Origin of the sequence: Lawsonibacter faecis (assembly GCF_014287675.1) — a bacterium.
Taxonomy (GTDB): domain Bacteria; phylum Bacillota; class Clostridia; order Oscillospirales; family Oscillospiraceae; genus Pseudoflavonifractor; species Pseudoflavonifractor faecis.
The window spans coordinates 1-57,671 of the sequence record NZ_JACOPQ010000016.1; the positions used below are offsets into that span (position 1 = coordinate 1).

Consider the following 57,671-nt stretch of genomic DNA (forward strand, 5'->3'; position numbering starts at 1 on the left):
GAGGAGTGGAAGAAGGGCCTGAGCACCGCCCTCACCATGTACGCCGCCGACCAGAGCGACGCCAACTGGGACGGCGTCAAGTCCGCTTTCGTGGACAACTGGGCTGTCGAGTATCAGCTCACACACGAGGGTTAATTTCATATTGTGCTGTTTGGTAAAAGGGCGGGCAAGAGACTTGCCCGCCCTTTTACTCGAAAAATACGTGTGCCAATTTGTGCGGAAAGCCTCACTAATTTTCAAATACCGGGCCTGGCGGGCGCCCGATGGGCGTTTCCAAATCAAAGAATCAGAGCGTCCCGCAGAGACGCCTCTGCGGGGATATGGAGGCGGCCATTGGCTGCCCGCCGTAACGGAATCCAACATCAACAACTGGAGGTGGTCTTATGGAACGAGCGATCAAACGCTGGTCGCCAATCTTCTTCCTGCCAACGCTGCTGGCTTTTATCATCGGCTTTATCGTCCCCTTCGGCCAGGGAATCTATCTCTCCTTCTGCCGCTTCACCACCGTGGACAACGCCCAGTGGGCGGGTCTGAGCAACTACCAGCGTGCCCTCACGGACCCCAACTTCGGCCATGCGTTCTGGTTTACTGTGGCCTTCGCCGTGGTGTCCATCATTCTCATCAACGTCATCGCCTTCGGCATCGCCCTGCTCCTGACCCGGAAGCTGCGGGGCACCAATATCTTCCGCACCGTCTTCTTTATGCCCAACCTGATCGGCGGCATCGTCCTGGGCTATATCTGGAACATCCTCATCAACGCCCTGCTCTCCGCCGTGGGCGAGCCGCTTTTGAAGCTCAACTCCACCGCCGGCTTCTGGGGCCTCATCATCCTCATGTGCTGGCAGCAGATCGGCTATATGATGATCATCTACATCGCCGGCCTCCAGAACATCCCCGGCGAGCTTATTGAGGCGGCCCAGATTGATGGAGCCACCTCCTGGACCACCCTTCTGCGGGTGAAGCTCCCCATGGTGATGCCCTCCATCACCATCTGCCTTTTCCTCACCCTTACCAACGGTTTTAAGCTCTTCGACCAGAACCTCGCGCTCACCGGCGGCGATCCCGCCAAATCCACCGAGATGCTGGCCCTGAACATCTATAATACGTTCTACGGCCGCACCGGACCCCAGTGGATGGGCATCGGCCAGGCTAAGGCGGTTATTTTCTGCCTCCTGGTGGTGGCCATCTCCATGATTCAGCTCCGGGCAACCCGCTCCAGGGAGGTGCAGCAGTAATGAAAAAACGGACAAAGACCTTTAATATCATCTGGATTGCGGCCCTGTCGGTCCTGTGCCTGGCCTACATTTTCCCTGTGGTCCTGGTGCTTCTCAACTCCTTTAAGGTAGAGACCGCCATCTCCACCTCCACCACCTTCCAGCTCCCCACGGCGGAGACCTTCGCAGGCTTCTCCAACTACCTTAACGCCATCACCTCCCAGGGCTTCTTCAAGAGCCTGGGGTACAGCCTCTTCATCACCGTCAGCTCGGTGGCGCTGATTCTGCTGTGCTGCTCCATGTGCGCCTGGTATATCGCCCGGTCCAAGGGGAAGTTTCCCAAGCTCCTGTACTTCCTCTTCGTCCTCTCCATGGTGGTTCCCTTCCAGATGGTTATGTTTACCCTCTCCCAGACCGCGAATAAGCTCTACCTCACCAGCCCCTGGACCATCTGCATTATCTACCTGGGCTTTGGCGCGGGCCTGGCGGTTTTCATGTTCACCGGGTTTATGAAGAGCATCCCCATTGAGGTGGAGGAGGCAGCCATGATTGACGGCTGCAACCCCATCCAGACCTTCTTCCTCATTGACGTGCCCATCCTCAAGCCCACCCTGGTCAGCGTGGGTATTCTGGAGGCAATGTGGGTCTGGAACGACTATCTTCTGCCCTACCTGGTGCTGGACCGCACCAAGGGCTACTCCACCATCCCCATCATGATTCAGAATTTCCGCGGCAGCTACGGCAAGGTGGAGATGGGCGCCATGATGGCCAGCATCATCCTGACCATTATTCCCATCGTCATTGTCTACCTGGCGGGGCAGAAACACATCATCAAGGGCGTGGCCGCCGGCGCGGTGAAGGGATAAAGACGCTCCGGCCTGCGGCCGCTATGCGCCCCGCGGGCCGGGGGCGGTTTCCCGCATACCCTGGCCCCTAAAATCTGCATCTCGAAAAGGGGGATGACAGTGACCATCAAAGATATTGCCCGGCTCTCGGGTTACGCCGTGGGCACGGTATCCCGGGTGCTGAACAACAGCCCCGACGTGTCCGACGCCGCCCGGGAGAAAATTATGGCCGTGGTGGAGGAACACCACTTCCGGCTCAACAACAACGCCAAGCACCTCAAGCAGCAGTCCAGCAGCGGCATTGCCATCGTGGTCAAGGGCACTCAGAATATGCTCTTTGCCACCATTGTGGAGCGTATCCAGTCCCTGGTCCGCGACAGCGGCTACGCCAGCTTCATCTACTATCTGGACGAGGACGACGACGAGCTGGAGCAGGCCCTCCAGGTCAGCCGGGAACGGCGGCCCTTCGGCATCCTGTTCCTGGGCAGCAATCTGGACTATTTCCGGGAGTGCTTCCCCTCCATCACCGTCCCCTGTGTGCTGGTCACCAACTCCGCCGAGGAGCTGCAATTTGAGAACCTCTCCAGCGTCAGCACCGACGACGAGGAGGCCGCCGCCCGGGCGCTGGGCTACCTCATGGAGCTGGGCCACACCCAGATAGGCGTCCTGGGCGGCAAGATGGAGGTCTCCAACGCCGCCTGCGAGCGCTATGCGGGCGTGGAGCGGGCCTTCCGGGAGCACCAAATGCCCTTCGACCGGGAGACGCAGTACGAGTCGGCCCGCTTCGCCATGTCCGACGGCTATGCCGCCATGGGGCGCCTTCTGGACAAGATGCCCGGCCTCACCGCCGTCTTCGCCATGTCCGACGTCCAGGCGGTGGGGGCCATCCGCGCCCTCCACGACCGGGGCCTGCGCGTGCCGGAGGACATCTCCGTGGTGGGCTTCGACGGCATTGAGCTGGGGCGTTATGTCTCCCCCAAGCTCACCACCATCCGCCAGGACGCCCGCCGGATGGCTGATCGGGGCGTGGAGCTTCTGCTCCGCCAGATTCGGGAGGGGGGCACCGCCGTCCACGAGCGGGTGCCCTACGAGCTGGTGGAGGGCGAGAGCGCCCGGGGCCTCGCCCCGCGGTAGCTGGGGCCCGTTCTCCCTCCATGCGCCCGGGGCGCGCCGCCCGTGTATACCCTCAGCGGGCAAGGCCATTGTCCCATCGCATTGCTTAACGTAACCCCAAATAAAGGATTTGATAGCTGTGAGAACCAGCGGTATTCTGATGCACATTACCTCCCTCCCCTCCCCCCACGGCGTAGGCACCATGGGCGCGGCTGCGCGGGACTTTGTGGACTTCCTCCAGGCGGCGGGGCAGACCTGGTGGCAGCTTCTGCCCATCTGCCCCACCAGCTTCGGGGACTCCCCCTACCAGACCTTCTCCACCTTCGCCGGCAACCCCTACCTCATCGATCTGGACGACCTCCGGGACGAGGGCCTGCTGGAGCGTGAGGAGTACGAGGGCCTGTGCTGGGGGGCCGACCCCCTCCGGGTGGACTACGGCCTGCTCTACCGGCAGCGCTACCCCATTCTGCGCCGGGCCTGCAAGCGGCTCCTGGCCGCTCCCGCCCCGGGGTACGCCGCCTTCTGCGAGGAGAACGCCTTCTGGCTGGAGGACTACGCTTTCTTCATGGCCCTCAAGGAGGCCCACGGCGGCGCGCCCTGGCAGGACTGGGAGGCACCCCAGCGCAACCGCGACCCCGAGACCCTGGAGCGGGTCCACCGGGGCCTGGGCGCCGACATCGACTTCTGGAAGGCGGTTCAGTACCTCTTCTTCCGCCAGTGGCGCGCCCTCAAGGACTATGCCAACGCCCGGGGCGTTGGCATCATCGGGGATCTGCCCATCTACGTCTCCGGCGACAGCGTGGACGTATGGGCCCACCCCGAGCAATTCCAGCTGGACGAAAACCTGCTGCCCACCGAGGTGGCGGGCTGTCCGCCCGACGGGTTCTCCGCCGGCGGCCAGCTCTGGGGCAACCCCCTCTTTGACTGGGATTTTATGGAGCATGACGGCTACTCCTGGTGGAAGCGCCGCATCGCCTACCAGTGCGAGATCTACGACGTGCTGCGCATCGACCACTTTAGGGGCTTCGACTCCTACTACGCCATCCCCTACGGCGCGAAGGACGCCCGGAACGGCCGCTGGCGGCAGGGCCCGGGCATGAAGCTCTTCCGCGCGGTGGAGGCTGCGGTGGGCCGCAAGCACATCATCGCCGAGGACCTGGGCTTCCTCACGCCCAGCGTCCACGCCCTGCGGGAGGACTCCGGCTACCCCGGCATGAAGGTCCTGGAGTTTGCCTTCGACAGCCGCGACGGCAGCGGCTCCGTCTACCTGCCCCATAACTACCCCCACAACTGCGTGGTCTACATCGGCACCCACGATAACGACACCGCCCTGGGCTGGCTGGAGACCGCCCCAGCCGACGGCGTGGCCTACGCAAAGGAGTACCTCCGCCTCAGCGAGACCGAGGGCCTCCACTGGGGCATGATGCGCGCCATCTGGGCCAGCGTGGCCGATACCGCCATCGTCCAGATGCAGGACGTTCTGGGCCTGGGGACCGAGGCCCGGATGAACGTGCCCTCCACCGTGGGGAACAACTGGAAGTGGCGCGCCGGCCCCGGATTCGCCGCCCCTTCCCTCGCCGGGCGCCTGCGCCACGAGATGGAGATCTACAGCCGTCTGAACTGATAGGCTCCCGGAGCCGGCGCGGCCGCGCCGAGGATGCCCGCCCCCCAACCCATCTGCCTTTATTAAGGAGGAATTCCTATGAATGACCGTGCCAAACCGATTATGGCGGCCCTGGAGGCCAATCTGCTCCGGGACTGCCACAAGACCCCCGCGGAGGCCACCGCCGCGGAGCTCCATGACGCCCTCTCCAAGGCGGTTATGGAGTCCATTGCCCCGGACTGGCGCTCCAGCCGGGCCGCCCACGAGCAGACCCGCCGGGCCTGTTACCTCTCCGCCGAGTTCCTGGTGGGCCGCGCGGTCTACAATAATCTGCTCTGCCTGGGCATCACTGAGGACGTCGACGCCCTCCTGACGGAAAAGGGCGCCTCCCTCGCCTCCCTGGAGGAGGTGGAGGACGCGGCCCTGGGCAACGGCGGCCTGGGCCGCCTGGCCGCCTGCTTCCTGGACAGCGCCGCCACACTGGACCTGCCTCTGGACGGGTACGGCATCCGCTACCGGTACGGCCTTTTCAAGCAGGGCATTGAAAGCGGCTTCCAGGCGGAGACCCCCGACGACTGGACGGCCTGGGGGGACCCCTGGTCCCTGCGCCGGGCGGACCAGGCCGTCACCGTCTCCTTCGGCGACGGCTCCGTCCGGGCGGTGCCCTACGATTTGCCTGTCCTGGGCTGCGGCACGCGCCACGTGGGCACTCTCCGCCTCTGGCAGGCGGAGCCTCTGGAGCCCTTCGACTTCACCCGCTTCAACGACCAGGACTACGACGGCTCCGTCCGCGCCAAGAACCGGGCCGAGGATATCTCACGGGTGCTCTATCCCAACGACTCCACGGCTGAGGGCAAGCTGCTCCGCCTCAAGCAGGAGTACTTTTTCACCAGCGCCTCTCTCCAGGACCTGCTGCGGGGATACAAGGCCCGGGGCGGGGATATTTTCCGCTTTGCGCAGACCCACGCCCTCCAGCTCAACGACACCCACCCCGTCCTGGCCATCCCCGAGCTGGTACGCCTGCTGGGGGCCGAGGGCATGGACTTCACCGCCGCTTTCGGCGTCGCCCGTAATGTCTTTTCGTACACCAACCACACCATCATGGCCGAGGCCCTGGAGACCTGGACCGCCCCGCTGATGGAGGCCGCGGCCCCCGGAATGTTCGCCATCATTGAGAAGATCGACGCCCAACTCGCCGCCGAACTGGCGGCCAGGGGCGTGTCCGCCGCCACAGCCGGGCGCATGGTCATCGTGGAGCGGGGGAGAGAGAACGAGGCGGGGGAAACGGCCCCGGACAAGGTGCACATGGCCCGTCTGGCGGTCTATGCCGGGCGGTATGTCAACGGCGTGGCCCGTCTCCACACGGAGATTTTAAAGAACGACCTTTTAAAGGATTGGTACGCCATTTGGCCCGAGCGGTTCCAGAACAAGACCAACGGCATCACACAGCGCCGCTGGCTGGCCCTGTGCAACCCCCAGCTCGCCGCCCTCCTCACCGAGCTTCTGGGCAGCGACCGCTGGCTCACCGATCTCTCCGCGCTCAAGGAGCTGGAGCGTTACGCCGACGATGAGACCGTGCTGAACCGCTTTATCGCCATCAAGGGCGAGCGCCGACAGGCTCTCGCCGCCTTTGCGAAGGCCAAATACGGCCTGAGGCTGGAAGCAGATACGGTCTTCGACGTGCAGATCAAGCGGATGCACGAGTATAAGCGGCAGTTCCTCAATATTCTGGCGATTCTGGAGCTCTATTTTGAGATTAAGGAGGGGAAGCTCCGTAATTTTGCCCCCACCACTTTTCTCTTCGCCGGAAAGTCCGCCCCGGGCTATTTCCGTGCCAAGGCGGTAATCAAGCTCATCAACGCCGTGGCGAACCTGATCGCAGCCGACGGCGCAGTCTCCCCTTATATCAAGGTGGTCTTTCTGCCCAACTACAATGTCTCCGCCGCGGAGCAGATCGTGGCTGCGGCAGACGTGTCCGAGCAGATCTCAACTGCGGGCACCGAGGCCAGCGGCACCGGCAACATGAAGCTGATGGCCAACGGGGCCGTGACCCTGGGCACCCTGGACGGGGCCAATGTGGAGATCGTGGAGGAGGCCGGCGAGCGGGCGGAGTATATCTTCGGCGCCCATGTGGAGGAGATTCGGGACAAGGCCGGGTCCTACGACCCCACGGCCCTCTACGAGTCCGACGGGCGTATCCGCCGGGTGCTGGACGCCCTGGTGGACGGTACCCTGGACGACGGCGGCACTGGTATGTTCCAGGACCTCTTCGACTCCATCCTCAAGGGCGCGTCCTGGCACAGGCCCGACCAGTATTACCTGCTGCTGGACTTCGGCCGCTATCTGGACGCGAAAATCCAGATAAACCGGGATATCCAGGACCGCCTGGCCTTTGCCAAAAAGGGCTGGCTCAACATCTGCAGCTGCGGCAGGTTCTCCTCCGACCGGGCCATTCGGGAGTACGCCGAGGATATCTGGAAGATAGCACCTGTGAGAATTTGACGCGTCAAGAGGGGCGTTTTCGCTGAAAACCGGCAAAAACGCCCCCTTTTCTTGCCTGGGCGGCGCCATTATGCTAAGATAGTGTCAGGTGACTGCCCAGCCCTTGCGGCCGAGCCGTGCAGGCGCGTTAAAGCGGCTTTTTCTGGGTGTGCGCCATTGCTGATCCGCTGCGGGCTTGGATGGGGGGTCCGCTGGGGGTACGCATCTAAACAGGCGGATAGCGGAATTCTGAAAGCGGATTACGCAGAAAAGGAGGAAAGCGCCATGGACGCGGGACTGATTGCGCGCCTGTCCGAGATCTCTGAGGAGGAGGCCCGGATTCTCCAGGGCGGCGGCGTGGATATGCAGCTCTATAACGAGAAGCGCCGCAAGTCGGTGGAGGCCAGCAAGTTTCTGGAGGGCAAGCTCATCAGCATCCGCACCCACACCCGCTTCGCCCCCTTCCCGCCCCACCGGCACCAGTTTATAGAAATTATGTACGTCTGCCAGGGGGCCATCACCCATGTGGTGGGGGATGAGGAGATTACCCTCCATGCGGGGGAGCTGCTCTTCCTGGGCTGTAATTCCTGGCACGAGATCCGGGCCGCGGGGGAGCGGGACATTGGGGTCAACTTCCTCATCCGGCCCGCCTTCTTCCGGGCCGCCTTCGACATGATGGACGGGCAGAACGCCCTGAGCGACTTTATTATCGACAGCCTCTCCGGCGAGGGGAGCGCCGATGAGTACCTCCACTTCGCTGTGGCCGATGTGCTGCCGGTGCAGAATCTGGTGGAAAACCTCATCTGGTCCCTCTACAACGGGGAGAGCGGCAGCGAAAAGTTAAACGAGATGACCATGGGCATCCTCTTCCTCCAGCTCATGCAGGCACCCGATCTGGCCAGGACCGGCGGCGGCGCGCCCCGGCAGGTGGCTCTGAGGGCGCTGAGCTATATCGAAGCCCACTATATCGACGCTACCCTGCGGGAGTTTGCCGCCCGGAACGGCCTGGCGGAATACACCGTCAGCCGCATGATCAAGGGGGAGCTGGGGACCAGCTTTCGCATCCTGCTGATGGAGAAGCGCTTCTCCGCCGCCGTCCATCTCCTCAACACCACCGAACTCCCCGTCAGCGAGGTCATCGCGTCGGTGGGTTACGGCAATACCAGCTACTTTTATCGGACCTTTCAGCAGAAGCACGGCTGCACCCCCCAGGAGTACCGCCGCAGGCGGGAAGAGGTATAATTGCAAACCAGGACGCTGTTTTTGTAAACAGCGTCCTTTCTTTTGAGCACGGCGGTCCGTTAAAATAGAGAAGATATAAGACGCGGCCGCCCTGGCTGAGGACCCATGCTGCGTCCCTGGCGGCGGTACGGCTTTCAATGGGCCGCATATTCCGGCGGCGGACGCTTGCCGAAGACACATCGCGCCCGACAAGGCAGGGGGGTCGGGGGCGCTTGAGAGCGGCGGCATTTCCGTTCGTGTTCAATGGCCGCCGTATGCGGCGGAGTTTCAACCTGCGGCGTACAAGTAAAACGGTGAGGAGGAGAGAGGCGTGAGGACTTATCTGGCGGTGGATATCGGCGCGTCCAGCGGCCGGCATATTTTGGGCTGGGTGGAGGACGGGCGGATCCGTCTGGAGGAGGTCTACCGCTTCCCCAACCTCCAAAAGGTGGTGGGCGGCCACGACTGCTGGGATATCGAGGCCCTCTGGGGCCATATTCTGGCGGGGCTGAAGGCCTGCAGGGAGCGGGGCAGAACACCCGACTTCATGGGAATCGACACCTGGGCGGTGGACTTCGTGCTGGTGGACGGGGCCGGACGGCGGGTGAGCGACACGGTGTCCTACCGGGACGCCCGCACCGACGCCCTGCGGGCGGAGGCGGAGAAGCTGCTCCCCTTCGCATGGCTCTATGAGCGCACCGGCATCCAGTACCAGCCCTTCAATACGATTTACCAGCTCCTGGCCCTGAGACGGGAGCACCCGGAGCAGCTGGAGGATGCGGAGCGGTTTCTGATGCTCCCAGACTACTTCCACTATCTGCTGACGGGCCGGATGGAGAACGAGTACACCAACGCCACCTCAACCGCTCTGGTCAGCGCCCATACCGGGGACTGGGACGGGGAGATTTTGAGCGCGGCGGGGCTTCCCCGGAAGCTCTTCGGCCCCCTGCGCACTCCCGGCACGGTGCTGGGGCGCTTTACGGAGGAGGTACAGAGGGAGGCGGGCTTTGACTGCACGGTGATTCTCCCTGCCACCCACGACACCGGCTCCGCCTTCCTGGCTGTCCCGGCCCGGGACGAGAACGCCGTGTATCTCTCCAGCGGGACCTGGAGCCTGCTGGGGGTGGAGAACGGCGCGCCTATCACCAGCGCGGCCAGCGCCGCCGCCAACTTTACCAACGAGGGCGGGTACGACCGCCGATTCCGCTACCTCAAGAACATTATGGGGCTGTGGATGATCCAGTCCATCCGCAGGGAGCTGAGCGGCCTGTGCTACGTTGCGGGCCGGGAGGAGCGCTCGGACACCGGGCGGGAGTGGACCTTCCCAGACCTGATTGCCGCGGCGGCGGAGGCGGAGGGCTTCCCCAGCGTGGTTAACGCCAACGACGAGCGCTTCCTGGCCCCGGTGAGCATGGCGGAAGCCGTCAAGTCCGCCTGCGCGGAGAGCGGCCAGAGCGTGCCGGGGACGGTGGGCGAGCTGATGCAGTGCGTCTACCGCAGTCTGGCGGAGTGCTACCGAAGCGCCGTGGAGGAGCTCCGGACCCTGACGGGGAGGGCTTATACCAGCATCAATATCGTGGGGGGCGGCTGTCAGGACGGCTACCTGAACCGCCTCACCGCCCGGGCCACGGGGCTTCCCGTTCTGGCCGGGCCGGTGGAGGGCACCGCCCTGGGCAACCTGATGGCCCAGATGCTGGCGTGCGGAGAATTCCACTCCCCGGCGGAGGCGCGGGCCGCCGTCCGCCGCAGCTTTACAATCAAGGAGGTACATCCATGAGCCGATACGAAGAGGCAAAACTGAATTACGAAAAGATGGGCGTGGACGTGGAGGGCGCTCTGACTCTCTGCGCCGCCACCCCCATCTCCATCCACTGCTGGCAGGGGGACGACGTCCGCGGCTTCGACCAGAAGGACGGTCGGGCCGGGGACGGCATCCAGACCACCGGCGACTACCCCGGCCGGGCCGGGAGCTTTGAGGAGCTGAAGGCCGATTTTCTCAAGGCCGCGAGCCTTATCCCGGGCAAAAAGCGCATCAACCTCCACGCCAGCTACGCTGTTTTCCCCGAGGGCGAGTGGGCGGACCGGGACAAGACCGCGTACCGGTATTTCATCCCCTGGGTGGAGTTCGCCAGGGAGCACGGCTTCGGCATCGACTTCAACCCCACCTGCTTCTCCCACCCCATGGTAAAGAACGGACTGACCCTGTCCAGTCCGGACGAGGCCGTCCGCCGCTTCTGGATTGACCACTGCATTGCCTGCCGCCAGGTTGCCCAGCGCATGGGCGAGGCGCTGGGGGACAAGGTGCTCAACAATATTTGGGTGCCCGACGGCATGAAGGACGTGCCCGCCGACCGCATGGGCCCGCGCCTGCGGCTGAAGGCCGCCCTGGACGAGATCTTTGCCGAGAACTGCCCCAACGTCATTGACAGCGTGGAGAGCAAGGTCTTCGGCATCGGGCTGGAGAGCTACACCGTTGGATCCGGAGAGTTTTTCATGGCCTATGCCTCCCAGCATCCGGGGGTGTATCATCTCCTCGACAACGGCCACTACCACCCCACGGAGCTGGTCAGCGACAAGATTCCCACCCTGCTCTGCTACTTCGACGTTCTGCCCCTCCACGTGACCCGCCCGGTCCGCTGGGACAGCGACCATGTGGTGCTCTTCGACGACGAGCTGAGGGAGATGATGACCGAGATCGTCCGCTGCGGCGGACTTCAAAAGGTGCTCATCGGCCTGGACTTCTTCGACGCCTCCATCAACCGGGTGGCCGCCTGGGTGGTGGGCACCCGCAACGCCCAGAAGGCCCTGCTGTGGGCGCTCCTGCAGCCCCACGAGGCCCTGAAGGCCCTCCAGGACAGCGCCGATTTCACCGAGAAGATGGTGCGGATGGAGGAGGCCAAGACCCTGCCCTTCGGGGATATCTGGAGGGAGTACTGCCGCCGGGAGGGCGTGAGCGCCGACGAGAGCTGGTTCGAGGATGTAAAGGCCTACGAGCGGGAAGTGCTGAGCAGGCGGGGGACATGACCCCGGGAGAAACGATGTTTACTGCGGTGAAGCCTCACGTCTGCAAGGAATACTGGGATTTGGAAGGCGATAACATGGGTATTTTGGACATTAAAATCGTACAGGATTACATCCGCATGTGTACCGACGGGTGGGAACAGGGCTGGCACGAGCGCAACGGCGGCAACCTGACCTACCGCATGAAGGAATCCGAGGCCGCCGAATGCAGGGCCTTCTTTCGGGACCCGGGCCCCTGGGTGGACATGGGGGTTGCGGGGGAGAACCTTGCGGGGGAGTACTTTCTCACCACCGGCAGCGGAAAATTCTTCCGCAACGCTGCCCTGGACCCGGAACACTCCATCGGCATAGTGGAGATAAACGGCCGGGGGGACGCATGGCGCATCGTCTGGGGTCTGGAGGGGGGCGCAAAGCCCACCAGCGAGTTCCCCAGCCACTTTATGAACCACTCGGTCCGCTTCGCAGCCACGGGCGGGGCCTGCCGGGTCATCTACCACGCTCACCCGGCCAATATCATCGCCCTGACCTACGTACTGCCCCTCACGGCCCGGGACTTTACCCGGGCGCTCTGGAAGAGCGCCACCGAGTGTCCGGTGGTCTTCCCCGCGGGGGTTGGAGTGGTGCCCTGGATGGTGCCCGGTGGGGCGGAGATCGCCATGGCCACCAGCGAGCTGATGAAGACTTACGACGCGGCGGTCTGGGCCCACCACGGGCTTTTCTGCTCCGGGAGCGATTTCGACGCCACCTTCGGCCTGATGCATACCATCGAGAAGGCGGCCCAGATCCATGTGCTGGCCCTCAGTGCGGGCCGGGGAGAGCTGCGGCAGACGATCCGGGACGACGAGCTGCGTGCTATCGCCAGGGATTTCAAGGTGACGCTCAATGAGGAATTTTTGGACTAGAATTGCAAATCAGGACGGTCCTTTTGTAAATCACAGCGTTGTTTGCGGCCCGTTTTTCGGATAATATGGGAGCAAGAGGCAGTTAATAACAGCCGAAAGCCCGCAAGAGCGGTGAAATAAAAGCAAAAGGCCCGGGTTATCTGTTCGGATGCAGGGAAGCAGAGGAGGGAATGCCCCATGTTGACCATTGACAAATTCACGGTGGAGAGTCTGAGCGAGGACTGCGTGACCGACAGCCCCCGGCCGCGATTTTCCTACAGCCTGGAGAGTGACCGGCGGAATGTGACGCTGAGCCGGGCGCAGATTTCGGTGAACGGCTGGACGGGGGACGCGGAGGGGCAGATTGCGGTGCCCTACGGCGGCGCGCCCCTGAAGCCCTTCACCCGGTATACTGCGGAATTGACCGCGGTGGATAACGCCGGGGAAACTGCCGCCGCCGCCCTGACGTTTGAGACCGGGCGCATGGGGACGGCCTGGGCCGGGAAGTGGATCACCGACGCCGCCTACCGGTTCACGGGGAAGAAGGACTCCCCACTGCCCATGACCTTCCGCAAACGCTTCGGCTGCGGAAAAAAGGTGGCGAGGGCGCGGATTTGCGCCACGGCGATCGGCATTTACGAGCTGGAGCTCAACGGCCGGAAGGTGGGAAAGGACTACTTCGCGCCGGGGCTCACCTCCTACGAGCACACCCTCCAGTACCAGACCTACGACGTGACGGAGCTGCTGGGCGGGGAGAACACACTGCTGGCCGTGGTGGCCGGCGGCTGGGCGGTGGGGGCCTTCACCATGAACCGGGTGAACCGCATCACCGCCCCCCGGCAGGCGCTGCTGGCCGAGCTGCGAATTGCCTACGAGGACGGGACCGAGGAGGTTTTTGGGACCGACGAGAGCTGGGAGGTCACCGAGGAGGGGCGGTACCGGTACGGGGATTTCTACGACGGCGAGGTGTACGACGCAGCCGCGGACCTGGAAAAGGCCGATTGGAGGCAGGCGGGGCGAGAGACGGTCAGGATACAGCCCGAGCTCGTGGCGACCTACGGCAATCTGGTCCGGGCCCATGAGGTGATGCGGCCTGTCTCCTGTGTGAGAGGCAGGAGCGGGATGCTGATTTACGACTTCGGGCAGAACTTCGCCGGAGTTATCTCGGCAAAGCTCCGGGGGAAGGCCGGGCAGGTGGTCAAATTCCAGCACACGGAGCTGCTGATGGACGGGGAGCTCTATTTGGAGCCCCTGCGCACGGCGAAGGTGTCGGCGGTCTACACCTGCACGGACGGAGAGCAGGAGTACTCCCCCAGGCTCACGTACATGGGATTCCGGTACGTGGGGGTCACGGGCATCGAGGCTGGGGACCTGGAGCTGAGCGCCCTGGCCCTCTACTCGGACATTGACGGCATTGGCGCTTTCCGCTGCTCCAACCCCCTCATCAACCGGCTCCAGGAGAACATCCGCTGGAGCGCGAAATCCAACTTTATGGACATTCCCACCGACTGCCCCCAGCGGGACGAGCGGATGGGCTGGACGGGGGACATCGCCCTCTTCGCCCCCACGGCGTGCTACAACTTCGACGCGCGGCGGTTTTTGGAGAAGTGGCTGCGGGACGTGAAGGCCGAGCAGCGGCCGGGGGGCGGCATCAATGTGGTCATCCCCGAGCAGGGGTTCCGCTATCCCCCGGCGGTGGTGGCCTACTGGGGCGACTGCTGCGTGCTGGTGCCCTGGGCCATGTATTGCGCCTACGGGGACATTGAGATTCTGCGGAGCATGTACCCGGTGATGAAGAAGTATTTGAAGGCCGTCAAATTCTGGGCCGGGTTCTTCTGCCTGGGCCGCACCAACCGGCACACCTGGCGGTGGTTCCACCAGTACGGCGACTGGGTGGCCCCGGACGTGAGCATGTGGCGCTGCATGAACCGGGGGCTTTGGACCGCCACCGCCTGCTGGGCCCACTCCTGCGATTTGATGACGAAGATTGCCCGGCTGCTGGGTGAGAGCGGGGACGAGAAGTATTACGCGGATTTGAAGAAGGAGATCGACCGGGCCTACGCCAAGCGGTTTTTGGACGAGAGCGGCAAGATGAAGAGGCAGATACACCCCATGTCCCGCCACGCGCTGGGGAGGGAGGGGGAGTTCCAGTCCGGGTACGTGCTGCCCCTGGCCTTCGGCATGCTGGACGGAAAGCTGAAGGAAGGGGCGCTGGAGAATTTGGTCCGGCTGGTGAAGGAGGGCGGCTACCACATCCGCACCGGGTTCCCCGGCACGCCCTTCATCCTCTTCGCCCTGTGCGACAACGGCAGGGAGGAGGAGGCCTACCGGATGCTCCTCACCGATACCTGCCCCTCCTGGCTCTACGAGGCCAAGGTGGGCACCACCATCTGGGAGCGGTGGGACGCCCTCCGGGAGGACGGTACCTGCAACACCGGCAAGGACGACGGGACCAACGGCATGACCTCCTTTAACCACTACGCCAGCGGCGCGGTGGGGGATTTCCTCTACCGCAGGGTGGCGGGAATTGAGAGTGTGGAGGCTGGATACCGGGTCTTCCGGGTGAAGCCGGTTCCCGGCGGTGGTCTGACCTGGGCCGAGGGGAGCGTCGAGACCCCCTACGGGAGGGCGGGGGCGGCCTGGAAAATGGAGGACGGAGCATTCTCCATCGAGGTGGAGGTGCCCGTCAATACCACCTGCGAGCTGGTTATGCCCGGCGGGGAAACGCACACGCTGGGGAGCGGCAAATACCGCTTTGAGGCTTGAGGCGGGCAGGCCCGCGCTGCCTTGCAGTGCGCGAAAGCGCCCCCGTACCGAGCGCTTCCGGGGCGGTATAGTGCTGCGGATGCGCGAACCCGGACGATTTGGAAACAGAGAAGAGGAACATCATGAGTCAATCATCGAGCAGGTTTTTTGACAGTCCCCTGGCGCGGACCAAAATTACGTCCGCCAATGTGAAGCCCAGGGAGATGCTGCTGGGGTATTTCGTGGGACCCTTCTGCGCGTTTATCTCCAACGCCATCTTCGGCTCCTACCTCAACCGGTACTACTCCGATGTGCTGGGCTGGACGGACACCGCGCGGTTTGGCGTGTTCTCCGCCATGCTGCCCATCATCTCGGTCATCTTCGTGATTCTGGGCAATCTGGTGGTGGGACGCCTCATCGACAACACCCGCACGCCCCAGGGCAAGGCGCGGCCCTATCTGCTGCTGTCCGCGCCCCTGGTGGCCGTGGCCATCGCCCTCCTCTTCCTCACGCCGGAGAGCGGCAGCCCCATGATGCAGATGGTGTGGATTGCGGTGTCCTACAACCTCTACTACGCGGTAGCCTATCCCTTCTTCTACACGGCCCACAGCTCCATGGTGGCCCTGTCCACCCGCAATTCGGGCCACCGGGGAATGCTGGCCACCTTCTCCAACGCGTCCGGCGTGGCCGCCGTGGGCATCGGGGCCAGCATCCTGGTCCCCACCTTCCTGCAGAGCTTCCTCTTCGTGGAGCACGACGGTGTGATTGATCAGGCGGCCAGCTACCAGAACTGGCGCATCGTCATGATCGCGCTGTGTGTGGTGACCCTCTGCGGTATTCTGCTGGAGTACTACTTCACCCGGGAGCGCATCACCGAGGAGAACATGAAGCTCAACATCAAGGAGGAGAAAATCCCCATGCTGCAGCAGCTCAAGGGCTGCGTCAGCAGCAAGTACTGGTGGATCATCATCCTCTACTTCCTGCTCTTCCAGTTCGGCGGACTGGTCAAGAACGGCTCCATGAGCTACTACTGCCGCTGGATGTTCGACGGCGTGGCCACCGAGGCGGCGGCCGGTGCGGCCATGGGCACCCTGGGCCTCATCGGCGGCCTGCCCACCGCCATCGGCATGGTGCTGGCGTGGCCCATCGCCAACAAGCTGGGCAAGCAGCGCTCCGTGGTCATCGGCCTGGCCATCTCCGTGCTGGGCGGTCTGGTGAGCTTTATCGATTTACATAACTTCGTCCTGGTCTGTGCGGGAATCATCCTCAAGGGCGTCGGCTCCATCCCGGCCATGTACGTCACCCTGGCGCTGCTGTCCGATGTGCTGGACCATCTGGAGGCCCGGAACGGCTTTCGCAGCGACGGGTTCACCATGTCGGTCTACGGGGCCATCATGGTGGGCATGACGGGGCTGGGCAACGGCATCATCAACGCCCTGCTTACCATGAGCGGCTACAACGCCGCGGCAACCGCCCAGAATGCCGCCGTGCAGGGGATGCTGGCGCTGTGCTTCCTGGGGATTGAATTGGTCTGCTACGCGGCGATTGTGGTGCTCATGTTGTTTCTCAAGGTGGAGAAGCACGTCAAGGAGGACCAGGCGGTCATTCTGGAGCACCAGAAGGCGGCGGTCCTGGCCGCCGGCGGAAAGTGGATTGAGCCCGACCAGCGCCTGCGCATGGAGCAGGAGGAGGCCGAGAGAGCCGCCGAGGAGGCCCGCAAGGAAGAACTGAGGGCCTGGTGCGCGAAGAAGGGCCTCAGCTACGACGACGAGGAGGCCAAGTACCAGAAGAAGCTTTCTGAGAAGAAGGCGAAGGCCCAGGCAAGGAAGAAAAAGTAGGGAGCGCGTTTGCGGACTCAGCCGGGGCGGAACCCCGCCGGGGGAGGCATGGGGGCAGAGAATGCGCCCGGAATTCAGTAACGTACCGCGGCGGGCGACGGCGGCCCGGGCGGGTGTTAATAAGTCACTCAGACAAAGAGGAGGAACAATATGAACGAGAAGAAGCAGAACGGCTCGGGTAAGCGCCGGGTCTGGCGCGGCCTGACGACCCTGCTGGCGGCGCTCCTTGCATTCGTGCTGGCGGCCTCGCCCGTGGTGGCGGCCAACCGTACCGACATCGACAAATTCCTCGGCACGCAGAGCACCAAAATTGAGACGGACACCTCCACCGGCGAGAACCCCTACACCTACCAGTCCGATTACAAGAGCACCACCGAGCTGCTGGATGCCATTGAGGACCTGGGCGAGCGCATGAACGAGGAGGGCAGCGTCCTCCTCAAGAACAACGGTGCGCTCCCCCTCACCCAGGAGGAGACCCAGAAGGTGACGCTGCTGGGCTTCTCCAGCTACTACCCCGTCCAGGGCGGCGACATGGGCAGCAGCCTGGCCGTCAACACCGGCACCGACGCCGACACGGTGGACCTGGTGCAGGCCTTCACAGCCAAGGGCTACGGCCTGAATCCCACCATGGAGACGGTGTACAAGAGCCTGGAGGACACCTTTAAGACCGAGGTGGAGAGCTGGGGCGGCACCCAGACCTACTACCGCCAGACCGCTCCTGCCACCGACGGCGTCTTCACCAGCCACGAGCCGTCCCAAGCCGCGCTCAGCGGGGCGGACGCGGACTGGAAGGACAGCATGGACGACTACAATGTGATGATTGTCACCATCGCCAGGGCGGCCGGTGAGAACCGCAACTACATGCCCGGCGAGGCCGGCGTGGACCCCGCCCAGAACCTGAACCAGACTGATCCCCTGGGACTCTCCGACGACGAGCGGGACATCATCTCCGCCGCCGTGGAGGCCAAGGCCCAGAACGGCGGCAAGGTGGTGGTTCTGCTCAACAACGCCAGCGCTATGGAAATTGATGAGATTAAGCGCAACGACGGAGTGGACGCCATCCTGGAGATCGGCCTGCCCGGCGGCTACGGCTTTTACGGCGTGGCCGATATTCTCAGCGGCGCGGCCAATCCCTCCGGCCGGCTGGCCGACACCTACGCGGTGGTGAACGCCAATTCCCCCGCCGCCCAGAACTACGGCAACTTCCCCTACACCAACGCCAACCAGGAGCTCTATATCAATTCCGCCCTGGTGGAGGCTGAGAGCATCTACGCGGGCTACAAGTACTACGAGACCCGGTACGCCGATGTGGTGCTGGGCCAGGGGAACGCCGCCGACGCCGCCGGAAGCTCCACCGGCGGAGCCTGGAGCTACGACAGCGAGGTGTCCTATCCCTTCGGCTACGGTCTCTCCTACACCACCTTCACCCAGACCCTGGACAGCCTGAATGTGGATTTGGAGGCCGGGACCGTCACCGCCCAGGTGACCGTCACCAACAACGGAGCCGTGGCGGGCAAGGACGTGGTACAGCTCTACGTGAGCGTGCCCTATACCGACTATGATAAGCAAAACGGCATTGAGAAGGCCGCCATCCAGCTGCTGGACTACGAGAAGACCGGCGTGCTGGAGCCCGGAGGGTCCCAGACCGTGACCATCACTGCGGATGCGCAGTACATGGCGAGCTGGGACTCGGGCAGCGACAACGCCGCCGGGACCAAGGGCTGCTACATTCTGGACGCGGGCGACTACCGCTTCTCCATCGGCAACGCCCACGAGGCTGTGAACAACATCCTGGCCGCCCAGGGCAAGACTGCGGCGGACGGCATGACCGCGGAGGGGAATGCCGCCAACGTGAAGACCTGGAACCTGGGCGCGCTGGACAACACCACCTTCGCCCGGACCAAGAACGGTACCGCTGTGGAGAACCAGCTCCAGGACGCAGACCTGAACCACTATTTGCCCGGCACCGTCACCTACCTCTCCCGCAGCGACTGGGCGGGCACCTGGCCCAAGACCTACAGGGACCTGACCGCCAACGAGGCCATGCTGGCCCAGCTGGACAACGACACCTATGAGATTACCGCCCAGGGAGATCCGTCCAGCGTCACCTTCGGCGCGCAAAACGGCCTGACCCTGGCGGACCTGAAGGGCGTGAGCAATCTCAGCGACATCCGCTGGTCCACCCTCATGGACCAGATCACCCTGGAGGAGTGCATGATCCGCACCGGTTTCGGCGGCACCAGCACTAAGGTAATCGAGTCCATCGTCTCCCCGGAGACCATCCAGAACGACGGGCCCAACGGCATCAACTCCTATACCCTGGGACAGTACGCCAATACCGACGCCTCCTCCGGCGACCCCTGCGCCGTGGACGAGAGCGACCCCAACCTGGCTTACAAGTTCGGCACTATGTCCAATGAGACCGTCATCGCCCAGACCTTCAGCAAGGAGATGGCGGCGGAGTACGGCAGAGTCATCGGCAACTACTCCCTGTGGTCCAACCTGACCATCTTCTGGGGCGCGGGCACCAACCTCCACCGCGTGCCGTACAACGCCCGCAACCACGAATACTACTCCGAGGACCCCATCCTCAGCGCCTACCAGGGCGCGGCCTACATCGCGGCGGGCATGGAGTACGGCTGCATCATCGCACCCAAGCATTTCGCTTACAACGACACTGAGATCAACCGCTCCGGCATCAGTGTGTTCTTTACCGAGCAGCAGGCCCGCGAGAACGAGCTGCGGGGCACCCAGGCCTGCATTGAGGACGCCAATGCCCTGGGCGTCATGACCGCGTTCAACCGCATCGGCGTCACCGCCGGCAACGCGCACTACGGCCTGCTGATGAACATCCTCCGGGGCGAGTGGGGCTTCAAGGGCCTCATGAGCGAGGACTTCATCACCAACTCCGTCTACAGCGTGCTCAAGGAGGCCGTCCACGCCGGCGTCACCATGACCTGCAACACCGGAGACAGCACCATGGCCGCCGTCTCCGAAAAGTGGAGCTACTGGACCGTGGAGAACGTCAGCAAGGACGCGGGCCTGATGCAGGACCTCAAGAACGTCTTGACCTGGCAGAACTACGCCATCGCCAACTCCAATGCCATGGACGGCCTGTCCTCCTCCTCCAGGGTGGTCAGCGTCCGTACCTGGTACGACAACGCCCTCACTGCGGCCCAGATCGTTCTGGCCGTCCTCACCCTCGGCGCGGCTGTCATGTACGTCAAGTCCGCCAAGGGCAAGGACGAGGCATAAGAAGGAGGTAACGACATGGGATTTATCAAAAAACAGTCCGCGGGCTTCTATCTCACCGCACTCTCCGCCGTGCTCGCCGTGGCGGGCATCGCGTTCTACCTGGTCAACTGTAAGACCGCATACTTCGCCAACTTCGGCGTCAACGCCGTGGTGGTGGCCTGCGCGGTCCTCGCCGTGGCGGTGCAGATTGCGCTCATCGCGGCCTCCCAGGTGATGGGCGGCAAAAAGGCGCTGGACGTGCTCTTTATTGCAGCAGCCGTGCTCCTGGCCGTGGCCTTCGTCACCTTCGTGGGCGCCCGGGTGGCCAGCATCGCAACCATCATGACCTTCGAGAACAACGCCTCCACCATGGCCGACCTCACCAGTGCGCTGGTGGGCCTGGTGTGCATGGTCCTGGCAATGGTGGCCAGCATCGCGGCGTCGTTCTGCAAGGTGGTAAAGAGCTGAGAGGCCCAGTGAAATAGCGGACAGCGGGGACCCCGCGCCAGTAGGCGCGGGGTCCCCGCTGTCGTTTGTGGGAGGGATGGGAGACGGCGGGGCCGCGGCTTTACGCGGGGGACGATTTAAGGTATAATACCACCAAACAAGAGCGGGGGGGCGGGACATGTGCTGAGCACGCTGCGGGTGGCGATTGTGGAGGACGAGGACGCTGCGGCGCGGGATTTGGAGGACTGCCTGACCACCTACTGCGCCAGGCAGGGTATTTCCTGCACGGCGGAGCGCTTCCGGGACGGCGCGGCCTTTCTTGACCAGTACGCGCCCCGGTACGACATCATCTTTATGGACATCAAAATGCCGGGCGTGGACGGCATGTCCGCCGCCAGAGCGCTCCGCCGCGCGGACAGCGTGACCACCCTGATCTTCGTCACCAGCATGGTGCAGTACGCAGTGAAGGGATACGAGGTGGACGCGCTGGACTTCATCGTAAAGCCCGTGCAGTACTTCTCCTTTGAGATGAAGATGAAGCGGGCCGTTCAGGCGGTGAGCCTGAAGCGGGGTCGGGAGGTGCTGCTCAGCGTGGGCGGCGTGGTCCGGGTGCTGCCGTCTTCGGCCATCTACTATGTGGAGGTCATGAACCACGACCTCACCTACCACACCAGCGAGGGGGACTTCACCGTGCGGGGCAAGCTGAGCGCCGTGGAGCAGGAGCTGCCGGGGGAGGCCTTTTTCCGGTGCAGCACCTCCTACCTTGTCAATCTGCAGCACGTGACCCAGGTGGAGGGCGAGCTGGTACGGGTGGGGGGCGGAGACGTGCGCATCAGCCGGGGCAGAAAGAAGGCGTTGATGGCCGCCCTGGCGGCCTACTTGGGGAAGCACTGATTCCATCCCGCCGCCGGGTTCCGGCGGCGGGGGAGCCGGCGCCTGCCGGGGAGGAGGGAGCGCGTGATCACCGGACTTGTTCAGTATAAATTCCTGTTTATGGCCCAGCTCCTGCTGGGGGAGGGGATGTTCCTCCTGCGGCTGGAGCGCAGGGGGTGCTTTGGCGTCCGGGCGGTGGGATGCGCCGCCGCGCTGCTGGTGATCGCGGGGGTATTTCCCATTGTGCAGTATACCGCCTGGTATGTGTCCTTCCTGTTTCTGGCTCTCTTCGTCTGCACCCTGCCCGCCATGCGCCTGTGCTTCGACGAGCCCTGGGAGAATCTGCTGTTCTGCGGCATTGCGGGGTACACCGTGCAGCACCTGGCCTACCTTCTCTTCACGGTGATTGGCGAGGTCACCCAGATGCACCTGCTCTTCGGCGGTGTGCCGGACCCCTACAGCAGCGCGGCGGTGGACCTGAGCATGTTTTCGCCGGTGCAGATAATATTTTATGTCAACTGCTACTTCCTGGTCTATGCCTGCACCTTCGAGCTCTTCGACAGAAAGCTCAAGGGAAACCACGACCTCCACCTGGGGCGCACCAACCTCATCTGCCTGTCGGGCCTGCTGATCGCGGCGGACGTCATCTTCAACATGATCACCAACTACTATACCACCGCTTCCAGGGCGTCGCTGCTGCTGGAGCGGGGATATAACGTGCTGGTGTGCGTGCTCATCCTGGCGCTCTTATACAACCAGCTCTCCCGCCGGGAGCTGAAGGCAGAGCTGGACGGCGTGCAGCACATCCTGGAGCAGGGGAAGAAGCAGTACGAACTGGCCAAGCAGAACATCGACCTCATCAACATGAAGTACCACGACCTCAAGCACCGGAGCGAGGCACTCTCCGCCCGGGGCGCGGCGGCCCTGGAGGAGAAGGCGGAGCTGGATCGGGCGCTGGAGGGGTACTCCGCCCTGGTGAAGACGGGCAGCGAGGTGCTGGACGTCATCCTCAGCGAGAAGATGCTCCTCTGCCGGGAGAGGGGTATTGAGATGACCTGCATGGCGGACGGACAGGGGCTGGGGTTCATCAGGACCCACCACCTCTACGCCCTGCTGGGAAACGCCATCGACAACGCCGTGGAGGCGGTGGAGGGGCTGCCGCAGGAGAAGCGGGTCATCAGCCTGTTCGTCAGAAGTCTGGGAAATCTCGCCCACATCCATGTGGAGAACTATTATGAGGGGCCCCTCGCCCTCCGGGGCGGACTGCCCGCCACCACCAAGGGGGAAAAAGACTACCATGGGTACGGGATGCCCAGCATGAGGGCCATCGCCGAGCAGTACGGCGGTACGCTGTCCATCAGCGCCGAGGGCGGAATTTTTCTGCTGGATATCATTATGGCACAGCAGGGGGACGCGGGGGATTCGTGAAGCGCCCCCGCAGGGCGGCGAGGACGGGAGCTGCTTAACCAACCACGCCGCTTTTTACGCAAACTGCGACAAAAATATTTCTTTGCCCGGGCACGGCCCGGTATAATGCCTGTGACGACCCGGTCACGGGCATTTTTGGTTAGGGGGAATTTACGTGAAGGTCTGGAGAGGCTTGCGCACGGTTATTGCCAGTATCCTGATTCTGGTGACGCTGGGGGTGGCGGTGGGGGTCAACGTCCTGGTGCCGTCCTTCGGCGTGATGGTGAAGAACCTGCTGGGCTACGAGGTGAAGGTCAGCGCGCCCGCCGGGGCGGAAGGGCTGGACCTCAATTACAACAAGGCGGACTACACCAAGGAGACCATCAAGAGCGCGGAGCAGGCGCTCAATGGGGAGATTGTGGGCGAGGGGCTGGTGCTCCTGAAAAACGAGGGATATATGCCCTATGACCGGGGGACCTCCTTCAGCTTCTTCGGTCAGGGGGCCGCCAATCTGAGCGGCGGCAGCTTCCTGGGCCTGGGCGGCAGCAGCGCCACGCTGAAGAGCAGCTTTGAGGCGGAGGGCTTCACCGTCAACGACGGGCTGTGGAAATTCTACACCGAGGGGAAGGGTAAGGGCTACGGCCTGGGACCCGGCTCCGTGGGCTTCGGCGACGCGGAGGACTTCTCCATCAACGAGTGCCCTGTGTCTGTGCTCCAGGCGGAGGCCGGGCTGGAGGACACCTATGCTGGAAGCACCGCCGTCTTTGTCTGGGCGCGGAAGGCCGGCGAGGGCCGGGACCTGCCCCGGTCCATGTACAACCACACCGATGTGCCCGAGGACCAGGTGAAGAGTTATCTGGAGCCCAACTCCACGGAGCTGGAGCTGCTGGACTACCTCAACGAGAAGTTTGACGACGTGGTGGTGCTGGTGAACGCCACCGCCGCCATGGAGCTGGGCTGGGTGGAGGACTTTGAGAACATCCACGCCGTCCTCTTCGTCCCCAGCCTGGGCAGCAACGGCATGGAGGCCCTGGCGGGTATCTTCAGCGGCGCGGTAAACCCCTCCGGCAAGACGGTGGACACCTTTGCCTACGACGCCATGAGTGCGCCCGCCGCTCAGAACTACGGCGACTACCAGTATGTGGACGGAAACGGGCAGTTCACCAAGTACAACTACGTGAGCTACTTGGAGGGCATCTACGTGGGGTACAAATACTACGAGACCCGCTACGAGGACGCGGTGCTGGGCCAGGGCAACGCCGGGGACTACGACTACGCGGACACGGTCCTCTACCCCTTCGGCTACGGCCTCTCCTACACCAGCTTCGGCTGGGAGAACTACAGGACCAGTTGGAGCGGAGAGCGGTGCACCGTCACCGTGGACGTGACCAACACGGGAAGCGTGGCGGGCAAGGACGTGGTGCAGGTCTACGCCCAGAGTCCCTACACGGATTATGACAGACGCAACCGGGTGGAGAAGGCGGCCGCAGCGCTGGTGGGGTACGCCAAGACCGGTCTGCTCCAGCCCGGCGAAAAGCAGACCGTCACCGTGACCTTCGACCAGGAGCAGCTCAAGAGCTATGACTATGTGGGCGCAAAGACCTACATCCTGGACGCGGGGGAGTACTACATTACTGCCGCAGCGGATTCCCACGCAGCCGTCAACAACATTCTGGCGGCCAAGGGCAAGGGCGTGTCAGACGGCATGACGGCTGCCGGGAACGCCGCGCTGGTAAGTTCCTTTGTCCCCGCCAACGCGGACACCGACGTGTCCCTCTACGCCGTGGACAGCCACAGCGGCACGGCCGTCACCAACCGGTTCGACTTTGCGGACGGCGGCCACACCTACCTCTCCCGCAGCGATTGGCAGGGCACCTGGCCTGCCCACGACGGCGAGGTGAGCGATGTCATCAGCACCTGGGGCAACGAGATTAACGGCACGGACGGGAGCGGAAAGAGCGCATCCTACGTCTACATCAAGACCGTCAGCGATGAAGATTTGGCCCAGCTGGACTCCAACGATTCGCTGAACCCGACCGACCCGGATACCTTCACCGAAACCCCGGTCTATCGCGCTCAAAACGGCGTGCAGCTCATCGACCTGCGGGGGAAGGACTACGACGACCCCCTCTGGGAGGACCTGCTGGACAACCTGAGCCCCGCCGACTACCAGAAGGCCATTACCCTCTCCGGCTACGAGACCAGCGCAATCCCGGCCATCGGGAAACCCTCCGCCATGGATGCGGACACTGCCAGCGGCCTCATCTACGGCGGCACCGGGGCCATGTACATGGGTATGCTGGTGCTGGCCCAGACCTGGAATCCCCAGCTTGCCGAGGATTACGGCGTGATGATCGGTAATGAGGCCCTGCTGGGCGGGGCCGACGGCTGGTACGCCCCCTCCATGAATATCCACCGCCTGCCCTTCAGCGGCCGGAACAACGAGTACTACTCCGAGGACGGCTTCCTCTCCGGCGTGGTGGGCGCCGCCTCCAGCCGGGGCGCGGCCAGCAAGGGGATGTACGTCTTCATCAAGCACTTCGCCCTCAACGATCAGGAGAACCACCGGGGCGACCGGGACGGACAGTTCGGCGTCGCCACCTGGTCCAACGAGCAGGCAATCCGGGAGGTATACCTGAAGCCCTTTGAAATGTGCATTAAGAACGACCCCATTACTCTGAACTACGTGAAGAGCGACGGCAGCGGCGGGTACGTCGGCGCCAGCCGGGAGATGGCCCCTGTCAATGCCATCATGACCGCCTTCAACCGTATCGGCTGCACCTGGACCGGCGGTGCGTACCCCCTCATCACCGGCGTGCTGCGGGAGGAGTGGGGCTTCCGGGGCTTCGCCCTCACCGACAACGCCAACACAGGCCTCTTTATGGATGCCTGGCAGATGATTGAGGCCGGAGCGGACGCCAAGCTGACCGCTGAGAAGGGCAGCGCACGATGGACCTTTGATGAGAATAACCCCGCCCACTACCACTACGGACGGCAGGCCATGCACAATATCCTCTACACCATCGCCAATTCCAAGGTCATGAACGGAGCCATGCCCGGCTCTGTCTTTACCGAGTCCATGCCCAATTATCAGAAGATTTTGATCGCGATGGATGTGGTGGCCGCCCTGATTGTGGCCGCGCTGGCGTGGTTTATCGTCAGGGGACTGCGCAAAAAGAAAAAGGGTGCCGTGCAGAGCTGAGAGCGTTTAAACTGATATGGGAAGGGAGCCGCCCCATCCGGGGCGGCTCCCTTTGCGGCTGCAGGGAAAATGATTCTATATGCGCCCCGCGGGGGGAGCGACAATTGAAGGTCGTCACAGGCAGGTTGTTGATCTTATTTCAATCCACGCTCCCCGTGGGGGGAGCGACAGCACAAATAGACAAATAACCACTTTTATAATTAGCAAAGATTATAGATAGAGGGTAAAGCAAACGAGGAAAAACCGTGAATATTAAGTAATAGTTTATTTAAGGGGGTGCTTCAAAGCGAAGTAAGTAGGTGCGAACCGCCCTGGGGAAAGATGAGCGCTAGCCCTTCGCATTTTTAGATCATAACAAGTCCCTCGGGTTCGTATGAGGTTTTCACGCCGAAGGACTCTATCTTGGTTTCACATTGCTTAGCCAAATCGTAAAGACGAAGACTCTCTCTGCCCGGAACCATTACGGCACACAATTTTACCTGCAGGCTCCGGCACTGGGCGGCATCCACCAGACACTCGGACATGGAGGCCTGCACCCGCTGTCCGAAATTGACGCACTGCCTGGCGATTTGATACAGCCGCGTGCCCCGGCGGTCTTGCGGGAGAACGCCGGACTGCAAAAAGGTCACACGGGGAGACTGGGGATGGGCCGGACGCGCGGGCCTGCACGGCCTGTTTTGCGACGGACTCTGTGCGAAGGAAGAAAAAAGTGTGACTGTCCATTAAGCATCTGCGCTCTTTCCAATGCTGGCAGTCGGTATGCGGCCATGCATTTTTGTATCGCAGATGGGTCGGGAAGAGGGCCCTGGCACAGCCGTTTGGGGGGGCAAGAGACGTATCCGAAGGGACACGCAGGAAAATATAATTTTGAAAACAAATAAAGCCTATATTTTTACAAAAAGTATGAATTAAATAATAAAAAGCGCAGGGACTTAAGTACTTAAGTCCCTGCGCTTTTTATGCCATTCAAAGTATGCCGGGCGCCCTTATACCGCCGGCTGCGCGGAAAAAAGACCGGAGGCCGGGGCCGGGGTGGCGGCGGGCGCGGGTGAGGCGGCCGGCAGCTGGCGGCCGGTGTGGTCGATGGTGTAGGGCTGGGGGAGGATGATTTGGGAGATGGGGACAAAGGTATATCCCTCCTGGAGAAGCGCCTCAAGGATGCCGGGCAGGGCCTCGGGCGTGTGGAGGGCGGCGTTGTGGAACAGGACGATAGACCCGGGCTGGACCCCCTTCACCACCCGCTGTGTGATTTCGCCGGCGGGGAGGTCCTTCCAGTCCAGGCTGTCCACATCCCACTGGATGGGCTCCATGCCGATAGAGCGGATGGCGGAGATCACGTTGTCGTCGTATTCGCCGTAGGGCGGGCGGATGAGGGTGGGGCGCACGCCGGTGACGGCCTCAATTTTGTCGTTGCAGGCCTCCACATCGGCGATGATCTCCTCCCGGGAGAGTTTGGACATATGGGCGTGGGAGTTGGAGTGGTTCATCACCTCATGGCCCGCATCGGAGAGGGCCTTTACAGATTCAGGGTATTTGTCCACCCAGTCGCCTACCACGAAGAAGGTGGCCTTTATGTTGTACTTGGCCAGGATGTCGATGAGCATCTGGGTGTCCTCGTTGCCCCAGGCGGCGTCGAATGAGATGGAGACCATCTTCTGGTCGCGCTGAACGCAGTAAATGGGCAGCTGCCGGGTAGCGGCGGCGGCGCCCACCACGGCCGGGTGGTTGACGATGTAGAACATGGCGCAGGCCGCCAGCAGGCAGGCGGCCGCAGTAAACATCTTTCGTTTGAGCAGGAAGAGCCTCATATCCGTACCTCCCCAAAATGGTTTGGTACAGACTATGTGCCTGGACAAAAATTAAGAAGCGGATAGCCCAAAATCAGCCGGGAATGAAGAAGCGATATTGGTGGAAAACGCCCGCCGGGCGAGAGAATGGGCGGAGAGGATGAGTGTGGGCAGAGCCTATTGCCGGAAGCGGCGCGCACTGGGGCTAGCGCCGGAAAAAACCATTACGACGTTGTTAGATTGACTCTTTTTCCGGTGAACACGGGGGAGGCCGAGAGGCCGAGGCGGGAGGACACACTGCCGGCGCTGCATAAAGATGTGGACGGCATATCCTCCTGTCCCATTCGGGAGAGAACAGAGTATTGAATTTCTCAACGCCAAGGGACTGTCCAACGTCCTCAACGCACGGTGCTACGAGCAAGACATAAAAGCATAAAATGGGTCCGCTTTCTCGTGAAAGCGGACCCATTTTATGCAGCTTGCAGGGCAGCGGGACGGAGGGCGCGCATTACACCACGCCGTAGCTGGCCAGCCGCCCCATGGCGTATTTGCTGGCCGAGGTCTGGGCCCGCTCGCACCTGCCCACCAGCTCCCGGACGTACTCCACCAGAAAGCCGTTGTATTTGACCTCCAGCACCACCTGGCCCTGGTCCATGACCGGGTAGAGGCAGAGGCCGGGGTCGAAGAGATCGGCGCAGCTTTCGGTGGCGTGAATCTCCCGGTCAAAGGTGATGCGGGTATCGTTCTCCGGCACCACGTAGGCCTCCCGCCGGTACTCAATGATCGCCTTGGGGCGGTAGCAGCGCATGGTCATCAGGGCGTAGCACTCGTCGGCGAAGCTGTTATGGCAGTCCAGCAGCGCTGCGTACTCCCCCCCGGCCAGCGCGGCGGCGGCCGCCCGGCTGAGCCGCAGGGAGCGCTTGAGCTGGTACTCCCCCTCCTTCTGCTTCATCTCCAGGAAAGCGTGCCCGGCGGTGGGGTCGTAGAGCCGGAGACGGAGCTTCCGCCGCAGCTCCACCCCGTCCAGCTTCTCGAAGTAGTCTCCGTCCCACAGGGTATCGAAATAGAGGGAGCGGATGGAGTAGCCCGAGTCCCCGGTGTGGGAGTCCTTGGGGAGAAGGCTCTCCAGCGTGCCGCGCAGGCGCCGGTACTCCTCCTGGGGGAGGAGGTATTTCCGCTCATGGCGGAGGACTCTTCTCATGCGCCCGCCTCCTTTTGATCGGCGTCGTCCCCGGTGAACCTGGTGCGCTGGATACGTCCCCAGCTTTTGGAATACTTCCGGTAGCCAATGAGGCCGGACAGGCCGAAGAGGGAGATGAGCTGCCGGTAGCCGAAATTCTCCACGATACAGACCAGGACGGCCCGCAGGTAATCCCCAGGGGGCAGCTTGGTGCGGTAGGTAAACACCCGGGTAAAGAAAGCGGCGATGGAGAGAACGGCGCCGAAGAGTAGACTCCACAGGTAGTATCCCAGCATAAAGGGCACGTTGGCCATGCCCAGATGATAGGCCAGGGCGACGAAGGCCAGACCCACAATCTGAATGAGGGGGGAGAAGAGCTCAAACAGGATGTAGTAGAGGAAGGAGAAGGAGCCCACAAGGCCGTACTTGGGGTTGAGGAAGAGCTGACGGTGCTTGACAATGGACTGGAACATGCCGATATGCCAGCGGCGGCGCTGCTTTCTCAGGTCTCCGAGACGGGAGGGAGCCTGACTCCAGCAGACCGCGTCGGAGGCGTATTTGATGACATAGGGTATGCGGTTGGCCCGGCAGTACTCATGGAGCCGGACCACCAGTTCCATGTCCTCACCCAGGGTGTTGGTGTCGTACCCGCCGGCCTGGATGACGGTCTCCTTCTTAAACAGGCCGAAGGCGCCCGAGATGATGAGGTTGCCGTTGAACATGTCGAAGAACATCCGCGAGGCCAGAAAGGAGCGGTCGTACTCCATAACCTGGAGCCTGGCCCAGAAGTTTTTGGGCAGGCGGTAGCTCACCAGCTTGCCGTCCTTGAGTACCGCGCCGTTGGCGATGCGGACCAGCCCGCCGCAGGCCACGGTACGGTCGTCCTCCAGGACGGTCTTGGCGATGGACTCCAGCGCGTCGTCCAGGACGGAGTCGGCGTCCATGGCGATGAAGTAGGGGAACCGGGAGGCATTGATACCCATATTCAGCGCATCAGCCTTGCCGCCGTTCACCTTGCGGATGAGGGTGATGGGTACCTTCCACGCCTGGGTCTCCCAAATCCGCTCTGCGTCCCGGCAGGGGACCCGGCGGCGGACGGGGCGGCGGATCTCCTCCATGCCGAAATAGTCGATGAGGGTCTGGGCGGTGGCGTCGGTGGAGCCGTCGTCCACCACGATGATCTCATAGAGCTTGTAGTTCTGGCTGAGAAGGGAGAGGACGGTATCCACCACAGTGAGCTCCTCGTTGTGGGCGGGGACCAGGATGGAGATGGGCACATAGTACTCGTGCTTGAAGGAATTGCGCATTTTGACCTGCTCGGTCCGGCGGGCTATCTGGGTCACGCCGACGATGACCGACAGGAAGAGCACCGAGGAGTAGACCAGCATATAGGCGAGGAAAAAGGCGTTGACGCTCTGGACGATGGTTTCAAGCGTGGGCAAGGCTTGCGCCTCCTCTCTCTGCGGCGGCCGAGTCGGCCAGCCGTCTGCGGTCCAGCATATAGCGGAGAATGTCCGCCGCATAGGGGTCCGCCCCCTCCAGCACGGCGGCGCAGGACGTCTCGCCCAGCCCCATGAAGACCAGGCTTTCCGCCGCGTTGTAGCGCACGTACCAGTTGTGGTCGGAGAGGGCCGCCAGCAGGGCCGGCGTCACATCCTCGCCGCGATAGAAGCGCAGGGCGGAGGCGGACACCGCCGCGTACTCCCAGAGCCCGCGGCGCGGCTGGGCCAGGAAGCGGAGCATTCGTGCGCGTGCGGGGGGATAGGTGCAGCGGCCGTAGTAGCGCAGAACGGCGTAACACAGCTCGTCGTCTGTGCCGGCGTCGTCCAGCAGGTGGAGCAGCTCCTCCCGGTAGTCGGCGTTTAAAAACCGCATCAGGTCCACCGTCACCAGCCGGAGGGCGGGGGAAAGGGCGGAGAACTCCGCCCACAGCCGCCCGCACAGGGCCATGCGGTCTCCACGGAAGGAGAGCAGGCCGTCGGTCAGAAGCTTCTGGCTGTGGTGGATGTCCTCCTGACTCATCCGCTTCAGGGCGCGGATAACCGCGTCCTGGCTGCCGCCCCGGTAGAGGGCGGTAAGGGCGTTCTCCCGGCAGTAGATGGAGCGCCGGTCGGCGGCGCAGGCGAGGAGGAAGGGGCCCGCCGCGGGGATATCCTGCCGGCAGGAGGCCAGCAGCCACGCGAAAGAGGCCCGGTACATCTTCTGGCTTCCGCCGTAGCGCCGGCACAGCCTTGCGAAGAGGGGACCCGACTGGGCCAGGTACCGGGCGAAGGCAGGGTCGGCCGCGGCGCTGTACCCGTCGGCCAGGTCGCAGAAGGCCAGGACGTTGTCGATGTGCCTGAGCCGCCGGAACAAATCCATCTGCAGCCGCTCGTCCGGCTCCCGGCCCTCCCGCACGCGGGTGAGCTGGCCCTCCAGCAGGGTCTGGAGGGTCGCCGAGCGCCGCTCCTGGGCGCGCTGCCGGGCATCTGCGGTGAGCATGACGAAGAGATCGAAGAGAATGGCGCACAGGCTGATGACGAGGTAGAGGTTGAGGAGGGTCCATGCCCATCCGGCGATCATGGCGCGTCCCCCTCTCCCGTCCAGAGAGCCCGGACGATGTAATAGGACTCCTTGAGCCGCTCATGGTATGTGACCTTGTTCCCCCAGCCCTTGAGGAGTCTCTCCCCCATGGGAATGGTCTCACCGCCGTCCCCGACTCCGGCCCAGAGGCGGCTGATGGACAGGTTTTCCACGCCGTAGTGGGCGTAGTAGTCGTCGTGAATCTGCATGTCCGATGGGTTGGAGAAGTTGAGCAGCTGCCAGGGGAGGCGCAGCTCGATAAAGCCCTCGCCGGGGCAGAAGTCGGCCAGGGAGTTGAAGTCGGGGCTGGCGGGGCTGCCGTTGCCCTGGGTGAGCGCGCCCGTCTCAAAGGTGGGCAAATCCACGGCCACGCCGCCCACATCCGCCGACTGGGCCACCTGGAGCACCATGCGGCTGGGAACAAAGTTGCTGGTGTCGGCTGCGGGCGGGAACTCGAAGGAATCGACGCCCGTGAGCTTGAGTCCGTACATGGCCCGCAGGCAGTCGTACCGCTCCTGGACCAGTACCCGGGAGTCCTCGGGTCCGTCCAGCACCACCAGGAAGTCGGCGGCCCGTCCGAAGGAGAGCGCCGGGTCTGCGCAGAGAGGGCTGCCGGACTTCTGCGTGGTATCGATGGGCAGATAGACGGGACCTTCTTTCACCGCCCCCCGGACCAGAAAGTAGAGATACTTCTCGTCGTACTTCATGGAGAGGGACCATTCCCCGTTCTCACACACCAGATCGGAGGCGGTCCACTCGCCGTCGTCCCCGTCCACATAGCATACGCTCTCCGCCGCGCCGGGGTCGAAGGACAGCAGGCCAAAGGACTGCTCGTTGGTCTGGCAGTCGCTCCAGTAGGCGGTCTGGGTCAGGTCCACGGCGTGCATGGTGTTCCAGGTCCGCTTGAACCACTCGTCCTGCCAGGTGAAAATCACGCACCCGGCGCACCCGGCGGACCGGATATCCCGGTACATGGCGGCGATGGCCTCCCCCTGCTCCGCCTCGGTCATGCCGCCCTGGTTGAAGCCCCGGCCATAGTCCAGCTGGGCGCAGCCCCGGGAGGTGGGCACGCCGAACTCGGACACCACCACCGGCATGGTGTGGTGGGCGGTGAGGGTCTCGAGATAGGCGCGGTAGGTGTTGCTCGCCCCGGCAGCGTCCACATAGGGCGCCAAGTCCGCGCTGTAGCGCAGATAGTCGGGGTAGTAGGGGTAGATGTGATAAGAGGCGAACTGTCCGGAGCGGAAGGCCGGGGTGGTCTTCACATGCTCCACATCCACCTGGGCGATTTTGCGAAAACGCCCGGTGGTGAGCGCGTCATATACCAGCGGGTCGGTGGTGGGCCAGTTGGCAAAGGCGATGAGCCGCTGCTCCTTATACCGCCCGGCCTCGTAGGAGGCCACCGTGTCCCCCAGCAGGGCCAGCATATTTTCAAAGGGGCTGGCATCCTCCGAGGCGTAGAAGTACTCTCCCGCGTAAGGCTGCGACCCCGCCTCCATGGAGTCGGTATAGGCCACGGTGCGGTCGTTCCACTCCACACCCAGAATATAGCCCAGCACCCAGGGGGACACGTCCCGGCGGTACTGGCCGCTGCCCCGAGTGGGGTCGTAGGACACGTTGCGCCTGCCGTGGAGGACGTCCACCACCCGGCGGGCATCCTCCAGCAGAGGGTCCAGGAAGCCGCCGTCGTAGGCGTCCATATGAGAGTCCTGGCTGTAGTCGTCCACCCAGAGGCCCTGGATGAGGTAGAGGGGATCGGGGTTATCCCGGTTATACTGGTAGAAGGCCTCGTAGAACTCCGGGCCGTTGATGGTGTAGATGCGCACGGCGTTGGCCCCCATGGCCTGAATCTGGCCGAACCAGCGCAGATACTCGTCCCTGGTCACCGCGAACTCTGTGGCAAAGTGTCCCGGCTTGCCGGTGCCCATGTCCACCCCGCGGATTTCAAAGGGGGCGGGCCCGGCGCCCGTATCCACCAAAATGGTCTTTCCCTCAGTGCCGGTAAAAGAGCGGATCTCCGCGCCGGGGCGCAGGTCCAGGTAGAGGGAGGTGTGGAAATAGAGGTAATTGCCGGCCAGCGCCGCCAGAATGAGGGCGGCACAGAGAATCAGAAATTTTCGCAAGGACGCTCGCTCCCTTCCGGTGAGGTTGACGCTGAGGCGGCGGAGAGACGCCGCGTGAGACAGGCGCTAGTGCTGATACTGCTTGGTGGCCGAGGGGTGGCAGTACTGGTAGAGCAGCTCGATATTCTCATCCAGCCAGGCGCCCCGGCGGAGGAAAAAGTCCTTCACCTGATCCACGGCCTCCCCGTAGCTGCCCGGATTGCGTCCGACCGGCTCCAGCAGGCCGTACTCCTCCTGGAAGGTATACCCCCAGACCGAAAAATTCCGGTCCACCGCGTCCCCCAGCCAGGCGACGGTATCGTCCACATAGGAGAGGAGATACGCGTCGGAGAGGATGGTCTTCCGAAGCTGCCGGTACCGGCGGACGACCTGGGCGGTAAAGCGCTCGTCCTTGAGGAGCATGTGGTACCACAGGCTGTCCGGAAAGCCGAAGCCCGTGGCGTCGAAGGGCTCCTCCATATAGTTGTCCAGGGCGTTGTTGAAGTCCCACACCGGCCCGATGGACAGCTTGCCGCCCACCTCCCTGGAGAGGTAGGTGGAGTAGCGGGTGGCGTCGTAGTTTTGGAAAAACTCGTTGAAGACCATGTAGTCCACAAAGGAGTCCACGTCGATGTACGCCCGGTAGCCCAGCTTGGGGTCGTCGTAGTCCAGGGAGTAGAGGGCCTTCTCAAATCTGCTCAAATCCCGCTGGATATACTCGGCCTGCTCCGGCGTGCAGGACTTGGAGGAGGGGTACACCACGTTGAAGGTGCTCCCGGTCAGCATAGCGTAGGAGGAGAACTGGTCCAGCTCCACCGCGCCGCCCCGGTCCAGCCGGACCACGTAGGAGGTCTCGGCCCGGCCCTCCACCGCCTTGCCCACCCCGGCCTGGGAGCGGGAGACGCTCTCCATCATCAGGTAGAGCCCCCGGTACTCCCCATCCACGAAGAGTTCGCAGTAGCGCACCTCGGGGGTGTTGCCCAGCGCCTGGCCGCAGAGGTTCATCAGCATATAGTTGCGCAGCAGGGATTTGTCCAGGAAGGGGCCGTTTAAAATCCACTCGTCCTCGCCGGGCATCCCCAGCATTCTGACGCGCAGAGGCGCCCCGTCCCCGTCCACCAGCTTCAGGCGGAAGGACTTCTTGTCAAAGTGGAGGGAGGAGTTGCCCCGGTAGCGCAGCAGCGTATCGCAGGACAAAACAGGCTCGTCCGTGAGGGCGTTGTCCCCGGCCCCGCCGTCCCGGACCGTCAGCGCCGCCGGGATGACGGAGCCGTCCCGGGCTTCGCCGGGGATGGCCTGGCCGAAGGTGTCGATGGACACGATGGGCAGGTGGGTGCGAAAGCCGCCGTCCGCGCTCTCCCGGACGGCGGAGGGGCCGGGGGCCTCCAGGTGCTGCTGGTAGCGGGTCAGGCCGGCGTGGCTGAGAAGCCCCGCCCCCAGGGCCAGAACCACCGCCCCCGCCACGGCGAGCAGTCCGATGGTTTTCCTGCCCACGGCTTACCCGCTGACCTCGTCGCTCTGGGTGACCAGATTCACATAGTCCACCCGGCCCGCCTGATAGAGCCGGTCGGTAATGGACTCCTCCCGGCCCTCGGCGCTGCGCAGCGCCTTGCGGTGGAGCTCATAGATGAGCTCCACCGTCTCGGGAGTGGTGTTCTTGACCTTCAGGTTGGCGTAGGACGTGTAGTAGAGATACACCACCGACTCCACCTCCGCCTCAGCCGAGCGGGCGCAGCGGATGATGAGCAGCAGTCGCCCGTCGTTGCGCACCCTGCCCAGGATGAGAAGGAGTACAAATACCACAGCCGAACCCACCGCAGCCACCAGGTAGTCACCCGCGCCGCAGCAGATGCCCACGATGATGGTCCAGAAGATGTACGCTGTGTCCCTGGAGTCCTTGATGGCGGTGCGGAAGCGGACGATGGACAGGGCGCCCACCATGCCCAGGGAGAGGGCCAGGTTATTACCGATGACCGTCATCACCGTGGCGGTGAGGACGGTGAGCATTACCAGGGAGACGTTGAATTTGCGGCTGTAGACCGTTCCGGCGTGGGTATACAGGTAGCTGAGAAAGATGACCAGCCCCATCACGGCGGACATGGCCAGATTCAGGAGAATGACCTCCCAGGTCAGGTCTCCGGTCTGCTGGAGCAGCTCAAAGAGGGCGTTTTTCATACTGATACCTCCATGACACGGCGGGAAAGCCGTGGTTGTCAAACGGCGCGCGGCCCGGTATAATCGACATAACGGGCAGATGGGAAGGGGCGTGGAACGGGTGAAAAAACGCTGGTGGGCGATGGGAGCCCTGGCGGTTTTATGGGTTGGGGCGGCGCTGCTGGCCCGGGGGCAGTCCGCGCCCGCGCCCGCGCTGGGGGACGGCCTGTTCGCCTGGGGCGGGGAGACCCTCCTGCCGGAAAACCGGGGAGCGCTCACCGACACTCTGGCACGGCTGGGTGCGGACGTCCTCTACCAGGAGTTCCCCGCCGGGACAGGGGCGGAGACTGCCGCCGAATTTCTCACGGATATGGAGGCCGCGGGCGTGGAGGTCTACTGCCTCGCCGGCGCGCCTGAGTGGGGCCTGGAGGAGGACGGCCGGTCCCTGGTGGAGGCGATTGACCGGGCCGCCGCCCTGGGACCCGGAGTCAGAGGGGTCATGGCCGATGTGGAACCCTATCTCACCCCGGCGTGGGACAGGGACAGCGATGCGGTAATGGAGCGCTATGTATCCGGCATGGCGGCCGCCAGGGAGCACGCGCGCGGGCGGGGGCTGAGCCTTATCGCCTGCATCCCCTACTGGTACGACAACGACCATGCCGATGCCCTGGCCCGGCTCATCGCCACTGGCTGCGACGGCGTGGCGGTCATGAACTACTACCGGGGCGCGGAGGCGGAGCATCTGCGCACCGAGCTGGAGCTGGCCCGCAGGGCGGGGATCCCCACGGTGTGTGTCTCCGAATTCCAGCAGCCGGGAACCCATGACCTGACGGATAAGACCACCTACTACACGGACGGCTTGGAAGCCGCACGGGAGAGCTGGGCAGCTGTCCGGGAGACCCTGGGGGACGGGGGACTCTCCTTCGCCTACCACTGGTACGCCCCTGTCCGGGAGCTGCTGGAGCGGTGACGTCCCGGAGCAATTGATATTTAGTATACCATACTTTCTGCGGAGGGTACATGCCTTTTCCCCCAAAAAAACCTTTTAGACTGGGGAAAATAGGAGAAATTCCGCCGGACGCACATGTAATTGTGCGTTTTGCACTGAAACGCTGCCTATCCGAGGCTGGGACGCAAAATTTACTGTAAATCTGGTGAAATCACATGAAAAGACTGGCCGTCGGTATTCTGGCCCATGTGGACGCAGGAAAGACCACCCTCTCCGAGGGGCTGCTCTACGGCTGCGGACAACTGAAAAAGCTGGGCCGGGTGGACCACCAAAACGCCTTTTTGGATACCGACGCCCAAGAGCGGGAGCGGGGGATCACCATCTTCTCCAAGCAGGCCGTTGTACCCCTGGAGACTGCGGTGATTACCCTGCTGGACACGCCGGGCCACGCGGACTTCTCCGCCGAGATGGAGCGAACCCTCCAGGTACTGGACTACGCCATACTGGTCATCAGCGGGGCGGACGGCGTCCAGGGCCATACCCGGACGCTCTGGCGGCTGCTGGAGCGGTACGGCATCCCCACCTTCCTCTTTGTCAACAAGATGGACCAGCCGGGAACGGACCGTGCGGCCCTGCTCTCCGAGCTGAAGAGCAGGCTGGATGACGGCTGCGTGGACTTCGGGACCGGAGGGGACAGCCTGTACGAAAATATCGCCGTGTGCGGCGAGGAAGCGCTGGAGCGCTATCTGGAGACCGGACGGGTGGAGGATGGGGAGATTTGCGCCCTCATCCGGCGGCGCAGGCTCTTCCCCTGTCTGTTCGGCTCCGCCCTCCGAATGGAGGGGGTGGACGCGCTGCTGGACGCCCTGGAGCGTTATACCGAGGCGCCCCAGTATCCCCGTGAGTTCGGCGCAAAGATCTTTAAAATCGCCCGGGACAGCCAGGGCGGACGGCTGACCTACCTGAAAGTAACGGGCGGGAGCCTGAGGGTGAAGAGCGTGCTCACCAACCGCGCCGCCGGGCTGGACGGGGACAGGGTCTGGGAGGAGAAGGCGGACCAGATCCGCATCTACTCCGGGGCGAAGTTTCAGGCCGTGGACGAGGCTCCGGCGGGTACGGTCTGCGCCGTCACCGGCCTGAGCCGGACCCGGCCGGGAGAGGGGCTGGGCGTCGAGGCGGCGTCCGCGGCCCCGGTGGTGGAACCGGTGCTCTCCTACCGGGTGGAGCTGCCGGACGGCTGTGACGCGCATACAGCCCTCAGAAAGCTGCGGATGCTGGAGGAGGAGGACCCCCAGCTCCACCTCGTATGGAACGAGCAGCTGCGGGAGATACACGTCCAGCTCATGGGGGAGGTCCAGCTGGAGGTTCTGCGGCGGCTCATGGCTGAGCGCTTCGGCCTGGAGGTGGGCTTCGGGGCGGGGAGCATCGTCTATAAGGAGACCATCGCAGGCGCGGTGGAGGGTGTGGGGCACTTTGAGCCCCTGCGGCACTATGCCGAGGTCCACCTCCTGCTGGAGCCGCTGCCCAGGGGGAGCGGCCTGCGGTTTGGTACCGCGTGCAGCGAGGATGTGCTGGACCGCGCCTGGCAGCGGCTGATATTGACCCATCTGGAGGAGAAGACCCACCTGGGGGTGCTCACGGGCGCGCCCATTACGGACATGAGGATGACCCTGATTGCGGGGCGGGGGCACCTGAAACACACGGAGGGGGGCGATTTCCGCCAGGCCACCTACCGGGCGGTGCGCCAGGGGCTGATGTGTGCGGAGAGCATCCTGCTGGAGCCCTGGTACGACTTCCGGCTGGAGGTGCCCGGCGAGTACGTGGGCCGGGCCATGTCCGATCTGCAGCGGATGGGGGGCGAGACGGCGGCGCCGGAGACGGCGGGGGAGGAGCGTATCCTCACCGGGTCCGTCCCGGTGGCGGCGCTGGGCGACTATCCCAGGGCGGTGACCGCTTACACCAAGGGCCGGGGGCGGATGTTCTGCACCCTGAGGGGGTATGAGCCCTGCCGCGACCAGGAGCGGGTGGCGGCGGAGACCGGCTACGACCCCGAGCGGGATTTGGAGAACACCCCCGACTCGGTCTTCTGCGCCCACGGGGCGGGCTTTCCCGTCAAATGGGACCGGGTGCGGGAGTATATGCACGTGGACAGCGGCCTGCGGCTGGGGGAGAGGGAGGCGCAGCCGGAGGAGGCGCCCCCGGCCCCGGCCCGGCAGAGCTATGCCGGGGGGATCGAGCAGGACAAGGAGCTCCAGGCCATCTTTGAGCGGACGTACGGCCCGGTGAAACGCCGGGATTTTCAGCCCCAGCCGCCCCGGCGGGAGTCCCGGGAGGATGAGCCGGAGAAGGTGGCCATACGGCCGAGAGAGGCCGGGCCGGAATATCTGCTGGTGGACGGGTACAACATCATCTACGCCTGGGACGAGCTGAAGGAGGCGGCGCGGGAGAATCTGGACGCCGCCCGGCAGATGCTGATGGACGTGCTGAGCAATTACCAGGGATACCGGAAATGCGAGGTCATCCTGGTCTTTGACGCCTATAAGGTACCGCGCAATTTGGGCGAGGTGGTGAAGTACCACAACATCCACGTGGTCTACACCAAAGAGGCGGAGACGGCGGACGCATATATCGAGAAGGCCACCTATGAGCTGGGAAAGCACTACCGGGTGCGGGTGGCAACCTCGGACAGCGCGGAGCAGCTCATCATCCTGGGCCATGGGGCCCTGCGCATCTCCGCCCGGACCTTCCGGCAGGAGGTGGACCGGACCGGGGCGGAGGTGGCCGCCATCCTGGCGAGGAACAACCGCCGGGAGAAGTCCGGGGCGGTGGCGCAGGCTATGGAGCGGGCCAGAGGGGAGAAGAAATGAGCGCGGGGCGGGAAGAACCGTGTGAAAGACCGCGCCTGCCGGCCGGGAGAGACCGGAGCGAAACGTGCCCATTCTTAAAATAAGGCACTCTGAAATGCCGCCGGTACTTTCGTACCGGCGGCACAGTGCTTTTTATGGGTCCATCAGAAGAATGGGAATGAGATCGTAGCAGACGGTTTTACAGGTCTCGTCGTCCCTCAGAAGTGCCTCCCAGTCCACGAGGCAGGGGTGAAAGAGATCGTTTCGCGTATTGCCGTCTCGGCCCTGGTAGCCGTGGGCGTACAGAAAGCCGCACCAGCGCTCATGCTCCAGCCGGGCCAACAGGGCAATGGCGGGATGGGCGCTCAGCAGGGTGCGCAGCATTCCGGCGTTGTCCTTACAGTCTGAAAGGGCGTTTCGGCAGATCTCCAGCTCGCCGCGGGACAGCAATTTGTCCCGCAGGGGTATCAAATAGGACTGGCAATAGGCGGCCTGGGCCCGGGTGGAGTCCTTTTTTAGGCTGTCCAGCGCATCCCAGGGGATGGGGGGCGTTTCCGGATGGAAGAGGCGCTGCTCCTGAGCGCAGTATCCGGCGTGAAAGGCCATGGCGGCCTCGTCCAGCCTGGTCCCCAGCACCAGCTCCTGCGTCAGCAGGGAGCGCCGCTCCCCAAAGGGGAAGGCGCGCTGAAAGGGGCCGCCGCTCTCATCCAGGCACCGGGCCAGGGCGTCGCTGCCGTCCAGCCGCACCCCGATGGGGAAGTCCCCCTCCAGCGCTTCTGCGGTCCGGAGCGCCAGAGACGGGTCCCGGAAGCAGACCGCGGCATAGGTGAAGCCGCCGCCGTGAAGCGCCCGGGGCAGCTCGTCGGAGAGTACGTCCATCTGCACGGCCTGGAGCGTGACGAAGCGATGCAGCTGAGGGTATTTGGCTTTAATGCGGTGGAGCTTCCGCTCTGCATCCTGATCCAAAACCGTAACGTCCAGAAGCGCACCGGGCGCGGTAGGACTCAGGGCGGCGGCCTGGAGGAGCACCGCTTCGCCGCAGGCCCCAAGTCCGGCGATGAGCAGCCGGCTGGGCTTCAGGCTCCCGGTTTGCTTATGCGGCTGGGCAGAACCGTCGAGCTGCGCTAAGCTGTCCGCGCCCAGCCCCCTGCGCAGAAAGAGGTCGCGCGCCGCCAGGGCGGCGGTGCTGAAGCACTTCAGGTCCAGCGGGGAGCCGCCGGCGCCCTGATGCTCCTGGCGATAACGGGAGATCAGCGGCTGCATTGAGCCGTCCCCGGAGTACAGGGCGCAGGGGAGCGCTCCGCACCTGCGGGGGTATTTTTCCAGGTGCTGCTCCAGGGCCTTGAGGATGGAGAAGTTGAGGGAGACCTCCGGATGGAAGAGAACCGCGCCGTCGGCCCGCTCCAGATGCAGCCGGCGCAGGCAGACGGTGCGCTCTGCGGCCGTTCCGTTCTCCAGGGGCATGGCGAAGACGGTGACGCCACCGCGCTCCAGGGGCAGGCGAAGCTCCACAGGGAGTGGGGACTGCGTGACAAGAATCACCTTGCGGCGGAAAAAGCCGCCGCCATGCCGGAGGCTGTCCACCAGGGTGAGGCAGTCGCTCCCCTGGCCGCAAACCAGGATATAAGGCCGGAAAAAGCGGGACAGGCCGCCCAGGGCGTGGCGCAGGGTAGACTCCAGCAGGCGGAAGACCGCCACGGCGGTGCAGAGGGGACAGAGCCACATGGCGATTGCATACGCAAGCGGCACAGGGTCGGCCAGCCCCGCGCCGGGGGAGAACAGAAAGAGTTTGACGGCACTGAACGCTGTGGAGGAGACAAGCTGGGCGCCGGAGGCGATTTTGGGGGAGTAATAGAGCCAGCTCCCCGCCAGGGCGCAGGCCAGGGCGGCCAAATCCAGAAGCGCAATCAGCCGCCCCCGCCAGAGACGCCAAAAATCGGAGAGGTGCTCCCGCAGTGCAGCCATGTCACAGCTCCATAGGGCCGGAGCCTGATTTGCCGCCCCGGCGCCCGGGCCTGCCGGGCATGGGAGGCAGCTCCAGGCCGTCTATTTGCAGCACGTCGGAGCTTTCGCCGCAAAGGTCCAGAAGTTTGACAATCTGAATGAGCTTGTCCTTGAGGCCGAAACCGAAGCCCACGCAGCAGGTCCGGCTGCCAACGGCAAAAGTTCGGCAGGTCTTAAAGTAGGGGGGCATTCCCGCGCCCCGGTTTTCAGACAAAGCGTAGTCGGTCAGGGACAGTGAGGTCAGGCGCTCGGCCGCCTCGTCCAGCTTGTCCGGGTGGCGCTCAAGGACCGCGGAATAGACATCGTACATCAGATCGGACTGGTTGCCGGAGCCGTCGAAATGATAGACATGGTAGGAGAGCATATCGCCGCGGCCGCTGGGCTTTGCAGCTGCGAAGGCATCCTGGGAGGCGCCGGTGCTCCCGGGCGCGCGAAGACGCACGTCGGGCAGCTCCACGCCTGAGAGCACGGCGGGGTCCTCGCCCGTGATGGCAAACAGTTTGGCAATGAGCTTCAGCTTGTCGCTATAGCTGTAAGACGTGCCGATGCAGATCTGCTTGCCGGCTTCCGACAGACGGAAGGTCTGACAGCCGCGGAAGTAGGTGGGCATCGCCTCATTCTGATTGGCGGCGTCCTCATAGTCGACAGCGCAGGCGCAGGTAAGCTGGCCGATAAGGGCGTCCACCGCTTCCGGGTGCCTGCGGATAACCTCGCGGAAGACAGTCAGCATCATATTGCTTTGATTCTCCGTGTACTCCTGACCATAGATGGAGAAGGTAATATCTCCGGTGGTGGTGTGGGGCTTTTTGCGGGATGAGGGGACAGGAAGCGGGTCAGCGTCGGGGGGGAGCGCCTCGCCGTCGGATTCGTGGGCCCCGCCCGGCATTTCCGGGGCAGTCTCCGCTTCGTCGGGGGCCCCGGTATCCGGAAACGGCTTGTCGTCAGTCTCCACGGAGAGGGGGGCCGGAGGCTCCGCGATCACGGTCTTCTCATGCTCGCGGCTGTTCCAGAGCTCAGTATTGCGGGTGATGGTCTCCTCGTCAAACATGGATACCTCCGAAGCCTCGCGGCGGATTGCCTTGATAAGCTCCGGGTAGTAGTTGGTTTTATGGAGGTAGAGGTAGGTTTTGGTGGGGGGCAGATAGGTATCGATAAGGAATTCCGCATTGGTCACATCCTGTGGGGCGGTGTGGTTATACTTGCGGTTAATCTCATCGAGAACGGTATCGAAAGAGGCCTCGCTGAAGTTGATAGGGATGATTGACTTCTTATATCGGCGTGCCTTTTTCAGCTCCTCTGCGACATTGGGGCTCATCAGGGCCAGCTCGCTGGCAAAGAACAGCACGCCGCAGCAATTTGCATCACGGAGGATGGGCAGGGCCTCTTCGTTCCAGTTTCGCCCCGCCGTCAGATCCTCGTCGTACCAGATGTTGATGCCGTAAACGGTCTGCAGGTATTCGACATTATTGCGGATAATATCCTTTTCGTCGCTCTTGTAGCTGATAAACAGATAGGGTTTCGCCCGGTCAAATTTGAGCTTATACTCTGCCATACCTCAACACGCTCCCTTAAACTCATTCTCTATGGTCAGCCGGCGTGGTAAATCGCCATTCCGATGCTGTGGATCAGCGGAAACACATTGCGCACCGCGTCACGGTCCAGCTCCTTGATCTCCTCGGTGAGTCCGTCGTAGGGTATCATATAGGGGCTGAGCTTGTGCTCCACGTCCTTCTCGGGACCGAAGGACCAGCCGCTCTGGCGGCGCTCGGCGTACCAGCTGTCGTGCTCGTCCCGGGCCAGGGATTCAACCTGCTCGGGGGTAAAGCCGGCGACCTCGTTTTCGCCGCCGGGCTCCCCCGCCGCGTAGCCGCAGGCGGTGAGCTTGTCGAACATGGCGCGGGCCTGACGGATGTTGGAGTACTTGAGATCGTCGGGCAGCTCCTCCCAGGTGGGATAGGCCAGGGGCTGCTCGGGGTGGCGCTCCAGCTGAGTCCTGTTATAGTTTTCGTGGATGGTGCGGGCCAGCTGCTCCAGGTTTTCCAGCAGGGGGCGGGGCACCAGCGCGCCGTCCGCCCTGCGGATGGCCGCGATATAGAGATCGGTCCTGGTGGTGCAGGTGATGCGGATGCCCTGGGGGAAGACGGCCTTCAGGTCCAGCAGGCGGGAGAACATCTCCTCCTTCCTGGGGCCAAAGTCCGGGGAGAGGGTGCCCTCGTAAGTCAGGTAGCGGACGCTGAGCAAATCCTCCGTGAGAGTCAGCTCCGAGTCGGCGGCCAGAACCCGCTGCCTGTCCAGAATGCCGTAGGCCTCCCGGTTCCACTCCTGGAGTTCGTCGCAGAGAATCAGCAGGAAGCCCAGGGGATGCTGCTCCGGCTCCAGCAGACCCAGGGAGAAGGGGGGCTTCTGGAGAACATTTTTATAGTAGTTGTGGAGGAGAATGGCTCCGGCGGCGCTGAGGATGGGGCCGAAGAGCAGGGCGGTACCCGCGCCGCTGCGCTGGGCAAGATAGCCGTACCACTTGAGGAGGATAAGGGCGCTGTAGAACCCGTGGTCCACAAAGCCGCTCTTCTGCATGGCGGGGAGAAAACCGTCCAGCGCGCTCTTGACGGCGGACAGATCCACTCCGAAGGCCATGGAGAGGTTGGCGGAGAGCAGATCCAGGGGGGCGAAGGGGTCCAGCGCGCCGGGCTCCAGACGGGTCATGGCCCAGAAGGGGGCGGCGTAGTCCTCTGGGTAGAGGACCTCGGCGATGCGGTTGAGGGCGTCGAAGTGCTGATAGCCCACGTAGGGCCCCACGTCGGACCTGCCCGCCTCGCCGGAGACCAGGGAGACAAACTTTTTCACCTGGTTGCTGGTAATCTCCACAGGGTATCCGATGTCGTGGAAGAGGGCGGCCACGCCCCACTGGAAGAGAAATTCCTCCCCCGGGGTGGAGCGGCGGCCGGCATAGGGCACGGCCTCATAGGACGCGGTGCGGAAAACCTCCCGGTATCGTGGGTTGACAGCGTAGACCGCCAGACCGAGAAGAAAGACGTTTACCGAGTGGACGTAGTGGTCACGCTGCTTGTCCAGCAGTGTGGCGGCATTCTCCTCATAGCTTTTCAGCGTGTCCAGCAGGTCGATGAAGCTGGCCGAGCCCTGGAGCTTTACCCGGTAACAGTCGAAAAACATGGAGTATACCTCAAAGGCCCGCTCCTTGTCGGGCCGGTCAAGGAAGGCGGAGACGGTGGAACGGAGCAGGGATTTGTAGTCGTGGACTCCACCCCGGTCGGAGTCCATGGTCAGGGCGTCAAAATAAGAAAGAATCTGGGCGGAATAAGGGTTCAAGCGGCATCCTCCTCAACGGCGGGCCGGTCCGGTTGCAGATCGGCGCAGCCCGTTTAATCATTATGGATATCATAGCACAATCTTCCTGTATGTTCCACACGAAATGAGGTGAAAAAGCGGAAATAACGGCGAAAAAGCGGGAGGCGGACCCGGATGGAGCTACGCCTGAGGGTCAAGCGCCGCCCCTGTGGGGGAGAGGCACCTGAGGCGCGGATTGCAAGACGCAGCGCCAAGGCGGGAGCGGGGGGCGCAGGCAGGCCACGCCCTATGCCGGCCGCAGGCTATGAATGAAAAGCGGGCTGCAAACCACAGGTTTGCAGCCCGCTTTTGGGAGCGTGCGCGCCCTGCGGAGGTTGGGGCGCTAATAGCGGGAGAGGAGGTCCGTCAGCGCGGCGGCGAAGCGCGGGCGGTCCACATCCAGCATAAGGCGGACGTTCCGGGGCGCGCGCTTGGCGTCGCTGAAGGCGTCGGTGACGGTCTTGCCCCGGGTGAGGGAGCCGGACCGCTCCACCCCCACCCAGCAGTCTGCGCCGGTATAAAGGGAGGGGTCGATGGCGCAGAGCATGGCGCAGGGGTCGTACTGGGGCGCGCCGGGGATGCCCAGGGCCTCCACCCACTGGAGCTCGCTGCGGTTGACGGCGGCGGCGAACCGGGCCTGGGGGGTGCCCAGGGCCTCCAGCGCGGCGGTCTCCTCGTGGGTCATATAGGCGCGGTAGCACACGTCCAGGCCGCACATGGTAATGGGAATGCCGGAGCGGAAGACCATCTCGGCGGCCTCCGGGTCGGCATACATATTGAACTCTGCGGCCGGGGTGGCGTTGCCGCAGGACGCGCCGCCGCCCATGAGGACAATGCCCTTGATGAGGCCGGGGAGATCCGCGTACTTGGAGAGGGCGACAGCCAGATTGGTGAGGGGGCCGGTGGCGACAATCTCCAGCGCGCCGCCCAGGGCCAGGGCCTCACGGTGTAGGGCGTCCCAGGCGCGCTCCGGGCGGGGCGCGGCCTTGGGCCGGGGCATGGGCCAGCCGAGCAGCCCGTCTTCGCCGTGGACGGCGCTGGCCTCCTTGGGCTGGCCGAAGAGGGGGCGGTCCGCGCCGGGGTAGACGGGGATGTCCTCCCGGCCGCCCAGGGCCAGGATCTTCAGGGCGTTGGGGCAGGTATGGGAGAGCGGGACGTTCCCCGCCACAGGGGTGATTGCGCGGATATCCAGCCCGGGGGCCTGGAAGGCGGCCAGCAGGGCTACGGCGTCGTCGATTCCGGGGTCGCAGTCGATGATGACGGGCCTCTTGTTCATGAGAGCACCTCCTTACCATGGGGGGACGGGGGGCAGGGCCGCCGCGCCGCAGGGGCAGAGTAGGTCTTCACCGCGTCCACCAGGAGCCGGGCGAAGCCGTCCCGGTCCACACCCATCAAAACCCGGGCGTTGGGCGTGGCGTCGGTGGCGTGGTAGCGGTCGCCCAGAGTCATGCCCCGGCAGTAGTCGCCTGCGACCTCCACGGACACATGCATCTCCTCGGCGGTGAAGAGCTCCGGCGCGATGAGGGCGGCTACGGCCACCGCGTCGTGGACGGGCGCGCCGGCGTAGCCCTTCTCCCGGTGGAAGCGGTAAAAGAACTCCAGCCACTCGGCCACCACCAGGGCCACGTCGTTGCCCACGGCCCGGATGCGCTCAAAATCCCCGGGGAAGATGAGGGCCTGCTCGGTCACGTCCAGCCCCGCCATGGTGATGGGGACGCCGGAGCGGAAGACCAGATCGGCGGCCTCGGGGTCCACAAGGATATTGAACTCGGCGGCAGGGGTCCAGTTGCCGTGGGCGATTCCGCCGCCCATGAGGGAGATGCGCTCGATGTTCGGCTTCAGCTCGGGGTGGGAGAGGAGCAGGGCGGCTACGTTGGTGAGGGGGCCGGTGGGGACCAGAGTGACCCGTTCCGCGCTCTCGGAGAGCACCTTTGCCATCAGCTCCACGGCGGTCATGCTCTGAGGGGAGACGGCGGGCTCGGGCAGGGCGGGGCCGTCAAGCCCGGACTCGCCGTGGACGGTGGGGGCGTTCATGGTCTTCGCCACCAGAGGACCGGAGCGGCCCTTTGCCATGGGCGCGTCGATGCCCAGCAGGGTCATGACCCGCAGGGCGTTATAGGTGGTCTTTTCTATGGTCTGGTTGCCGCAGGATGAGGTCACTGCCCGGATGTCCAGCAGGGGGCTGGATTGGGCCAGCATCCAGGCCATGGCGTCGTCGTGGCCGGGGTCGCCGTCCAGGATAATGGGGATGGGATTCATAGGCGCTCCTCCTTCGGGTGTGTTTGATACTGCTTGGTTATCATTATACGACAGGCGTGGAGTAAAGTCGATTGCCTCTTTTGGTTTACAGTGGTAGAATAGCAGCAATCAGGCATAGAAAGGTGATGTGCAATGCTGGAGTACAAGTTCGATACCCAACTGCTGGTGGAGGGGCGGAATCTGGATGAGGACGACATCCACGACGATATCATGACTAATATCAAGGGGGACTGCCTCCTGGTCGTGGGGGATGAAAATCTGGTGAAAATCCACTTTCACACCAACGAGCCCTGGCAAGTGCTGGCCTACTGCGCCTCCCTGGGGGAGATTTACGACATCGTGGTGGAAAACATGGAGCGGCAGGAGGAAGGAATGCAGGGGTAAGACGGGGCCTCTCCGCGCAGCGGGCAGGGGCGGCCCAATGACGGCGGGTCCGGCGGATGCGCTGTTTTTAAACAAAATAGAGGAAGGGAAGCGGTTAAATGGGCGTGTATACGCTGTGCTTCAGCCCCACGGGGGGCACGAAGCGGGTACTGGACCTGCTCGCCGCCGGGCTGGCGGACGTGGAGGAGATTGACCTGTCGGCCCCACACGGAGCCTGGGCGGACAGGGCATTTCGGGCGGGGGACTTCTGCCTTATCGGCGTGCCCTCCTACGGCGGCCGGGTCCCCGCCGCAGCGGTGGAGCGGCTGAGGACGGTGAGGGGCAACGGGGCCGCGGCTGTTCTGGTGACGGCCTACGGCAACCGGGACTACGACGACACCCTGCTGGAGCTGAGGGACGAGGCGCAGGCCGCCGGGTTTCGGGCCGTGGCGGCGGTGGCCGCCGTGGCGGAGCACTCCATCATGCGGCAGTTCGGCGCAGGCAGGCCGGACGAGGCCGACCGGGCGGAGCTGGCGGATTTCGCGGCGCGGATCAGGACCCTGGCGGAGCGCGGCGGGGGAAGGCTGGAGCAGGTCCCCGGGAACGCGCCCTACCGGGCCTACGGCGGCGTGCCCATGAAGCCCAAGGCCGGTCGGGATTGCACACTCTGCGGCGTGTGCGCCGGGCTGTGCCCGGTGGAGGCCATCCCCAGGGAGAACCCCAAGGAGACCGACGCTGAGAAGTGCATCACCTGTATGCGGTGCGTGACGGTCTGCCCGTCCCACGCCCGGGCGCTCAACCCGGTCATGCTGATGGGAGTCACCCAGAAGCTGAAAAAGGCCTGCGAGGGTCGGAAGGGGAATGCGTTCTTTTCCTGAAGGCGCGGACCCTGAGGGGCCGCCGCGAAGATAGGATGTCTGAAACAAACGGGGGAAGGCGCAAGGCAATTGCCTTGCGCCTTCCCCCGTCGGTTTTTACTGCATGTTCCAGGTGTTGGACACCGCGTAGAGGATATCCTTGCTGGCCCGCTGGAGACCCAGAGCGAAGCCGATTTTGGTGTCCGGGTTCTCCGCGGCGGCCAGGAGGCGGTTCTTCTGGTCCTCGCCGCCGGGCATCTTGAAGGCGGCCATGAAGTCCAGGGACAGATCGCCGCCGGCGTAGATCATCTGGTCCACGTACATATAGGAGTAGCGGTTGGAGTCGGTGATAACCACACCCTCAAAGCCCCACTCGCTGCGCAGCACCTGCGTGAGCAGGGCCTCACAGCCGCCGGCCCACTCGTGGCCCACGTAGTTGAAGGAGGACATGACGCCCAGGCTGCCGCCCTTCTTTACGGCGATCTCGAAGGGCTTGAGGTAAATTTCGCGGATGGCCTGCTCGTTGGACCAGGTGAAGAGGCCCTGGCGGTTCTCGGCCTCGCGCTCGTTAAGGGCGAAGTGCTTGATGTAGCAGATGACGCCCTTGTCGGTGGCGCCCTTGACCACGGCGCCGCCGATCTCGCCGGCCAGCACGCCGTCCTCGGCGTAGTACTCGAAGTTGCGGCCGGAGAAGGGTGTGCGGTGGGTGTTCATGCCGGGGGCGTACCAGCCGGAGAATCCCAGGGCCTGGGCCTCGGTGCCCACGGTGGCGCCCATCAGCTCGGCCATGTCCTGATTCCAGCTGGAGGCCAGCACCACCTCGGTGGGGTAGGTGACGCCGCTCTTGTCCACGCCCATGATGGGGCCGGACCAGGCGTTCGCCATCATGCCGGTGGGGCCGTCCGGGGTGGCGAGGCGGGGGGAGCCCAGACGCTCGATGCCGCCGATGGTATAGCCGCCGCTGGTGCAGAGGGCGGCCATCTCGTCGATGGTGAGCTGGGAGATGAACGCGTCCCACTTGGGGTCATCCTTGGGCACGCCCACCATGTCGGCAAGCATCAGGGGTTTGTCGAGCGCCACGCCCAGGGCGGGCATCTCGGTGAGGCCCAGCTCCGCATCGGTGGGGTTTTTCCAGGTGAGGGCGTCCAGGACGGACTGGGGCGCGGTGTAGTCGCCCTCCACGGGGCCGGTGAAGGCGCGGCCGGACTGGTCCCACGCGCGGGTCAGGTAGTCGTCCGCGCCCAGGGCCTGGTCGAACCGGTTCAAGGCGGTCACACGGTCGGAGGGGCGCTTCCCGTCATGGGTGTCGTCATAAATGATGTCCCGGCCCAAGCTCCAGGTATTCTCGTCCACCACGGTGTGGGAATCGCTGCGCAAGGAGAGGACGTAATCGCCCTTCTCCAGGACGTAACAGCCGTTGACCTTATAGTCGTAGGAGGCCAGATCCTCCACGGGGATCTCCAGGGAGTAATACTCGGTCTCGCCGGGCTGGATGAGGTTTGTCTTTTTGAAGGCCGCCAGGTTGACGGTGGACTTCTCGATGGCCCCGGTGTAAGGGGGCGTGCAGTAGAGCTCAATGACGTCCTTGCCCGCCATGCTGCCGGTGTTCTTCACCTCCACCCGGACGGTAATGACGCCGTTTTCCTCGTTCATCGCCATGATCTTCTTGTCGAAGGTGGTGTAGGACAGACCGTGGCCGAAGGGGTAGACCACGTCGGCCTCGTAGTCGTAGCCGGGGTCGGTGTCGTGCCGGGTCTCGTAATACTTATAGCCCACGTAAATGCCCTCGGCGTAGTGGTTGAAGTAGCCGCGGACGGTGGTGTCCTCGCCCATGGCCAGCAGAAGCTGGGACACGTCGGGGTTATCGGAGACATTGGAGTAGTGGAAGGAGTTAGCGGCCCAGGTGCCGTCCGTCTGCAGCTCGCGGAAGTTGTTGGCGGCGGGGGCGCTCAGGTTGTCGGTGACCCAGGTGTCGGCGGTGCGGCCGGAGGGGTTCACCGCGCCGGAGAGGATGGCGGCGGCGGCCAGGTTGCCGCTCTCGCCGGGGAAGCCCACCCAGAGGACGCTCTTGATCTGGGGGTAGTCCCGCACGAAGCCCACCTCCAGGGTGTTGGCACAGTTGAGTAGGAGCACCACGTCGTCAAAGCTGCCGCAGACGCTGTCCAGCAGGGCAATTTCCTCGGCGGTGAGCTGGAGATCCCGCACGTCCAGGTCGGCGTGCTCGCCCGCGCTCCGGCTGAGGACCACCACGGCCGTGCCGGAAAACTCCCTGGCGTGCTCCATGAGGGTCTTGCCGTCGGAGTAGAGGGAGGTGTCAGCAAAGGCGGAGGCGGGCAGCTCCGGAATGGTGATGGAGTCGGGGGCGGCGATGAACTCGGACGCGCCGCCGTTGGAAGGCGCCTGGGCGGCGGCCAGGGAGACCTTGCCGGTGTTGAAGTAGTTGTAGTAGACGTTCAGAAGGTCGCCGTTGAGCTCAAAGTTCTGACCCTTCAGCGCGTCCTCCAGGCGGACGCAGCGGGTCACGTCGGATGCGGCGGAGCCGCCGCCGTTATAGACCATCTGAATGGAGCGGATGCCGAAGAGGTTGATTTTGGTCTTCTCCGGCCCGCCGGAGAGGGGGAGCAGGCCGTCGTTGTTCTGCATGAGGACGAAGCCCTCCTCGGCGATCTGGCGGACGGTGTCGCTGGCGGAGGTGTAGCTCATCTGCTGTTCGGGGGAGTCGGGGGTGAATTTGGCCAGGAGCCAGTAGCCGGTGCGGGTGAGGACAAAGCCGTAGATGAGGACGGCGGCAATCACTAGGAGCAGGACGGCCCCCGCGATGATACCTGCCTTTTTGCCGCGGCTCAGCTTCTTTTTGGCGGGTGTGTTTTCCATTCAATTCTTCCTCCTTCATATAGTCGTGCGCGGGCACGTTTGATGGGGGAAGTATAACAGGCGGACCCCGACAAGTGGGGTCCGCCTGCACGAACTGTCATTTTGGAAGCCTGAGCTGCTCTCCTGGGGAGCGGGGAGAGGCCCGGATTACTGGCCGGACATGGGGATGGAGACCCGCAGGATAAAGAGATGGTCCTCTGCGTGGACGGTCATAATGCCGCCGTATTTCTCCGCGGTGTACTGAATGCTCTTCATACCGAAGCCGTGGAAGCCGTTTTGCCCCTTGGTGGTGACGGGGAGACCGTCCGCGAAGGTGAGGGGCTGCTCATAGTAATTCTCAAGCTGAATCAGCAAGAGGCTGCTGCGGGTATAGACCGTCACGGCGATGACGCGCCGCTCGGGGTCGGGTATGGCGGTGACGCTCTCAATGGCGTTGTCCAGGGCGTTGCCGAAGATGGTGTAGAGGTCCACCGCGTCCATAAAATCCAGCTTGCTGCCGTCCGCCACGCAGGTCATGGTGATATGCTCCCGCTCACAGAGAAGGCTTTTCTCGGTGAGTACCGTGTCCAGCACCTCGTTGCCCGTCTTGACAATTGCATCGTAGATCATGACGGAGCGCTCAATCTCCCGGAGGGAGGCCTCACGGGCCTCCTCGCCCCGTACGGTGCGCAGGGCGGCCACCTGATGCTTTAAATCGTGGCACTTTCGGTTGATGAGGGCAATATTTTCCCTGGAGAGCTCGTACTGCTCCTGCTGCTTGGCCCGGAGCTGCCGCTGGACCTCCAGCTCGGCCTGGAGCCGGGTGCGCTTGCGCTGGCTGGTCTGGACCCAGAGGACGAAGAAGCAGCAGAGCATGGCGTAGAACTGGCAGACCAGGAAGACCCGGCCCCCCTCCTCGTAGAACCACATTTTCGCCACCAGGGAGAAGAACAGGGCGAAGGGGAGCACCAAGACCACCGAGAGCATGGACTGCCGCGCGTCGGAGCCGTAGCGGCCCCCCTCGGGAAGGCCCCGGGCAAAGAGAAAGTAGAAGAGGACGTAGGTCCCGCCGTAGCAGAGGAAGTAGACCGGGGAGAGCCAGTTGGCATACCAGGTGCTGGCGTAGTAGTCGGTATTGTAGGCGCAGGCCACCAGCAGGGAGTAGGCGAAGTGCTGGGTGGCATAGGCGCAGAGGACGCAGTAGACCGCGTCGTAAAAAGACACGTCGCAGCAGAAGAAGACCAGCGCCGCCGCCAGGACCAGGAGGGGGAGGTACTTGGTGACGATGAGCAGCGCGCCGGTGGAGGGAATGTAGAGAAGGGCGGGGAGTGTGCAGATCACCAGCCCCGGAATCAGGCGGAGGAGAAAGCGCCGCCGCTTCTTCAGCGGCAGGAGAAACACCACGCAGGCCGCCAGCAGCTCCATCATGAAGCGGGCGTTGTTGACGGCGTCGGCCAGGGTCCAGTTCATCGCCCGCCACCTCCGAAATAGTCGGTGAGGGCCTGGAGAAATTCTTTTTTCCGTGGGCGGCTGATCTGGAGCTCATGTCCCCCGGCCACCACGGTATTCTGCCGCACGTCGGTGACGTGGCGGAGGTTTACCAGGTAGCATTTGTTGCAGCGGACGAAGTGCTGGCCCTCCAGCTGCTCCTCCATGTCCCGCAGGGCGCCGGGAATGACATAGTCCCCGCTCTCAGCGTGGACGATAATGCGGTGGCCCTGGACCTCAATATAGTAGATCTCACCTGAGGAGACCCGTTTCACGCCCCCGTCCAGTGGGAGGAGCAGATCCTTCTGCGCCCGGGCGCGGAGGGCGGAGACGGCCTTTTTCAGCTTGAGGGAAAAGGGAAAATACCCCACCGGCTTGAGTACGAAGTCCAGCGCGTCCACCTCGTACCCCTTGATGGCGTATTGGGCCATGTTGGTGATGAAAATGAGAATCACGCCGGGATCGAAGGAGCGGATGCGCTCCGCCGCCGTCATGCCGTCCAGCCTGGGCATCTCGATGTCCAGCAGGATGATGTCGTAGATGGGGCGGTAGTCCTCGGCGATGTCCAGCCCGTCGGAAAAGGACGTGATCTGAAATTCCCCGCCGGTCTCCCCGCCGTAGCGCCGTACATATGCCTCCAGCTGCGCACGGCAGGCGTCATCGTCCTCCACAATGGCGATTCGGACCATAACTGTGCCCCCCTTCCTGCCGAATTAAGGCTGCTGCTTCATAAAAATCGTTGGTTTTGCGGTAAACGGCCTTGCCGGCGCATTTCCGCGCGGCGGGGTAGACTTACGCCCCGCAGACCCTCCGGGCCAGGGAGAGGATGAGGGCGGCCTGCTCCGCCGCGCTCCGTCGGGGCGTCTCGTTAATCCACTCCTGGATGAGGGTGTAGCTGCCGTGGATGGCGAAGGAGACGATGGCCCGTCTGCGGCGCTCATCCTCCTGGCCGGAGAGGGCGTCCCCCAGCAGCTCGCCAATCTTGGGCAGGGAGAAGAGCTTTTCGGAAAAGGACGGGTCCACATTGTGGTTGATGAGCATCCGGGAGAGCTCCTCATTGTCGGCCGCGTATTGCAGCACCAGAGTCACCCGCTGGAGCACATCACGGTTGTCGCGCACGTCGGCCGCAGCGATGGTCTGCTCGACGCGGGCCAGGTAGTCCGCCTCCAGCCCGGAGAGCACGTCGAACTGGCTGCCGTAGTGGCGGTAGAAGGTGGAGCGGTTAACGCCCGCGTCGCCGCACAGCTCCCGGATGGAAATTTGAAAGAGGCTCTTCCGGCTGAGGAGCCGCAGCAGGCTCTCCTGGATGAGCCGCCTAGTGAGGGCAACGCGCTGGTTTCCCTTTTTGTCCATGGCGATACCTCAATGCAACACTTTAAATGCCTTTGTCGGTTGTGAAAGCAACATATGTCGACTATAATTATAAGTTACAGATAAAAATAATGTCAAGCGGGGGTAGTGAAAACATCCATGGAGTATTTCTGGTATGTGGCGGCGGCGCTGGGGGCGGGGGTCGGGACCGGGCTGGCCGGGCTCTCCGCCGCCACGGTCATGGTCCCGATTTTGATTGTGCTCTGCCCCTCCTTCGCGGGGGAGACCGGAGCCTATCAGGCCACCGCAGTGGCCCTGGCCTCGGATATTCTCGGCTCGGCGGTCACTACGGCAGTTTACATAAAACATAAAAACATTGACCTGAGGCGGGGCTGGGTCATGCTGGTATGCGTTCTCACCCTGTGCACCGCGGGCAGCTTCGCAGCCTGGCTGGCGGGAGACGTGGTGCTGGGCGGCTTCTCCCTGTTTCTGACCTTCTGCATCGGCATCCGTTTCCTCGTAATGCCGGAGACGCGGAGGAGGGAGGCCGGAGCGGCTGGAGCGCGGCTGGACGCCAAGGGGGTGGCGGTCTCCCTCTTTTTCGGGCTGACCATCGGCTTCGGCACCGGCTTCGTGGGCACCGGCGGCGGCATGATGATGCTGGTGGTGTTCACCGCGTTCCTGGGCTATGAGCTGAAGACCGCCGTGGGAACCAGCACATTCATCATGACCTTCACGGCCCTCATCGCCTCGGCGAGCCACATCCTCATCAACCCCGCCATCCTGCTGGAGCGGTGGGACGCGCTGGTCATCTGCATTGTGGTTGCCACCGCCGCATCCCTGGTGTCGGCCCAGTTCGCCAACCGGGTAAAGAGCCGGGTAGTGGGGCTGGTGACCGGCGGGGTGCTCACCGCCCTCGGCGGGTCCATGATTCTGCTCAATTACCGGGAGCAGATCATGGGCTGCGCCCTGCTGTGGCAGACGCTGGGGTGCCTGGGGCGGTTCGTCCTCTACATTGTGGCCGCGGCGGCCATTCTGCTGGCAGTCCACTTCACCTGCCGCCTGCCCCGGGAGCTCTTCCGCAAGATGCTGCATCTGCCCGCCTTTCTCTCTGTGGTGGTGCTGGTGGAGTCGGCGGAAAACTGGATGGCGGCCTCCCTGGCGGCGGCGGTCTTCGCCCTGGTCCTCTACCCGGTGCTCCGGCTGCTGGAGGGCTGGCGGGGGTACGACGACCTCTTCGTCCAGCGCAGGGCGGGCGAGGTAAAGAAGAGCCTGCTGATGCTCTTCCTGATGCTGGCGGGGCTGATTGCAATCTGCTGGGGGCTGCTGGGCAGGCCCTGGATTGCCGTCACCGCCGTGCTGATGTGGGGCGTGGGGGATGCCGCCGCCGCGCTGGTGGGCAAGCGGCTGGGGAAGCACCCCGTCCGCCTGCTCATGGCCGACCGAAAGAAGACCCGGGAGGGCTCGGCCGCGATGGCTGCCGCCGCCTTCCTGACGGGGACGGGCTGTCTCCTGGCGTATACGGCGCTGCCCTGGTATATCTGCCTGCTGGCCGCCCTGGTGACCGCGCCTGTCGCCGCGCTCACGGAGCTGATGTCCCACAACGGGAACGACACAGTCAGCGTGCCGGCGGCCTCGGCGGCGGTGCTGTGGCTGCTGTCGCTGGTGATGTGGTAAGAAGCGCGGGAGAGCCGGACATTTTGTCCGGCTCTCCCGCGCTTTCCCTTGTATCGGGCAGGGTGCTGTGGTAAACTCTCTAGGACTGTTAAGCAGACGGAAAGGACGGCAGAGCATGGGACTGAGTTTCATTGAAGCGCTGAAGGTGATTTTTCTCGGCATCGTGGAGGGCATTACGGAGTGGCTGCCCATCAGCAGCACGGGACACATGCTGCTGGTGGACGAGTTTCTCCAGCTGGATATGAGCGGGACCTTTAAAGAGATGTTTTTCGTTGTCATACAGCTGGGGGCCATCCTGGCGGTGGTGGTCCTCTTCTGGGACAAGATGTTCCCCTTCCAGTGGAAGGACAGGAGCCGGGGCGTGGTGAAGAAGGAGACCTTCTCCCTCTGGTTCAAGGTGGTGGTGGCCTGCATCCCCGGCGCGGTGGTGACCATCCTCTTCGACGACTACATCGAGGCCCATCTCCACACCCCGGTGGTGATTGCCGCGGCCCTCATCCTGTACGGCGCGGCCTTTATCCTCGTGGAAAACTGGAACAAGCGGCGCACACCGCGGATCGGCAGGCTGACCGACATCACCTACTCCACCGCCCTGATGATCGGCCTCTTCCAGGTGCTGTCCATCATCCCCGGCACCTCCCGCTCCGGCGCGACCATCGTGGGCGCGCTGCTCATCGGCGTGTCGCGGGTGGCGGCGGCGGAGTTTACCTTCTTCCTGGCCGTTCCGGTGATGTTCGGGCTGAGCGGGCTGAAGATTTTAAAGTTCGGCCTTGACTTTACAGCGCCCGAGCTGGCGGTGCTGGGGCTGGGCATGGCGGTTGCCTTCGCAGTGTCCGTGCTGGTCATCAAGTTTTTGATGAGCTATATTAAAAAGCACGATTTCAAGGTGTTCGGATGGTACCGGATTGTTCTGGGGATTGTGGTTTTGATTTATTTTACGCTGGTTTAGAGCGGAGTAAGGGCGCTGACCTGCCGCGCAGGGGGCTTGCAGAGAAATAACCGCAAGTGAAATCAAGCGGGAACCGCTCCCCTTCTCTATAATTGACGCAGAGCGGTTGAAGCGGGGTGAGTCGTTGTGTACGAGTGGCAAATGCAAATTCAGCGGATCGTCGACGAGATTGACAGCTGCATCAAAAATCAAAACGGCGAGGCTCTGACGCTGCGCGCCCTCTCCCGCACCCTTGGCTATTCCGAATTTTACACCACCAGAAAATTCAAGGAGATATCCGGAATGCAGTTCAGGGACTATCTGCGGCGGAGAAAGCTGGCCTTTGCGCTCAAGGAGGTGCGGGACGGCTCCAAAAGCCTTCTCAACATCGCCGTTGAGTATGGGTTCTCCTCCCATGAGGCGTTTACCAGAGCCTTTAAGAGTGCCTACGGCGTCACGCCCAGCGAATACCGCAGGCGCCCCAGACCCGTGGTCCTCCGTACCAAAATCAACCCCTTTGACCGCTACTTTTTGGGGCTTGGAGAGATAGGAATGCTCAAATCCACAGAGGATATCAAAATTTACTTTGTGACCATTCCCGCGCATAAATTTCTGCACGTGAAAAACTATGAGAGCAACGGGTACTGGGACTTTTGGCAGAAGCAGAGCCTCATCCCTGGGCAGGACTGCGAGACCGTCTGCGGCCTGCTGGACAGCATCAAGGGCAAGCTGGACGACGACGGCGGAAGCGAGGTCAACAGCGGCAGCGGTCAGCTCATGGCGTACATGAACGACCCGGACGGCAGACTCTGTGACTGGGGCTTCCCCCGGACGGAGTGTTACGGCGTCCGCCTTCCCGCGGATTACCGGGGAGAGGTGCC

General features: G+C 63.5%; 40 protein-coding genes (1 of these 40 running past the window's edge). 23 read left to right on the forward strand and 17 right to left on the reverse strand.

Annotation, left to right across the window (positions count from 1 at the left end; all coding sequences use genetic code 11):
- The first annotated feature begins 383 nt into the window (after nt 1-383).
- From H8S62_RS15795 to H8S62_RS15870, 16 genes are all read left to right on the forward strand, one after another.
- A complete protein-coding gene (locus H8S62_RS15795; protein WP_155146755.1) occupies nt 384-1,235 on the forward strand; it encodes a carbohydrate ABC transporter permease in 852 nt (283 codons plus the stop codon).
- Complete coding sequence (locus H8S62_RS15800; RefSeq protein ID WP_155146757.1) at nt 1,235-2,080, forward strand: carbohydrate ABC transporter permease; 846 nt, start codon at nt 1,235-1,237, stop codon at nt 2,078-2,080. The genes H8S62_RS15795 and H8S62_RS15800 overlap by 1 nt, the downstream gene beginning before the upstream one ends.
- A gap of 99 nt (nt 2,081-2,179) precedes the next feature.
- Nucleotides 2,180-3,193 carry a LacI family DNA-binding transcriptional regulator gene (locus tag H8S62_RS15805; RefSeq protein WP_173023908.1) on the forward strand — a complete coding sequence of 338 codons (1,014 nt, stop codon included), beginning with the start codon at nt 2,180-2,182 and terminating at the stop codon, nt 3,191-3,193.
- A 118-nt stretch (nt 3,194-3,311) separates the two neighbouring features.
- Nucleotides 3,312-4,796, forward strand: coding sequence for a 4-alpha-glucanotransferase (gene malQ / locus H8S62_RS15810; protein WP_173023907.1), 1,485 nt, complete (start codon nt 3,312-3,314; stop codon nt 4,794-4,796).
- Nucleotides 4,797-4,874: 78 nt separating this feature from the next.
- Nucleotides 4,875-7,277 (forward strand): glycogen/starch/alpha-glucan phosphorylase, encoded by a 2,403-nt coding sequence (locus H8S62_RS15815; protein ID WP_186920240.1) that lies wholly within the window; start codon nt 4,875-4,877, stop codon nt 7,275-7,277.
- Between the two features lie 264 nt (nt 7,278-7,541).
- Nucleotides 7,542-8,498 (forward strand): AraC family transcriptional regulator, encoded by a 957-nt coding sequence (locus H8S62_RS15820; RefSeq protein WP_173023544.1) that lies wholly within the window; start codon nt 7,542-7,544, stop codon nt 8,496-8,498.
- A gap of 310 nt (nt 8,499-8,808) precedes the next feature.
- Nucleotides 8,809-10,254: a rhamnulokinase gene (gene rhaB / locus H8S62_RS15825; RefSeq protein WP_186920241.1), complete on the forward strand. Its 1,446-nt coding sequence runs from the start codon at nt 8,809-8,811 to the stop codon at nt 10,252-10,254.
- On the forward strand, nt 10,251-11,501 hold the full coding sequence (locus H8S62_RS15830) for an L-rhamnose isomerase (RefSeq protein ID WP_155146765.1): 1,251 nt from the start codon (nt 10,251-10,253) through the stop codon (nt 11,499-11,501). Before rhaB ends, H8S62_RS15830 begins: the two co-directional genes overlap by 4 nt.
- Before the next feature lie 74 nt (nt 11,502-11,575).
- Nucleotides 11,576-12,400 carry a rhamnulose-1-phosphate aldolase gene (gene rhaD, locus H8S62_RS15835; RefSeq protein WP_155146767.1) on the forward strand — a complete coding sequence of 275 codons (825 nt, stop codon included), beginning with the start codon at nt 11,576-11,578 and terminating at the stop codon, nt 12,398-12,400.
- Nucleotides 12,401-12,577: 177 nt separating this feature from the next.
- A complete protein-coding gene (locus H8S62_RS15840) occupies nt 12,578-15,145 on the forward strand; it encodes a family 78 glycoside hydrolase catalytic domain (protein WP_186920242.1) in 2,568 nt (855 codons plus the stop codon).
- A gap of 122 nt (nt 15,146-15,267) precedes the next feature.
- Nucleotides 15,268-16,962: an MFS transporter gene (locus H8S62_RS15845; protein ID WP_186920243.1), complete on the forward strand. Its 1,695-nt coding sequence runs from the start codon at nt 15,268-15,270 to the stop codon at nt 16,960-16,962.
- 150 nt (nt 16,963-17,112) lie between these two features.
- Complete coding sequence (locus tag H8S62_RS15850) at nt 17,113-20,217, forward strand: beta-glucosidase (RefSeq protein WP_186920244.1); 3,105 nt, start codon at nt 17,113-17,115, stop codon at nt 20,215-20,217.
- 15 nt (nt 20,218-20,232) lie between these two features.
- Entirely contained in the window at nt 20,233-20,664 is a 432-nt protein-coding gene (locus H8S62_RS15855) for a hypothetical protein (RefSeq protein WP_186920245.1), read from the forward strand.
- A 159-nt stretch (nt 20,665-20,823) separates the two neighbouring features.
- Nucleotides 20,824-21,537, forward strand: coding sequence for a response regulator (locus H8S62_RS15860; RefSeq protein ID WP_173023905.1), 714 nt, complete (start codon nt 20,824-20,826; stop codon nt 21,535-21,537).
- Nucleotides 21,538-21,600: 63 nt separating this feature from the next.
- On the forward strand, nt 21,601-22,944 hold the full coding sequence (locus H8S62_RS15865) for an ATP-binding protein (RefSeq protein ID WP_341481074.1): 1,344 nt from the start codon (nt 21,601-21,603) through the stop codon (nt 22,942-22,944).
- A gap of 154 nt (nt 22,945-23,098) precedes the next feature.
- Complete coding sequence (locus tag H8S62_RS15870; protein ID WP_186920246.1) at nt 23,099-26,125, forward strand: glycoside hydrolase family 3 N-terminal domain-containing protein; 3,027 nt, start codon at nt 23,099-23,101, stop codon at nt 26,123-26,125.
- A 344-nt stretch (nt 26,126-26,469) separates the two neighbouring features.
- Here H8S62_RS15870 and cas2 read toward each other — a convergent pair whose 3' ends face one another.
- The 8 genes from cas2 to H8S62_RS15910 all read right to left on the reverse strand — a co-directional run bounded on the left by cas2 (nt 26,470) and on the right by H8S62_RS15910 (nt 35,931).
- Nucleotides 26,470-26,754: a CRISPR-associated endonuclease Cas2 gene (gene cas2, locus H8S62_RS15875; RefSeq protein WP_173023903.1), complete on the reverse strand. Its 285-nt coding sequence runs from the start codon at nt 26,752-26,754 to the stop codon at nt 26,470-26,472.
- 357 nt (nt 26,755-27,111) lie between these two features.
- The gene (locus tag H8S62_RS15880) at nt 27,112-27,933 is read right to left on the reverse strand and encodes a polysaccharide deacetylase family protein (protein WP_155146777.1); all 822 of its coding nucleotides are present in this window, start codon (nt 27,931-27,933) and stop codon (nt 27,112-27,114) included.
- A 487-nt stretch (nt 27,934-28,420) separates the two neighbouring features.
- A complete protein-coding gene (locus H8S62_RS15885; protein ID WP_155146779.1) occupies nt 28,421-29,113 on the reverse strand; it encodes a polyphosphate polymerase domain-containing protein in 693 nt (230 codons plus the stop codon).
- Nucleotides 29,110-30,534, reverse strand: a complete 1,425-nt coding sequence (locus H8S62_RS15890) for a glycosyltransferase family 2 protein (RefSeq protein ID WP_243141907.1) — start codon at nt 30,532-30,534, stop codon at nt 29,110-29,112. The genes H8S62_RS15885 and H8S62_RS15890 overlap by 4 nt, the downstream gene beginning before the upstream one ends.
- Nucleotides 30,521-31,654, reverse strand: a complete 1,134-nt coding sequence (locus H8S62_RS15895) for a HEAT repeat domain-containing protein (RefSeq protein WP_155146783.1) — start codon at nt 31,652-31,654, stop codon at nt 30,521-30,523. Before H8S62_RS15895 ends, H8S62_RS15890 begins: the two co-directional genes overlap by 14 nt.
- A complete protein-coding gene (locus H8S62_RS15900) occupies nt 31,651-33,777 on the reverse strand; it encodes a hypothetical protein (RefSeq protein ID WP_155146785.1) in 2,127 nt (708 codons plus the stop codon). Before H8S62_RS15900 ends, H8S62_RS15895 begins: the two co-directional genes overlap by 4 nt.
- A 66-nt stretch (nt 33,778-33,843) precedes the next feature.
- Nucleotides 33,844-35,250 (reverse strand): CotH kinase family protein, encoded by a 1,407-nt coding sequence (locus H8S62_RS15905; protein WP_155146787.1) that lies wholly within the window; start codon nt 35,248-35,250, stop codon nt 33,844-33,846.
- Between the two features lie 3 nt (nt 35,251-35,253).
- Entirely contained in the window at nt 35,254-35,931 is a 678-nt protein-coding gene (locus H8S62_RS15910; protein ID WP_186920247.1) for a DUF4956 domain-containing protein, read from the reverse strand.
- Nucleotides 35,932-36,031: 100 nt separating this feature from the next.
- Between H8S62_RS15910 and H8S62_RS15915 the strand changes: the two genes are divergently transcribed.
- Nucleotides 36,032-36,880 (forward strand): error-prone DNA polymerase family protein, encoded by an 849-nt coding sequence (locus H8S62_RS15915; protein ID WP_186920248.1) that lies wholly within the window; start codon nt 36,032-36,034, stop codon nt 36,878-36,880.
- A 194-nt stretch (nt 36,881-37,074) separates the two neighbouring features.
- Nucleotides 37,075-39,726, forward strand: coding sequence for a translation factor GTPase family protein (locus tag H8S62_RS15920; protein WP_186920249.1), 2,652 nt, complete (start codon nt 37,075-37,077; stop codon nt 39,724-39,726).
- Between the two features lie 132 nt (nt 39,727-39,858).
- On the opposite strand, the gene H8S62_RS15925 is transcribed toward H8S62_RS15920, so the two are convergent.
- The 5 genes from H8S62_RS15925 to H8S62_RS15945 form a co-directional block, all read right to left on the reverse strand.
- Nucleotides 39,859-41,670, reverse strand: coding sequence for a hypothetical protein (locus tag H8S62_RS15925; protein ID WP_155146795.1), 1,812 nt, complete (start codon nt 41,668-41,670; stop codon nt 39,859-39,861).
- Between the two features lies 1 nt (nt 41,671).
- Nucleotides 41,672-43,261, reverse strand: coding sequence for a toll/interleukin-1 receptor domain-containing protein (locus H8S62_RS15930; protein ID WP_155146798.1), 1,590 nt, complete (start codon nt 43,259-43,261; stop codon nt 41,672-41,674).
- A gap of 35 nt (nt 43,262-43,296) precedes the next feature.
- Entirely contained in the window at nt 43,297-45,036 is a 1,740-nt protein-coding gene (locus H8S62_RS15935; RefSeq protein ID WP_155146800.1) for a RyR domain-containing protein, read from the reverse strand.
- 361 nt (nt 45,037-45,397) lie between these two features.
- Nucleotides 45,398-46,330, reverse strand: coding sequence for a nucleoside hydrolase (locus tag H8S62_RS15940; RefSeq protein ID WP_155146801.1), 933 nt, complete (start codon nt 46,328-46,330; stop codon nt 45,398-45,400).
- Nucleotides 46,327-47,313: a nucleoside hydrolase gene (locus tag H8S62_RS15945; protein ID WP_186920250.1), complete on the reverse strand. Its 987-nt coding sequence runs from the start codon at nt 47,311-47,313 to the stop codon at nt 46,327-46,329. The genes H8S62_RS15940 and H8S62_RS15945 overlap by 4 nt, the downstream gene beginning before the upstream one ends.
- 132 nt (nt 47,314-47,445) lie before the next feature.
- Here H8S62_RS15945 and H8S62_RS15950 point away from each other — a divergent pair, with 132 nt between their 5' ends.
- Together H8S62_RS15950 and H8S62_RS15955 are read left to right on the forward strand one after the other, a co-directional pair.
- Nucleotides 47,446-47,697, forward strand: a complete 252-nt coding sequence (locus H8S62_RS15950) for a kinase to dihydroxyacetone kinase (RefSeq protein WP_155146806.1) — start codon at nt 47,446-47,448, stop codon at nt 47,695-47,697.
- A gap of 98 nt (nt 47,698-47,795) precedes the next feature.
- The gene (locus H8S62_RS15955) at nt 47,796-48,554 is read left to right on the forward strand and encodes a 4Fe-4S binding protein (RefSeq protein ID WP_186920251.1); all 759 of its coding nucleotides are present in this window, start codon (nt 47,796-47,798) and stop codon (nt 48,552-48,554) included.
- A gap of 96 nt (nt 48,555-48,650) precedes the next feature.
- On the opposite strand, the gene H8S62_RS15960 is transcribed toward H8S62_RS15955, so the two are convergent.
- The 4 genes from H8S62_RS15960 to H8S62_RS15975 all read right to left on the reverse strand — a co-directional run bounded on the left by H8S62_RS15960 (nt 48,651) and on the right by H8S62_RS15975 (nt 54,227).
- Nucleotides 48,651-51,407: a glycoside hydrolase family 3 protein gene (locus H8S62_RS15960; RefSeq protein ID WP_186920252.1), complete on the reverse strand. Its 2,757-nt coding sequence runs from the start codon at nt 51,405-51,407 to the stop codon at nt 48,651-48,653.
- A 147-nt stretch (nt 51,408-51,554) separates the two neighbouring features.
- On the reverse strand, nt 51,555-52,856 hold the full coding sequence (locus H8S62_RS15965) for an ATP-binding protein (RefSeq protein ID WP_186920253.1): 1,302 nt from the start codon (nt 52,854-52,856) through the stop codon (nt 51,555-51,557).
- Complete coding sequence (locus H8S62_RS15970) at nt 52,853-53,563, reverse strand: LytR/AlgR family response regulator transcription factor (RefSeq protein ID WP_155146813.1); 711 nt, start codon at nt 53,561-53,563, stop codon at nt 52,853-52,855. The genes H8S62_RS15965 and H8S62_RS15970 overlap by 4 nt, the downstream gene beginning before the upstream one ends.
- A gap of 103 nt (nt 53,564-53,666) precedes the next feature.
- Nucleotides 53,667-54,227, reverse strand: a complete 561-nt coding sequence (locus H8S62_RS15975; RefSeq protein WP_155146815.1) for a TetR/AcrR family transcriptional regulator — start codon at nt 54,225-54,227, stop codon at nt 53,667-53,669.
- Nucleotides 54,228-54,332: 105 nt separating this feature from the next.
- Here H8S62_RS15975 and H8S62_RS15980 point away from each other — a divergent pair, with 105 nt between their 5' ends.
- The 3 genes from H8S62_RS15980 to H8S62_RS15990 all read left to right on the forward strand — a co-directional run.
- A complete protein-coding gene (locus H8S62_RS15980; protein WP_186920254.1) occupies nt 54,333-55,862 on the forward strand; it encodes a TSUP family transporter in 1,530 nt (509 codons plus the stop codon).
- A gap of 121 nt (nt 55,863-55,983) precedes the next feature.
- Nucleotides 55,984-56,811: an undecaprenyl-diphosphate phosphatase gene (locus H8S62_RS15985; protein ID WP_480175947.1), complete on the forward strand. Its 828-nt coding sequence runs from the start codon at nt 55,984-55,986 to the stop codon at nt 56,809-56,811.
- Nucleotides 56,812-56,937: 126 nt separating this feature from the next.
- Nucleotides 56,938-57,671: the 5' portion of a helix-turn-helix domain-containing protein gene (locus H8S62_RS15990; RefSeq protein ID WP_186920256.1), read on the forward strand. The gene runs 241 nt beyond the window's last position; 734 of the gene's 975 nt are visible here — the first part of the coding sequence; the start codon lies at nt 56,938-56,940; the stop codon falls past the right edge of the window.

Coding starts and splice junctions, on each gene's coding strand:
- H8S62_RS15795 (WP_155146755.1), top strand. CDS start 384: ATGGAACGAGCGATCAAACGCTGGTCGCCAATCTTCTTCCTGCCAACG.
- H8S62_RS15800 (WP_155146757.1), top strand. CDS start 1,235: ATGAAAAAACGGACAAAGACCTTTAATATCATCTGGATTGCGGCCCTG.
- H8S62_RS15815 (WP_186920240.1), top strand. CDS start 4,875: ATGAATGACCGTGCCAAACCGATTATGGCGGCCCTGGAGGCCAATCTG.
- H8S62_RS15820 (WP_173023544.1), top strand. CDS start 7,542: ATGGACGCGGGACTGATTGCGCGCCTGTCCGAGATCTCTGAGGAGGAG.
- H8S62_RS15830 (WP_155146765.1), top strand. CDS start 10,251: ATGAGCCGATACGAAGAGGCAAAACTGAATTACGAAAAGATGGGCGTG.
- rhaD (WP_155146767.1), top strand. CDS start 11,576: ATGGGTATTTTGGACATTAAAATCGTACAGGATTACATCCGCATGTGT.
- H8S62_RS15840 (WP_186920242.1), top strand. CDS start 12,578: ATGTTGACCATTGACAAATTCACGGTGGAGAGTCTGAGCGAGGACTGC.
- H8S62_RS15845 (WP_186920243.1), top strand. CDS start 15,268: ATGAGTCAATCATCGAGCAGGTTTTTTGACAGTCCCCTGGCGCGGACC.
- H8S62_RS15850 (WP_186920244.1), top strand. CDS start 17,113: ATGAACGAGAAGAAGCAGAACGGCTCGGGTAAGCGCCGGGTCTGGCGC.
- H8S62_RS15855 (WP_186920245.1), top strand. CDS start 20,233: ATGGGATTTATCAAAAAACAGTCCGCGGGCTTCTATCTCACCGCACTC.
- H8S62_RS15880 (WP_155146777.1), bottom strand. CDS start 27,933: ATGAGGCTCTTCCTGCTCAAACGAAAGATGTTTACTGCGGCCGCCTGC.
- H8S62_RS15885 (WP_155146779.1), bottom strand. CDS start 29,113: ATGAGAAGAGTCCTCCGCCATGAGCGGAAATACCTCCTCCCCCAGGAG.
- H8S62_RS15895 (WP_155146783.1), bottom strand. CDS start 31,654: ATGATCGCCGGATGGGCATGGACCCTCCTCAACCTCTACCTCGTCATC.
- H8S62_RS15910 (WP_186920247.1), bottom strand. CDS start 35,931: ATGAAAAACGCCCTCTTTGAGCTGCTCCAGCAGACCGGAGACCTGACC.
- H8S62_RS15920 (WP_186920249.1), top strand. CDS start 37,075: ATGAAAAGACTGGCCGTCGGTATTCTGGCCCATGTGGACGCAGGAAAG.
- H8S62_RS15925 (WP_155146795.1), bottom strand. CDS start 41,670: ATGGCTGCACTGCGGGAGCACCTCTCCGATTTTTGGCGTCTCTGGCGG.
- H8S62_RS15930 (WP_155146798.1), bottom strand. CDS start 43,261: ATGGCAGAGTATAAGCTCAAATTTGACCGGGCGAAACCCTATCTGTTT.
- H8S62_RS15940 (WP_155146801.1), bottom strand. CDS start 46,330: ATGAACAAGAGGCCCGTCATCATCGACTGCGACCCCGGAATCGACGAC.
- H8S62_RS15945 (WP_186920250.1), bottom strand. CDS start 47,313: ATGAATCCCATCCCCATTATCCTGGACGGCGACCCCGGCCACGACGAC.
- H8S62_RS15950 (WP_155146806.1), top strand. CDS start 47,446: ATGCTGGAGTACAAGTTCGATACCCAACTGCTGGTGGAGGGGCGGAAT.
- H8S62_RS15955 (WP_186920251.1), top strand. CDS start 47,796: ATGGGCGTGTATACGCTGTGCTTCAGCCCCACGGGGGGCACGAAGCGG.
- H8S62_RS15960 (WP_186920252.1), bottom strand. CDS start 51,407: ATGGAAAACACACCCGCCAAAAAGAAGCTGAGCCGCGGCAAAAAGGCA.
- H8S62_RS15965 (WP_186920253.1), bottom strand. CDS start 52,856: ATGAACTGGACCCTGGCCGACGCCGTCAACAACGCCCGCTTCATGATG.
- H8S62_RS15970 (WP_155146813.1), bottom strand. CDS start 53,563: ATGGTCCGAATCGCCATTGTGGAGGACGATGACGCCTGCCGTGCGCAG.
- H8S62_RS15975 (WP_155146815.1), bottom strand. CDS start 54,227: ATGGACAAAAAGGGAAACCAGCGCGTTGCCCTCACTAGGCGGCTCATC.